Origin of the sequence: Leptolyngbya sp. Heron Island J (assembly GCF_000482245.1) — a bacterium.
In the GTDB taxonomy this organism is placed as follows: domain Bacteria; phylum Cyanobacteriota; class Cyanobacteriia; order Phormidesmidales; family Phormidesmidaceae; genus Leptothoe.
In genome coordinates, this window is record NZ_AWNH01000094.1 from 1 (window position 1) to 49,194 (window position 49,194).

The 49,194-nt window shown below is 49.2% G+C and carries 46 protein-coding genes and 1 pseudogene; 19 read left to right on the top strand and 28 right to left on the bottom strand.

Going from position 1 to position 49,194, the window contains the following annotated elements:
* Both N836_RS64195 and N836_RS64200 read right to left on the bottom strand, forming a co-directional pair.
* A partial coding sequence (locus N836_RS64195) for a two-partner secretion domain-containing protein (RefSeq protein WP_023075362.1) occupies positions 1-1,600 on the bottom strand: 1,600 nt, incomplete at its 3' end.
* A gap of 310 nt (positions 1,601-1,910) precedes the next feature.
* On the bottom strand, positions 1,911-2,333 hold the full coding sequence (locus N836_RS64200; RefSeq protein ID WP_023075363.1) for a heavy metal-responsive transcriptional regulator: 423 nt from the start codon (positions 2,331-2,333) through the stop codon (positions 1,911-1,913).
* Positions 2,334-2,511: 178 nt separating this feature from the next.
* Between N836_RS64200 and N836_RS64205 the strand changes: the two genes are divergently transcribed.
* Both N836_RS64205 and N836_RS77960 read left to right on the top strand, forming a co-directional pair.
* Entirely contained in the window at positions 2,512-2,868 is a 357-nt protein-coding gene (locus N836_RS64205) for a hypothetical protein (RefSeq protein ID WP_152532249.1), read from the top strand.
* A complete protein-coding gene (locus N836_RS77960; protein ID WP_023075365.1) occupies positions 2,865-2,999 on the top strand; it encodes a hypothetical protein in 135 nt (44 codons plus the stop codon). Before N836_RS64205 ends, N836_RS77960 begins: the two co-directional genes overlap by 4 nt.
* Positions 3,000-3,136: 137 nt before the next feature.
* Here the strand turns inward: N836_RS77960 and N836_RS64215 are convergent, their stop codons facing one another.
* The 4 genes from N836_RS64215 to rsmA form a co-directional block, all read right to left on the bottom strand.
* Positions 3,137-4,042 (bottom strand): LysR family transcriptional regulator, encoded by a 906-nt coding sequence (locus N836_RS64215; RefSeq protein ID WP_023075367.1) that lies wholly within the window; start codon positions 4,040-4,042, stop codon positions 3,137-3,139.
* A 768-nt stretch (positions 4,043-4,810) separates the two neighbouring features.
* Positions 4,811-5,305, bottom strand: coding sequence for a GNAT family N-acetyltransferase (locus N836_RS73770; RefSeq protein ID WP_023075369.1), 495 nt, complete (start codon positions 5,303-5,305; stop codon positions 4,811-4,813).
* Between the two features lie 317 nt (positions 5,306-5,622).
* Positions 5,623-6,570, bottom strand: a complete 948-nt coding sequence (gene ispE / locus N836_RS64225; protein WP_023075370.1) for a 4-(cytidine 5'-diphospho)-2-C-methyl-D-erythritol kinase — start codon at positions 6,568-6,570, stop codon at positions 5,623-5,625.
* Positions 6,571-6,648: 78 nt separating this feature from the next.
* On the bottom strand, positions 6,649-7,512 hold the full coding sequence (rsmA, locus tag N836_RS64230; RefSeq protein WP_023075371.1) for a 16S rRNA (adenine(1518)-N(6)/adenine(1519)-N(6))-dimethyltransferase RsmA: 864 nt from the start codon (positions 7,510-7,512) through the stop codon (positions 6,649-6,651).
* A gap of 101 nt (positions 7,513-7,613) precedes the next feature.
* Here rsmA and N836_RS64235 point away from each other — a divergent pair, with 101 nt between their 5' ends.
* Positions 7,614-7,943 carry a DUF3082 domain-containing protein gene (locus tag N836_RS64235; protein ID WP_023075372.1) on the top strand — a complete coding sequence of 110 codons (330 nt, stop codon included), beginning with the start codon at positions 7,614-7,616 and terminating at the stop codon, positions 7,941-7,943.
* Here N836_RS64235 and N836_RS64240 read toward each other — a convergent pair.
* The 3 genes from N836_RS64240 to N836_RS64250 all read right to left on the bottom strand — a co-directional run bounded on the left by N836_RS64240 (position 7,940) and on the right by N836_RS64250 (position 10,644).
* Positions 7,940-8,746: a hypothetical protein gene (locus N836_RS64240; protein WP_031293833.1), complete on the bottom strand. Its 807-nt coding sequence runs from the start codon at positions 8,744-8,746 to the stop codon at positions 7,940-7,942. The two genes, N836_RS64235 and N836_RS64240, sit on opposite strands and share 4 nt — an antisense overlap.
* A gap of 120 nt (positions 8,747-8,866) precedes the next feature.
* Positions 8,867-9,574 carry a hypothetical protein gene (locus N836_RS64245; RefSeq protein ID WP_023075374.1) on the bottom strand — a complete coding sequence of 236 codons (708 nt, stop codon included), beginning with the start codon at positions 9,572-9,574 and terminating at the stop codon, positions 8,867-8,869.
* Between the two features lie 89 nt (positions 9,575-9,663).
* A complete protein-coding gene (locus tag N836_RS64250; RefSeq protein ID WP_023075375.1) occupies positions 9,664-10,644 on the bottom strand; it encodes an NAD(+) kinase in 981 nt (326 codons plus the stop codon).
* Positions 10,645-10,798: 154 nt separating this feature from the next.
* Between N836_RS64250 and N836_RS64255 the strand changes: the two genes are divergently transcribed.
* The 4 genes from N836_RS64255 to plsY all read left to right on the top strand — a co-directional run bounded on the left by N836_RS64255 (position 10,799) and on the right by plsY (position 13,263).
* The gene (locus tag N836_RS64255) at positions 10,799-11,062 is read left to right on the top strand and encodes a DUF3146 family protein (RefSeq protein ID WP_031293835.1); all 264 of its coding nucleotides are present in this window, start codon (positions 10,799-10,801) and stop codon (positions 11,060-11,062) included.
* Positions 11,063-11,153: 91 nt separating this feature from the next.
* The gene (locus N836_RS64260) at positions 11,154-11,549 is read left to right on the top strand and encodes a DUF3119 family protein (protein ID WP_023075377.1); all 396 of its coding nucleotides are present in this window, start codon (positions 11,154-11,156) and stop codon (positions 11,547-11,549) included.
* 44 nt (positions 11,550-11,593) lie between these two features.
* A complete protein-coding gene (locus N836_RS64265) occupies positions 11,594-12,562 on the top strand; it encodes a DUF3086 domain-containing protein (protein ID WP_023075378.1) in 969 nt (322 codons plus the stop codon).
* A gap of 86 nt (positions 12,563-12,648) precedes the next feature.
* Positions 12,649-13,263: a glycerol-3-phosphate 1-O-acyltransferase PlsY gene (gene plsY / locus N836_RS64270; RefSeq protein WP_023075379.1), complete on the top strand. Its 615-nt coding sequence runs from the start codon at positions 12,649-12,651 to the stop codon at positions 13,261-13,263.
* Positions 13,264-13,344: 81 nt separating this feature from the next.
* Here plsY and proC read toward each other — a convergent pair whose 3' ends face one another.
* The 11 genes from proC to N836_RS64325 all read right to left on the bottom strand — a co-directional run bounded on the left by proC (position 13,345) and on the right by N836_RS64325 (position 26,913).
* Entirely contained in the window at positions 13,345-14,154 is an 810-nt protein-coding gene (gene proC, locus N836_RS64275) for a pyrroline-5-carboxylate reductase (protein WP_031293837.1), read from the bottom strand.
* Positions 14,155-14,309: 155 nt separating this feature from the next.
* Positions 14,310-14,960: a cell division protein SepF gene (locus tag N836_RS64280; protein WP_023075381.1), complete on the bottom strand. Its 651-nt coding sequence runs from the start codon at positions 14,958-14,960 to the stop codon at positions 14,310-14,312.
* Positions 14,961-15,379: 419 nt separating this feature from the next.
* A complete protein-coding gene (locus N836_RS64285) occupies positions 15,380-16,096 on the bottom strand; it encodes a YggS family pyridoxal phosphate-dependent enzyme (RefSeq protein WP_081716966.1) in 717 nt (238 codons plus the stop codon).
* Positions 16,093-16,365 (bottom strand): transcriptional coactivator PipX, encoded by a 273-nt coding sequence (gene pipX / locus N836_RS64290; protein ID WP_023075383.1) that lies wholly within the window; start codon positions 16,363-16,365, stop codon positions 16,093-16,095. The genes N836_RS64285 and pipX overlap by 4 nt, the downstream gene beginning before the upstream one ends.
* A gap of 293 nt (positions 16,366-16,658) precedes the next feature.
* Entirely contained in the window at positions 16,659-18,104 is a 1,446-nt protein-coding gene (locus tag N836_RS64295; protein ID WP_023075384.1) for an anthranilate synthase component I, read from the bottom strand.
* Between the two features lie 77 nt (positions 18,105-18,181).
* Complete coding sequence (locus N836_RS64300; RefSeq protein WP_023075385.1) at positions 18,182-19,093, bottom strand: energy-coupling factor transporter transmembrane component T family protein; 912 nt, start codon at positions 19,091-19,093, stop codon at positions 18,182-18,184.
* An 11-nt stretch (positions 19,094-19,104) separates the two neighbouring features.
* Positions 19,105-20,466, bottom strand: coding sequence for a ribosome biogenesis GTPase Der (der, locus tag N836_RS64305; RefSeq protein ID WP_023075386.1), 1,362 nt, complete (start codon positions 20,464-20,466; stop codon positions 19,105-19,107).
* Positions 20,467-20,591: 125 nt separating this feature from the next.
* A complete protein-coding gene (locus tag N836_RS64310; RefSeq protein ID WP_023075387.1) occupies positions 20,592-22,640 on the bottom strand; it encodes a S8 family serine peptidase in 2,049 nt (682 codons plus the stop codon).
* Between the two features lie 376 nt (positions 22,641-23,016).
* On the bottom strand, positions 23,017-23,697 hold the full coding sequence (locus tag N836_RS64315) for a J domain-containing protein (protein WP_023075388.1): 681 nt from the start codon (positions 23,695-23,697) through the stop codon (positions 23,017-23,019).
* 39 nt (positions 23,698-23,736) lie between these two features.
* Positions 23,737-24,564, bottom strand: a complete 828-nt coding sequence (gene nei, locus N836_RS64320) for an endonuclease VIII (protein WP_023075389.1) — start codon at positions 24,562-24,564, stop codon at positions 23,737-23,739.
* Between the two features lie 9 nt (positions 24,565-24,573).
* Entirely contained in the window at positions 24,574-26,913 is a 2,340-nt protein-coding gene (locus N836_RS64325) for a serine/threonine-protein kinase (protein WP_023075390.1), read from the bottom strand.
* A 333-nt stretch (positions 26,914-27,246) separates the two neighbouring features.
* Here N836_RS64325 and N836_RS64330 point away from each other — a divergent pair, with 333 nt between their 5' ends.
* From N836_RS64330 to N836_RS64345, 4 genes and pseudogenes are all read left to right on the top strand, one after another.
* Positions 27,247-28,257 (top strand): NAD(P)H-binding protein, encoded by a 1,011-nt coding sequence (locus N836_RS64330; protein ID WP_023075391.1) that lies wholly within the window; start codon positions 27,247-27,249, stop codon positions 28,255-28,257.
* A gap of 203 nt (positions 28,258-28,460) precedes the next feature.
* Positions 28,461-29,168, top strand: a complete 708-nt coding sequence (gene rppA / locus N836_RS64335; protein ID WP_023075392.1) for a two-component system response regulator RppA — start codon at positions 28,461-28,463, stop codon at positions 29,166-29,168.
* Between the two features lie 279 nt (positions 29,169-29,447).
* Positions 29,448-30,095, top strand: a complete 648-nt coding sequence (locus N836_RS64340) for a hypothetical protein (RefSeq protein WP_023075393.1) — start codon at positions 29,448-29,450, stop codon at positions 30,093-30,095.
* Positions 30,096-30,212: 117 nt separating this feature from the next.
* Positions 30,213-30,989: pseudogene (locus N836_RS64345) on the top strand (PhzF family phenazine biosynthesis protein); the annotation flags it as partial.
* A gap of 400 nt (positions 30,990-31,389) precedes the next feature.
* Here the strand turns inward: N836_RS64345 and N836_RS64350 are convergent.
* The 5 genes from N836_RS64350 to N836_RS64370 all read right to left on the bottom strand — a co-directional run bounded on the left by N836_RS64350 (position 31,390) and on the right by N836_RS64370 (position 35,354).
* Complete coding sequence (locus tag N836_RS64350; RefSeq protein ID WP_031293843.1) at positions 31,390-31,719, bottom strand: copper resistance protein; 330 nt, start codon at positions 31,717-31,719, stop codon at positions 31,390-31,392.
* A gap of 92 nt (positions 31,720-31,811) precedes the next feature.
* Positions 31,812-32,645 (bottom strand): carbohydrate ABC transporter permease, encoded by an 834-nt coding sequence (locus N836_RS64355; protein WP_023075396.1) that lies wholly within the window; start codon positions 32,643-32,645, stop codon positions 31,812-31,814.
* Positions 32,646-32,655: 10 nt separating this feature from the next.
* A complete protein-coding gene (locus N836_RS64360) occupies positions 32,656-33,513 on the bottom strand; it encodes a Tab2/Atab2 family RNA-binding protein (RefSeq protein WP_023075397.1) in 858 nt (285 codons plus the stop codon).
* Positions 33,513-34,391: a S1 RNA-binding domain-containing protein gene (locus N836_RS64365; RefSeq protein ID WP_023075398.1), complete on the bottom strand. Its 879-nt coding sequence runs from the start codon at positions 34,389-34,391 to the stop codon at positions 33,513-33,515. The genes N836_RS64360 and N836_RS64365 overlap by 1 nt, the downstream gene beginning before the upstream one ends.
* A 216-nt stretch (positions 34,392-34,607) precedes the next feature.
* Positions 34,608-35,354 carry a dienelactone hydrolase family protein gene (locus N836_RS64370; protein WP_031293844.1) on the bottom strand — a complete coding sequence of 249 codons (747 nt, stop codon included), beginning with the start codon at positions 35,352-35,354 and terminating at the stop codon, positions 34,608-34,610.
* A gap of 230 nt (positions 35,355-35,584) precedes the next feature.
* Between N836_RS64370 and N836_RS64375 the strand changes: the two genes are divergently transcribed.
* Complete coding sequence (locus tag N836_RS64375; protein WP_023075400.1) at positions 35,585-36,571, top strand: GntR family transcriptional regulator; 987 nt, start codon at positions 35,585-35,587, stop codon at positions 36,569-36,571.
* 446 nt (positions 36,572-37,017) lie between these two features.
* Here the strand turns inward: N836_RS64375 and N836_RS64380 are convergent, their stop codons facing one another.
* From N836_RS64380 to N836_RS64390, 3 genes are all read right to left on the bottom strand, one after another.
* Positions 37,018-39,228: an NACHT domain-containing protein gene (locus N836_RS64380; RefSeq protein WP_023075402.1), complete on the bottom strand. Its 2,211-nt coding sequence runs from the start codon at positions 39,226-39,228 to the stop codon at positions 37,018-37,020.
* 490 nt (positions 39,229-39,718) lie between these two features.
* On the bottom strand, positions 39,719-39,922 hold the full coding sequence (locus N836_RS64385) for a tautomerase family protein (RefSeq protein WP_023075403.1): 204 nt from the start codon (positions 39,920-39,922) through the stop codon (positions 39,719-39,721).
* A 26-nt stretch (positions 39,923-39,948) separates the two neighbouring features.
* A complete protein-coding gene (locus N836_RS64390; RefSeq protein ID WP_235071157.1) occupies positions 39,949-40,479 on the bottom strand; it encodes a nucleoside deaminase in 531 nt (176 codons plus the stop codon).
* Positions 40,480-40,756: 277 nt separating this feature from the next.
* On the opposite strand from N836_RS64390, the gene N836_RS64395 reads away from it, so the two are divergent.
* The 7 genes from N836_RS64395 to N836_RS64425 all read left to right on the top strand — a co-directional run bounded on the left by N836_RS64395 (position 40,757) and on the right by N836_RS64425 (position 49,147).
* Complete coding sequence (locus N836_RS64395) at positions 40,757-41,827, top strand: BMP family protein (RefSeq protein WP_023075405.1); 1,071 nt, start codon at positions 40,757-40,759, stop codon at positions 41,825-41,827.
* On the top strand, positions 41,824-43,341 hold the full coding sequence (locus tag N836_RS64400) for an ABC transporter ATP-binding protein (protein ID WP_023075406.1): 1,518 nt from the start codon (positions 41,824-41,826) through the stop codon (positions 43,339-43,341). The genes N836_RS64395 and N836_RS64400 overlap by 4 nt, the downstream gene beginning before the upstream one ends.
* Entirely contained in the window at positions 43,313-44,389 is a 1,077-nt protein-coding gene (locus N836_RS64405; protein WP_023075407.1) for an ABC transporter permease, read from the top strand. The genes N836_RS64400 and N836_RS64405 overlap by 29 nt, the downstream gene beginning before the upstream one ends.
* Positions 44,390-44,397: 8 nt before the next feature.
* Positions 44,398-45,321, top strand: coding sequence for an ABC transporter permease (locus N836_RS64410; protein WP_023075408.1), 924 nt, complete (start codon positions 44,398-44,400; stop codon positions 45,319-45,321).
* Complete coding sequence (locus tag N836_RS64415; protein WP_023075409.1) at positions 45,318-46,790, top strand: NAD(P)-binding domain-containing protein; 1,473 nt, start codon at positions 45,318-45,320, stop codon at positions 46,788-46,790. Before N836_RS64410 ends, N836_RS64415 begins: the two co-directional genes overlap by 4 nt.
* 15 nt (positions 46,791-46,805) lie before the next feature.
* Positions 46,806-47,354, top strand: a complete 549-nt coding sequence (locus N836_RS64420) for a GNAT family N-acetyltransferase (RefSeq protein ID WP_023075410.1) — start codon at positions 46,806-46,808, stop codon at positions 47,352-47,354.
* A gap of 143 nt (positions 47,355-47,497) precedes the next feature.
* Positions 47,498-49,147, top strand: a complete 1,650-nt coding sequence (locus N836_RS64425; RefSeq protein ID WP_031292849.1) for an IS1634 family transposase — start codon at positions 47,498-47,500, stop codon at positions 49,145-49,147.
* Positions 49,148-49,194 lie beyond the last annotated feature (47 nt).

Genomic DNA, 49,194 nt, shown 5'->3' on the forward strand with positions numbered 1-49,194 from the left:
TGATATCGCCTGAGACAGAAGAGATGGTAATGCTACCCCCATCACCAGCATCACCATAGAATGCGTATGAGTACGAGTCCATATTTCCATTGGTGATGATATCGCCTGAGACAGAAGAGATGGTAATGCTACCCCCATCACCAGCATCACCTGAGTCTGAGTACGAGTACGAGTTCAAGTTATTTAAGACAGTAATATTTCCCGTAGCATCCAGAATAATTGGTCCCCCATCGCCTCCTGTGCTATCCGAGGTATCAATACTGTTGACTGTAATGTCACCACCGGTAGTTGAATTGATTCCAGCGTTGAGAATTGTTGCTCGACTAGTGGCCAGCAAAGTGTCATCTGAAGCGATATCGGGGCCAGTAATGCGAAGATTATCCGCTTGAATGCTGCCCATGGTTTCTACCTTTAAGGCTGTGCCAGTGTAGTCTCCAAGGGTGATATCTCCATCAGTGTCAATGTTAAGGGCATTAAAGCCAATAATATCGTTGGTTCTAACATTACTGCCTTGTAGGGTGAGACTGGCGTTATCGGTACCAGTGAGGTTGCCGCCAGTGGTGTTGATGGTTCCAGCTGTAAGGAGAGTAACAGGATCGCTGAAGGTGGTATTTCCGCCTAACGTAATGCTCCCCGTGCTATCGTCCTGGCCGATGGTAATACTTGTAAAGCCGTCGTTTAGAGCCGTCAGATCTGTGGCAGTTAGGTCGAGAGTAGTACTGTCTGTGTCTGCTATATCATTGAGAATTATATTTTGATCAGGTGACAGGGGTCGTAGTACTAGTGTTCCTGTTCCTGAGATGCTAGAACCCAGGGCAAAGTTGATTTCATCCGCTGCAATCAGAGCCGTCCCGTTTCCTGCATTCCCAACAACATCAATAGACGCCAGATTGGAAAAGTCAACCTGGTTACCTAACACCTGCACAGTACCCCCTGGACTTACTAGGGAGCCATCGTTGAGTATGCTATTCCCAAATAGTGTCAGACTTTCACCAGCGCCAACGGCTAAATTACCCTGGTTACTGATATTGCCCTGGGGTTGATCATTAAACTGTACCCCCAACGGCGTGCTAAATGTGAGCAGTTCAGTGGCTGTAGTTAATAAGCTAAACTCACCCCCATTCGCAAACCCAATACTGTCTGCTGTACTCGCTCTAAATGAACCATTCAGATCTAGTTCTGCTTGTGGTCCAAAGACGACACCTCTAGGGTTTAGTAAAAATAGATTTGCATTGTTGACTTCGTCTAAGACGCCTAATACCCCATTAATATTGGAAAAATCTGGCCCCGTTACCCGACTTAGAATGTTGGTAAAGCCAAGAGGATTAGCAAAGTATACTTGCTGACCTGGGTCAATACTAAAATCAATAAAGCTGTGAAATAGGTTTGTGCCTCCTGGGGTACCATCATTAATCAGAAAACGGTTATTGACCAAAGGATCTGGTGTGACTGTAGTCCCCAAGGTGCCATCGGAAGTGGGCTGCGCTTGTGCTACAGAGCCGTAGCTGCAGATTGCGACTACAGACGATACCAGTGCATATGCTATTAAGCTCTGCTGCTGAGCACCAGTTACCCAAACAGTCTTACCCGAAGTGCCCATGAGCCCATCTCCCAACACCTTGACTGTAATGTATATAACTTGAGTAGATCGGCCATCCTACAACTGTAGATAATTTGGGCCAGCTCACGTATTTTCGCTGAAAAATTCTATTTGGGAAATATTCAAGTTACAAATCGATATCTCGGGCCAATGCCTTTGTAGCCTGTTTGTATTATGTAATTTGCGAATGGGAAGATCTGGTGCCCCGTGAGAGATAAATATTGCTACGCCATTGATTCTCTCTTTTTGATTAAGAGAGAGAATTGTAAAATCTCAACAGTTAAAAAAACTGAGGCAATGAAAAATTGTCCTAAGAATTTCGGATTAGGCTAACTGTTTCAATTAAGGGGCAAATATTTCCTGGCAACGTCTGTGGCTGTCTTGATGCCCAAAGATCGCGATAGTCTTCTAGTTCCGCTTTAAACTCTGTCATCTGTCGAATTTGAGACTCTAGCTGATCAATTTTCTCCTGCAAAAGAGATTGTACTAACCCACAAGGAGTATCTCCCTGCTTATGTAAATTCAGGACTTCACCAATTTCTTCTAGCGAGAAACCAATTGCCTGAGCTTTTTTAATAAACTGTACTTGCTGTACAGCATCGGGAGAGTAATAGCGATAGCCATTGTCGCCGCGCTCTGAAGTGAGTAACCCCAAACTTTCGTAATAACGTAGGGCACCTACGGCAAGAGCGGTCTGTTTTGCCACCTCACCGATTTTTAACCGAACAGCCATGGTCAATGTTTTTAGCGAGTTAATCTGATCATAAACCCTATAGTCAAATATAGAGTTTATGGTGTCTTGGGAAATTGATTTAGTCCAGACGTTGTGCTGACGTTACGCTAAGGGCAGTACCTGCTGAGTTGAAAAACCTGGTTTGATGAACAACCGGCATGAGGGGGGCAATAAAGGCATGACTACTAACTCTACAATTAAAGCCGTTAGTGTTCTGGCATTTGGACTATTGGCAGCGCCACCAGCGGTAGCCCATGATGGTCACCACCATGGGCAAAGCCAAGCAGAAACTGCGGCAGAAGGGCAGCCCAATACCGCTGCTGAACCAACTAACTCTGACGCAGATGTTACTGATATCAATTCTGAGGCTAATACAGTGGAGTCGATTGCTGAGGAGGGAGGGGAGTCTTTACCGGCGGCAACTATATTAGTGGATAGTTTTCCGATTGGATGGGCTGAAGCCCTATTTGGTCTGGTCTTGATTTTCCCTTGGTTACTAATCACACTCAGAAAGCAGCTACAAACCCGTTTATGAAGGCTTACCAAATTCGTCAGCTCCATCGTGCCTTGGTCCCATTTATGGTGCTGCCGCTATTGATTACTTTGACCACTGGAACCGCCTTTCAATTTGCGATCGCTGCCAACCGTGCTAGCGACTTTCTTTGATTGCTTGATTTGCATCGTGGCAAGTTTGGCATCATCAATCTGGAATTTATCTACCCTATTCTCAATGCTTTGGGGTTATTAACTTTGGTGATTACTGGATTGTTGATGTGGATAAACATGCCTGTTCGGCGGCGATCCTAGGCCGCTGGATGCGTTTCTAGTGGCAGGGTCTTAAATACATCTAGAAACGCATAGACCGCTGGTGAAAGCAGGGCCTCTTTGAGCCATGACACGCCCAGGGGCCGAAAAATCTGAAATGGGAGTTGCATCACTCGCACATCTTGAGGGATGGGGTAGGCCGATAGCTGATGTAAAAGACCAATGCCCAGACCCTGGGTGACCATGCCCACAATTGTGCTATCGGTGCGGACGCGGTAGTCCACCTCGACAGGAGGAACCACTTGCTTAAGGGCACGATTGAGCCGGTGAGTGCAGCTGCCGTGGACTGAGGTGATCAACGGATACTCGTACAGGTGATCCCAGGTGAGCTGAGATGTATCGATGGGATAGTTGAAGGGGACTAACCCAATGCAGGGATCATTAATGACCAGCAGTGTTTCAAAATCTTCCTCCGGTAGGAGCTCGGCTACCGAGACATCGGCTTTACCTTCAACCAGGGCTTGCTGAAACTCTCGCAGTTCATCCATTTCGGTAATGGTGACCTGGATATTGGGATAGATGGCATGGAGCTTGGCGATCGCACTTGGCAAGACATTACTGGCCATGCTGCGAAACGCAACGATCCGGACCTGACCGCCTTCCACACCGCGTGCCTGAGAGGCTAGCCGCCCAATGTCATCCAGATGCTGCAGCATTTGCTGAGCCTTGGCACAGATGGCCTCGCCCACAGGTGTAAGGCTGGCCCCGTGACGACCACGATTGACTAAAACGATGCCCAGCTCAGATTCTAGAGTGGCAATACTATGGCTAATGGTGGACTGGCTGAGATTTAGCTCCAGGGCCGCTTCACTAAAGTTTTGGGTGGCTGCGATCGCAACCAACGCCCGCAACTGTGACAGCCTGAGTTTCCCTAGATTCATCATGCTCTACGCCTTTTCACTATCGAGCCCTACGACCCTCAATGCCAGGCTATCGCAACTAACTCTATAAGAATCATCGATTTTCTGCATACAAGCCATGGGGAATCTAAAGAAATTCCTGCCAAGCAGCTTACAAAAAAACGTAGCCCAGGTGACTTTACACCTGGGATTAGAGCATTGTATTGAATTTAGAAAAATATTTTAGATTAGCCAGTCAAAGACGCAAGCTAGTAAAATCAGCAATCCAGTTCCCATCGCTACTGTTTCAGTGAGCCAGATCAGTCGACTTTTCAGGTTAATCATGCAAAAAGTTGCCTTTTCGATACATCATCCCCAGGTGGGCTCAGGCTCAGGTCAAAAACGGTCCAAATTGGTGAAATTTTCCTGAGGTAAAGCTTGCTAAATAGCTGAAAATACCTGTGGCTGGTTAGATGGCCTGCAAAACCGCACCCATTTGAGTTTGGAAAGGTCAGGAGTGAATACAAACAGCAGGCTAACATATTCGCACATAAGAATGCCAAGCCGCACCCTGCACACATCAGTAATGCTAATCTGCGTGTTTACATACACTGCAACAATTATATTCATCGCTCAAAATATGGACGATGTCTGTCTAATTCTTCAGTATGATTTTATAATCTTGTAAATTAAAAAGAGCATTGCTGATCCCCGGTACGATTGTCTCTTAGAGATTGCACTGGATGGCATTCTCAATCGATCGGTTCATCCTCTAAATCAGCAACGGCATCAATGGCGAATGAGTTCGTCAGTTTAGGTGCCCTCAATGGCGAGTTCCATCAGGTTAATGTCGGTGTGGCCTGGCCTGCGTCCTAGATCTTGCCAGCCGTGGCGTTTGTAAAAATTAATCGCTGTTTGATTAGTCGGGCTGACTGACAGCTGGGCTCGAATGACGCCAACTTCCTGAAATAGTTGCATGACATAGGCATGCAACTGATTGCTAAGGCCCTGTCTGCGCCGGCTGGGGATCAAATAGAACAAATATATATAACCCAATTTTTCCTGACCTCGCAGTTCTGTCTCGATTTGGCCAATGATTTCCTGGCCATCAAAGACATGAACACAGCTTTCTGGGCAAGCATTAATGCGTTTGCTTAGCCAGTTGAGATAAGCCTGGGCATGTTCGCCGCTTTCGAGGGCAAACCGTTTTTCTCCATCCTCAAAACTGCAGACAAACGCATCACGCCGAAAATGAACACAGAGTTCGGCATGGGCTGCAAGGTCGATAGAGCGAAAAACGAGGGGCATCCGTTGATGATATGAGCCTAGAGGTAGGGCTGCTGGGAAATAGAAAAGGGATGAGTTAATCAGTCAGTGAGCTGACTGGTTAACGAAACTCTGATATCCAGGGTAGTGCGACTACGATACAAGCGACTATAACTTCTACGGTAACTTTCCGTAGTATGGAGCATAATACCCGGCACCCTGCCCATAGATTAGCTGTGATGGGGTGGGGATCATTATAGGTAAACGTCTGCTATGTTCTATCTTGGCTGATGCTCAGTTAAGCTGAAATTTTCTGGGCCAAATTTAACAGTTTATGGCCCTCTTTAGGGCTCGGTGTTTTAGTTCGCTTCTAAACGAATTCCTGTGGCTGTACAACAGGCTGACCATAGTTTGAGGTCAGGATCGGGTAAGTCAGTTTGGACCTTGCCTATGATTTCATCGGCGCTTTGCTGGGTGGTCGCCAGGGTAAAAACAGTGGGACCAGAACCAGACATCATCGTGCCTAGGTTGCCATGACTGGCCATGCAATCGCGCAGCTGCTGCACTTTTGGATGGGCTGGCAATACAACCCGCTCTAAATCATTGTGGAGATGCGAGCCGATGGCCTGAGCATCCTTGTGGGTGATGGCGGTGACCATGGGACCTGAATGCACACGCTGCTGACGTTCTTGCAGGGTAGCGCTATTGGCAATGTCGGCGTAGCGATCGCTAAAGTTTGTCCGGTAAGTTTTGTAGGCCCAGGGTGTTGAAATAGATAGGCTTTCGTACTTTGCCAGGACCACATACAGGTCGCTGAGGCTATCAATGGGATCAAGGACTTCACCACGACCAGTGGCGATGGCGGTGCCACCCCGAATGCAAAAGGGGATGTCTGAACCGAGCTGGGCGGAAAGTTCTTCTAGTTCGATTTGGGTCAGACCCAATTCCCAAAGCATATTTAGTCCTACCAGAGTGGCGGCTGCATTCCCAGAACCTCCCGCTAGCCCTGCTCCCACTGGAATATTTTTTTCAATGGTGATGTCAACGCCGCGATTGGCGAGTTCTGGAAACTTGCTAATGAGTAAATTAGCTGCCTTTAGGACTAGGTTAGAGCTATCAGTCGGCACTTGGGGATGGTTACAGTGCAGGCGTTGGGTGGGCATCGTTAGGCTGGTCAGGGTGATGCGATCGCACAAATCCACACTTTGCATGACCATTGCCATTTCATGAAACCTATCAGGGCGGTGACCAATGATTTCTAGGTACAGATTAATCTTGGCTGCTGACAGCAACGTGTAAGTTGTCATAAACCCTTAGGACTGGACGTAGCCTACTCAATATCGCATTCCTTTGCAGAGTTAAACGTATCGATTCACGACGAACGTTTACGGGACGGATATGTCTTGTGGGGGTGGGGATTGCTCACTTTCCGCAGTTAGGGCCTCGATATGGTTACATAAGCCAACCCATTTACCGATGCTGAGTTGTTCTGCCCGCACCCGCAGATCAATATCCATAGTTTCAAAAATATGGGTGAGCTGCTCGCGATCAACAAGGCTCTTCAGATTGTTGCGGAGCATCTTTCGTTTTTGAGAGAAGCCTTGTTTTACCAAGGTATCCAGTAGTTTAGGGTTGTTAGCCTGTTGGGGAAATGGCCGGGGGCGCAGTCGCACGACAGCAGACTCCACTTTAGGAGCTGGTTTAAATGCTTTGGCTGGCACCGGACAAATCAGTTCGCAGTCTGCCAGATACTGCACTCGCACTGACAGCCCATTAAAGGCTTTGGTCCCTGGTTCAGCGTATAGCCGCTCGGCTACTTCTTTTTGCACTAGCAGCACAATTGATTCATAGGGATGGGGATTGGGTTGTCGGATCCGACCCAGGAGCTTTTCTAGAATTGGGCCAGTAATGTAATAGGGAATGTTGGCAACGACCTTATTGGGCGATTGAAAATTGGGATAGTCGGCTAAAGCTGCTGTTAAATCAATATCTAAAAAGTCACCTGCAATTAGATGAAAGCGCTCAGATGCCTGAAACTGTTGCTGTAACTGACGCACCAGGTCTCGATCGACCTCCACAGCCACTACAGCTTGGGTAAACGGTACCAGCCCTTTGGTGAGTACCCCCTGACCTGGACCAATCTCTAACACCCGGTCGGTGTCGGATAGCTCTGCCGCCGCCAGAATCTGATTCAAAATCTGTGGGTCGCGCAGCCAGTGTTGGCCAAACCGTTTACGGGGACGGGGCATAACGGGTTAAGAAGAAAGGGACTGTATTTTAGCGTTTGGTGGTTCAGCAGGGCAGGGGGAGACTGCTAGTAAACTGAGATATATGGGTTTGGATTTTGGTTATGGCTGACTTGCCAAAGGTTGCTGATGACAGTGCCACGGACAAGCGTAAACAGGTTTCTCCACTGAGCTGCTTTAGTGGTGCCTTTGTGGCAGGCACCTTGGCGATTCTGGTCTATCGCATGATGATTGCGATCGCAACCACCTTTGCTAACAAGCCTGTCACTTCTGACAACCTGACGGTGATCAATCTTTCAGCGGCTGTTCGCACCCTGGTGGTGGGCATTGTTGCCTTGGGAGCTGGTGTGTTCGGTATTGCTGCCCTGGGTTTATTTTTACTGGGGGTGCAGCTGACGATCAAAAAGCTGACGGGCCAGGATGCGACGGTTTAGAGCCGTAGGGTTAACTGCCGTCCAATGGCAAATCGTAACAGTCTGCCTGGATGGGCCGAGCCCCGCAGGACGGGACCCCGCAAATATCTGTTGAGCAACAACCGCCCCAGACCTTTGATGCGACCATAGGTGCGTTCTTTAAAGAGTTCACCATAGGGTGGGTCAAAGGCTAGTGGTCCATAGAGAACATCAGCTCGATGGGTGGTGCTGAGATTGTTCTGCCGATGTTCAGGATTAGGAATGCCGCCATGTTCGCCATAGTTACGCCAGGGGACATAGTTGTGGAAGTTGCGATCGCGCAGATAATACTCAATGCCTGAATCCCAGGGAGTATAGGTTTCCGGGCCAGGGTCTGCTTGAATCGCTTCGGCCAGCTCAATCAGCCGCCAGGCACTCTTTTTTGTGACTATATAGGCCACCATAGCGGTTGAATATCCCTGGGCATAGCCTTGGTCGGTAATGTTATAAATCTGGGCGGCACAGGTGTAGAGCCAGGCGATACCAAGATTTTTGTCAGCTGGGTCAAAGGGGGCTGGCAGCTCAGCAAAGTTAGCCACGGGTACAAAGTCTGCTTCCACAATCAGCGTGGGTTTTTCAGATAGCAGGGCTTGCTCCCAAGCCTTGCGATGATTCAGCAAACACAGGTAGCTACGGGAGTAGGTTTTGTACTCTGAACGATGGATTTGACGTAGCACTTCAACCTGACACCCGGCACTGTTGAGAAATGTGGCCAATGGTTCAGTTTGCTCTCGATAGGCAAGGATAAATGTATGACCAATTGAATCCACTAAGGGTTGAGTCATGGTCATCACTCGTTAGCTATTTGTAGTGGAGACTTAAGCTGTTGAACTAAACGGGCTGTAAGCATGCCATACATCCTGTTTTGGTCATGAATTTTATTTGCGAAGGCATTATCCCTCAGGCTATGAGGTTTGAGGTTTGAGGTTTAGCATTGCCTGAGCAGTAGTTCCTGCATACACTACACCGCCAATGGCACCGAGGAGCACTCCCCAGGTAGTGAGAAACGTTGCTGACCCGAAGGTCTCTGGCAGCATCAGGCCCAATATGCTAGCGCTGACCCAGCCCAGGGTGCGACCTAGGAGATTCGCAACCCACCAAGGGCGTAGCTTCTGAGCATGCTGTCGCAGGCTGACAAGCTGGGCCGCTCCCACTACGATGCCAATGACGGCTCCATAAAGTGCAAAGGTCAGCATCATGGGAAGCCATGAAACTACATTGAAAACGCTGCTCCAGCCGTTGATCGATTGCACCAAGGCATATACGAGGCCAAATACAAATAGGCCGATCCATGAGCCTAGGTAGCTACCGATAATATTGGCCAGTATCCACTGCCAAATTTTGAGCCTGGGTAGCTGACGCTTGAGCACCAAGGCTTGGAGTGGCCCAGTGATCGCTCCCACAATAAAACCTGCAACTGACAGGGCGGCAAAGGGGGATGGCGAGAGACTAAGTAAGAAGCTCAAGGGGGTAGCGATCGCAAACCCCAACCCATTGGCTCCTACCCACAGCCACAAAAGTTTTTTAGTAGAACCTTGAAATAAGACGTTAGTACCAGTATTCAAGGGCTCTGATGGAGATACGTTCGACGGATCAGAATTGGCAGAGGGCATAGAACGTACACACAGGGGAACAGTTAGATATACATAAATCAGTAGTCCCTTTCCCCATAGGCTGACAGCGATGGTTCCACGTATGTTAACTAGGGCAGCTCTACCGAAGTGGGTTTAGCAATGTGGGGGAGTCCCCAGCCTAGTTTTTCACGCAGTACTTTGAAAAACTCTGGGTCTTTGAGGCGGATAAACTTTGCTGAAAACTTAGCCTGCTGCAAACACACCCGATCCCCGGGTGCTACATAGCAGCCTGCATTACCATCAACGACCATGACCAATGGGTCCGGATTGGCCGATGATACCGTTACCAGCTCGGCACTGGGAAAAACTAACCCGCGAGCGGCTAGGGAATGGGGGCAAATTGGAATCAGCTGTAAAACTGGTACCCCTGGTGTGATCACTGGCCCGCCTGCCGATAAAGAATAGGCGGTTGACCCCGTCGGTGTCGAAATAATGATGCCATCTGCGGCAATATCAACCGGTGCATGGCGACCAATGGTGACTTCAAAATGGCACATGCTTGTCAGTGGCTCACGGTTGATGGCCACTTCATTTAGACACAGTGCCTCCCAGACAGACTGGTTATTTCGGATCAGTCGCACCGCTACCATAGTGCGCTCTTCCACCTGATAATTACCGGCCAGAACTTGTTCGAGTACGTGGGGCAGCTGATTGAGATAGGTTTCAGTTAAAAAACCCATATGGCCTGTATTGACGGTTAATAGGGGAATACCCGCCGGAGCTACTTGCCGAAATGCGGATAGGACAGTGCCGTCACCCCCCAGTACGATGGCAAAATCCATCGAGTCATCAAACTCTTTGGGAACCAGTGATTCAATGGGGGCTAACGTGGCGGGTTTGTTGGCATTGGCATAGCCCAGTAGACCCCCTAGTCCTGTTGCCGTCGCTACTTGACAACCATACGCCTCAAGTTTGGCCGTTAACTCCTGAGTAACTTGACAGGCAACGGGTTTGACATCGTTATAAATGATGCCAACCTTTTTACCAATCTTTTCAGGGGGGTTTTGTTGATAGGGAAGGTTTTTAGAAACCGAGGGCACGTTCAACATCCGACCTAATCGATATCCTTTAGGCTACCGTCTTTAGCTCTTTCTTGAACAGTTGGCTACCCTTAGCGGATCTGATTTTTCTGCATTAGAGGGTAGCTCTCAAGCAAAGAGGTGGCTATCTTAACTCTAAAGCCCTCTTCTGCATAATGTGCCTGTGACTGCTCAACGTTTACCCGAAACTACCGCCCACGTCCGCATTACTTATCAATCCTGGCAACATGGCAAACTTGAAGGCGAAGTAAGCGCTAATGATTTTGCCTGGCAGTTTCAATGGAAATTTCGTGGTGGTCACCTGAGGGTGGAGCCATCACTTGGGCGTGCTTTGATTCAGGAACCCCTGGGCCGGTTTTTAGAACGGTTTGACTATCAGCTAGAGCCCGGTGGGGACTATTCATTTACGATTCGCGCTCAGCTATAAGGGCAACCCTGAAATTTTGGGGCGGTCATAACGCTTGTCGGTAAAGTAGTCTAAAGTGCCCAATAAATATGCCTTTAACTAGTGCTTTGTCATGGCAACCTTATCTTCTGCGTCCTCCCAAGGTGCGACACTCCGTCCCGACTATCGTCTATCCTTGTCGATTCTCTTCATTGGTCTGTGTCTAGTATTTGTGCAAACTTGGGTGGGCTTGGTGATTGCCCTATTGGGGCTGTTTCTTGTTGTGCAAACAACGATTATTCGCCTAACGTTTACTGATGTGGAATTGCAGGTGTGCCGGGGAACGACGATCTTACGGCAATTTCCCTATGCTGAGTGGCAGAGTTGGACGGTGTTTTGGTCGCCAGTGCCGATTTTGTTCTACTTTCGTGAGGTGAAGAGTATTCACTTTTTACCGATGCTATTTAATCCGGTTGAGCTGCGGGATCAATTGAACCAACACTGTGAAACTGTGGGGTTAGACCGCTAGTCAACTGTGACTAACGCCGAAAAACAAAAGAGCACGTTAAAACTATGCCTCCTGAAGAGTTTGCTGATTCGTCTGATAAGCCATCTAAGGATATGCCTTTGCCACCTTTGCGGGCATCGTCCAGCCGCAGCGTGGATGCTGATATTGCTCGCTTGGTGCAGGCTGGGCTGCAGGATTTAGAATCTCGTCGCCAGGCGCTACAGCAGGAAGTTGAACAGTTAGAACGACGTCGCGATCGCATTCAGGCAGAAATGCGCACTACTTTTGCCGGTGCATCCCAGGACTTGGCTGTGCGGCTACAGGGTTTCAAAGAGTACTTAGTCGGTAGTTTGCAGGATTTAGCCACATCGGCTGAGCAGCTAGATCTGGTACCGCCTGAGCCAAAGTCGTCGCCACCTGAGACGGGGGCTTATCGTTCTGCTGCCATTCCTGAGCCACCTGCTAGCGATATGGCGACGACTGCATTCTCCATACAACGGTTTGAAGAACAGCGAGAGCGGGTGCGTAGTTTGATCGATCAATATCGCACCCGACCGGATTATTACGGTCCTCCCTGGCAGCTACGGCGCACCTTTGAAACGATCCATGCTGACCGTGTATCCAATTGGTTTTTTACCCAAGGGGGACGGGGGGCGGTCAAGAGTCTGGGCAGTCGGCTGCAAAATGTGTTGGTGGCATCGGGGGCCATATCAGCACTCTATGCGCTCTATGGCGACCGTTTATGCACAATGGTGCTGGCTAATACGCCTGAACGTTTGGGGGAATGGCGGCGTTGGCTGCAGGACTGCTTGGGGGTCTCACGGGCTGATTTTGGCTCAAATCGGGGCATTATGCTGTTTGAGGTGCCAGAATCTATGGTGCAACGAGCTGAGCGACTGCTAGATAATGGTTATCTGCCACTGCTGATCATTGATGAATCGGAGGATAAATTGCCATTGGCGGCGTTGCGTTTCCCCTTGTGGCTGGTGTTTGCACCAGATCCGACGAATCCAATCCAGGATGATTATTACTAGTCTATAACTAGTCCATGGGTAGTTTGCCGTAAGCCCATAACCGCCTAAACTAAAATCGGATTGGGTTTTTAGGGATTAATTGCCTTATGGTTTGGTGGGTTGCAGGCGGGTTGCTGGTGTTAGCTTATTTGCTGGGATCGCTGCCTACGGGCTATGTGATCGCAAAGCTGGTCCAGGGAATTGATATTCGTGAGCATGGCTCAGGCAATACGGGAGCCACTAATGTATTCCGGGTAGTTGGTAAGCAGGCTGGGATCACGGTTTTGGTGATCGACTTGATCAAGGGGCTGTTGGCTGTTTTGGTAGCCCGTTGGGTGATGAATCAGTTTGATGCTGAGCTATCGACCTGGGTGCAAACCCTGTCGGGATTATTGGCTATTCTCGGCCATAGCCGTTCTGTGTGGCTAAACTTTACTGGCGGGAAGTCGGCAGCGACCGGATTGGGGGTGATACTAGCGCTGGCTTGGCCGGTGGGTTTAGGAACGGCTGCTGTGTTCGGTCTGGTGTTTGGTCTTTCCCGCACGGTATCGTTGGGGTCTATTTCTGCTGCGATCGCAGCTCCAATCCTCATGTTTCTAACGCAGCAGCCACTGCCATTCATTTTGCTGGTGCTTTTAGGTGGTGTCTACGTGATCATTCGCCACCGTAGCAATATCTCCAGACTGTTAGCGGGCACCGAACCCAAGCTGGGTAATAGCTAAAAGCAACATGTAAATATGCAGATAAATATGCAAACCTAAGACCGGGAAATCTACTTTTTTACTGCTTTGCCCCTGGTTTCCCTACTGATTCCCTAATTCCCTGGAGCGACTGCTGGCGGCTCTCACAGCCTCGATCAGTGCTGAGCGTAACCCCAACTCCTCTAAACAAGCAATACCAGAAATGGTTGTACCACCAGGGCTAGTGACTCGATCCTTGAGCACAGCCGGGTGCATACCGGTTTTTTGTAGCAACTGAGCTGTGCCCAGAACCGTCTGCAGTGCAAGCTTATTAGCAGTTGTCCGTGATAGTCCAGCCGCCACACCACCGTCTGCCAAAGACTCAATCACAATAGCAACATAAGCTGGCCCAGACCCTGATAACCCCGTAACGCCATCCAGTAGGGGCTCTGCCACCTGAACAACATCCCCAACCGCGCTGAAAAGCTGTTTGGCTAAATCTATATGTTCAGCAATCGCTCGGCTGCCAATTGAAATGGCTGTCATGCCACAGCCGACTGTTGCCGGAGTATTGGGCATTGCTCGAATTACTGGCCAACCGGGAACGGCTTGCTCTAGGCGAGCGATCGCAACACCGGCCAAAATAGAAATAACCAGGGGAGGATCAACAACAACCCCTGAAAAATCCCTAGCAACGCTATCAAAAACCTGAGGCTTAATCGCTAAAACGATAACGTCACTATGCTCAATGACCTCACGATTACTGTGGGTAGTGCGAATACTGTACTGTTCGGCGAGCAGCTGTCGCCGCTCATGGGATAGATCGGACACTAAAATAGAGTCCGGTGTATGCATTCCTTTAGAGAGTAGACAGGATAACAGGGCTTCTCCCATTACACCGCCACCAATAATGCCGAGTTTAGCAGCAGGCAAAGATCCAAGGCCTCCCAATGAGCTGATAGCCCCCTAAGAATACCGTGAAATGGACCCATAACCCCTACTCGCCAACGACAAGCCAGGACGATGATGGTAAATCAGTGAAGAGACGCTCAACATCGCCCTGAATGGCTTTACCGTTGCCTTTTTCATTAGGCCATGCGTGCCACTTGCTCAGTAGCCCAAGCGGGTGTAGGTGCTGCTGTAGAGGCCACACTGGGCTCTTCTTGCATGGGTAGAGTATCGTCAGCATCAACAGGCATGCTGACCTGTACACAGTTGGGGGTAAACAGGAAGATGCTTTCGCCAATGCGCTCCTGGTGACCGTCCATAGCATAGGTTCCACCTGCGACAAAGTCTACTGCCCGCTGAGCTTGGTCAGGGTCCATGATAGTCAGGTTCAATACTACTGACTTTCGCTCACGTAGTGCCTGAATTGCCTGGGGCATTTCCTCAAAGGAACGAGGCTCCATCACAATCACCTCGGATACTCCGTTAATTGCACCAGGCATACCAATCACGTTGCTCACACTACTCATGGAATTATTCATGTTCATGGAAACCATACCAGAATCGGTTGACATTACTCGATCACGAACGCGGCGACGCGGAGCGCGAGTCTCAGTTGCCGCAGTAGATACACCTGTTACAGGCTGAGGCTGGGGTTGAGGCTGGGGAGCTTGATTCTCTTGTTCGTAGAGATTTTGATACTCCTCACCATCCATTTCGTCATATTCATACTCATAGTCGGCCGGGTCATTAAGGCCAACAAAGTCACGTAATTTAGTAAAAATGGTGCTCACGGCTGAAACTCCGTCATGGCTAGGACTAACTTGGCTAGGGAAACTCTCAAAACTTGACCAACAAGCATTCGAGAGATTGCTTGAGACTAAAGTGAACCATTAATGGCTTGAAATATCAGCTAGGGATTACTGATAGCTCTAACCCCATTACCTAAGACCAGGAATACTGTAGACTCCTTGCGCTCAAACGGCAATGGTAGGACAAACGTCATAAAGCATGAGTACGCTTGCAGTGGTCGTTCAACCTGGAGAATTAAACCCCTTGAGTCGAATTTGAAAATACCCGTGAATAATCGCTCGGGAATAACTTTGAGCCACAGTATACACGAATCGCTCAAAAAAAATCATCAATTGCAAAGATCGGTCTAAATATCTTGAACCTTTTTTGGGTAAGAGATAGCTCTGAATGCTCAAAACCTTTAGCTGCGGGAGCCGAACAGTGTAGTTCCTAATCGAATGATATTGGCTCCAGCTGCGATCGCAACCGGAAAGTCCTGGGACATTCCCATTGAAAAGTAACGAATCGGTAATGATGTTTCCTGATGTTTTGCCAGGGATTGACCTAGAGTATAGGCGCGCTCAAAAAAATCCTGAGCTTGAGATATTAACAGACCATAGGGCGGGATCGCCATGATCCCCGCCAATTCTAGGTGAGATAGCTGAGCTAAATCGGGCAATGCTTGCCAAAGTTCAGCCTCGGTTAAACCATGTTTGTTTGGATCTGCCAACAGTTTTACCTGTAGACAACAAACAGGAGAACGAGATAGCTCAGCCGCTATTTGATCTAAACGTCGAGCTAATTTCAGACTATCTACAGAGTGAATCCAATCAAAATGTTGTACGGCTTTACGCGCTTTATTGGTTTGAAGATGGCCAATAAAGTGCCAGGTAATATCCGGCAGATCGGCAAGTTCTGCCTGTTTAGTAATCGCTTCTTGCACCTTGTTTTCGCCAAAGTCCCGTAAGCCTGCTGCATAGGCTGCCCGAATGGCGTCGGCAGGAAACGTTTTGCTCACAGCTACCAAACGAACGTTGCCAGGTAGCGACAATCGCTCGACACGCTGGGCAATTTGTTGACTATTCCATGAAGTCAACCGTGGGGCAGAGCTTTGGCCGGTATCCGCAGCGTTCATCATTGAAACGTTCGCTTATACACTTTGTTTAAGTGCTCAAATTCATTATATTGGCCAGCCTGACGCAATATACGCAGTCTTGTCTCTAGCATCATCCGGGCTTCGGTACGACCAATGGGATCAAAGAGTAATCCCGCCGCCCGGTCAACTTTTGCCAGAAAAAATAGCCTTTGGGCATAGAGCGTGGTAAACAGCTCTTTATCGCCATCCACCAGGCAAATCCGAAACAACAGCCCAAAGTCGGGGTGATTAAGATAAGTTTCAGTGCTCATTCAAGGGGTGCGATAAATACGAAAACAAGGACAGTGAATAGTAGCTTTACTAAAAGTAACTTAATTCTGTTGATTATCTATTGCGTCATGGCTGGAGCATAAACTCTACTCAACAAACTGTCAAAGCAACAGCGTTCTAAACTTTGTTGACTCATCCTCATCCCGCAATATAGCAAGTATGGCCTGAAAAAGGCTAAAGGCAACCAACACAGCTTCAAAGACACTGATAGAGTTTACAGTGTTTCTCCGAACTATCTCCAAGAATTCCTGGATAGCTTCTGAAAACAGCCATTTTATACCCCAGTTTGGTTCATTGAAACGCCCAAGGCCAGCAGTTGTGCTTGGGCCTTTTGTAAAGACTCTAGCCATTCCTGATGGGGATTGCTGTCGGCGACAATCCCTGCACCAACTTGGCCCCAGACATTGTGGCTGCTGGCTTTGGTGGGTGTTAAGAGCAATGTACGGATCAAAATGTTGAGATCTAAATGTCCTCGTCGATCCAGGTAGCCGCAGGAGCCATAGAACAAACTGCGCCGCAGGGGTTCGAGTGTTTCAATGATTTCCATACAGCGAACCTTAGGGCAGCCGGTAATCGTACCACCTGGAAAGGTGGCTCGAATTAGATCGATGGCGTTGAAATTGGGTTGCAGTGTACCAATGACATTACTAACTAGATGCATCACATGGCTGTAGCGTTCAATCGCCATCAGCTCATTCACCTGCACTGAGCCCCAGTTACACACCCGACCCAAGTCATTGCGTTCTAGATCGACAAGCATAATGTGTTCTGCTCGTTCTTTGTGGTTAGCTTGCAGGGTTTGTGCAAATGCTTCATCTATTTCTGGGGTGGTGCCACGGGGGCGAGTGCCTGCAATGGGGCGAGTTTGGGCCGTTTGATTGTGTAGCTGCACCAGCCGCTCGGGGGAACAACTAATCACATGCCCCCAGGGACTTCGCCAGTAGCTGGCAAAGGGAGACGGATTAATCTGGTGTAGCTGGCGATAGACATCCCAGGGCGCACTATCGGTTTGGGTTTGAAATCGTAGGGAAAGATTGACCTGGAAAACATCTCCAGCGCGAATATGGTCTTTGGCTGTTTGTACGGCTGTTTCAAACTGGACCTGGTCAGAACAGAGGGTGACTTTTTGCGAGGTTGGCGAGGTGCCAGGTACTAAAGGTTTGTGGTGTTTAATCTGGTGCACCATAGTCTCAATATCTGCCATAGAAAAAGCAGATAGCCATAGGTGCTGCTGTTGATGATCGAGAATGGCAAACTGTTCGGGTTCGTACCAGTAGGCGACCGGAAATGGCAGGGAGTCTTCTTTGAGATATGGTAGGGTTTCAATCTCCCAGGCGGTATCAAATCCTAACCAGCCTAACCAGCCCCCCATAAAGGGAAGAGTATTAGGGGGAGCTGTTGGTGATGTAGAAATGATTTGGTTGGACGGTTGGTCAGTGAGTAATTGACTCAGGGTTGGTAAAATCTCACCCACGGCAGGTGTAAAAATTTGTGGCTGCGCTGCGGTCTCTCGGGGAGCCCCAGCGCACAGAGAATAGCGGATCAGGTCTTTGGGAGCGCCGTCAACTCGATCGGGGCTCTCTAATAGGGTCGCGATGTCGGATGTATAAAACAGCGCTTCAAAGACATCAGCGCCACTGCGGTGCTGAAGATCAAGCCGATGCCAATAGCGGGGCAGCACCTCTTGTTGACGAATGGATGGGGGAGACGAGAGGGTCAAGTGAGAAATTGAAAATGGGGAATAGTGAGGGTGAGCGACTCTCGCTAGCTAGGCTGGCGAGAGCTTAGGCAGCTGGACTATGTGGGGTTACCCAGGGTAAAACGGCCCCACCAAAAGAAAATAAGACTGATGAGAAGACACCAATCCCACCAGCGTAGCTGTAGCTGATGCCATTGCACCTGGTGGTGGTCAGGGCTGGTAAAACCGCGCACTTTCATGGCCCCAGCAATTTGCTGCGCTCGTAACAACAAGTTATCTAGCAGTCGCTCTGCTACCATGAGCCAGATTTGACTGGCATGACGCCAGCCTAGCTTGCGCCAGTTAATGGCACGAGTGCGTACAGAGCGGACAAGATTTTGGACTTCTTCTAACACGAGGGGAATAAATCGCAGCGCTAGGGTCAGGGTCAGGGCAATTTCGGTAACTGGTAGCTTAAACCATCGCAGCGGTGACATCAGTTCTTCGATGGCGGCGGTGATTTCTTCAGGCGCAGTGGTTAATAGAAATAGATTGGTGCTGTAAATCAGGGTAAACAGTAGCGTGCCAACTTTGATGGCTAATTTTAGGGACTTTTGGGTGATTTGTACCCAGTGAAGATCGACGATGATATATCGATAGCTGGTTTCCGGCAGTGTACCGATGATTTCAAAGGGGGTGTCGAGGGTTGCGATCGCATCCGGTGTCGGCCAGCGAGGCTGCGTAATCACCGCCACCCCATCAGGCATCACCATAATCAATAGAGACGCCAGGGTAAACAAAATCAGCAGTCCACCCATCTGCTGTCGCCAAACGCGCCAGGGAATCCGTGCCGTTAGGGTCAGCAGCATCAAAACAGCGACTAGGCCAATACGCCAGCTCGTATTGGCTAGGACCGGTGTCAGCAAAAAACTCAATAACCAGGCCAGTTTTACCCGCGCATCCAGACGATGCAGCCAGGTGACCGGCTGTTCCAGGTACAGGCCTATCGGTAGTGAGCGGAGTAAATCCATAGGGAAGAGGGTTAAACTTTAGTGGCCCGATTTGCGCTTTCGCGGTCGAGATCGCGAATTTTCTTACCACGCCAGATCAGGCGAATTGGAGTCCCCTCATAACCAAGGTTTTCACGAAACTGGCGTTCTATGTAACGACGATAGTTGTCAGTGAATAGTTTGGCGGAATTGACAAATAAGGTAAAAGTAGGTGGTCGCACGCTGACCTGGGTACCGTAGTAGATCCGTCCCTGTTTGCCTTGACGGGTGGTGGGTGGTGAATGCCAGCTGACGGCGTCTTCGAGCACTTCATTGACAACAGCTGTACTGACGCGACGACGATGTTGGACAACAGCTTCGTCTACCGCATCCAAAATCTTAGGCACCCGTTGACCGGTGAGGGCACTGACATATAGCCGTGTAGCCCAGTCCAAAAAGTAGATCTTGCCGCTTAGCTTTTTGTCATAATCGTAAATGGTATGGCTGTCTTTATCGATCGCGTCCCACTTGTTCACCACAATGATGCAGGCGCGACCATCGTCTTCGATCCGCCCCGCTAGTTTTTGGTCCTGCTCGGTCATGCCATCAAGGGCATCAATCACCAGTAACACCACATCAGACCGGCGGATAGCTTTAAAGGAGCGGTTAATGCTAAAAAACTCGGGACCGTAGTTAACGTTCTTCTTTTTACGAATTCCAGCGGTATCAATCAGGCGATAAATGGTTTCCTTACGCCGCACCACCATGTCAATGGTGTCGCGGGTGGTGCCTGAGATATCACTGACAATAGAGCGATTTTCGCCAACAAAGGCGTTGAGCAAACTAGATTTGCCCACATTGGGACGACCAACAATGGCGACCTTAATTTCATCATCTTCTGTCAGCTCATCGGTGGGGGGAAGATGAGTGATCAGTTCATCTAGCAGTTCGCCGGTACCATTGCCGTGGATGCCGGATACAGCATAGGGTTCCCCCAGACCCAGCTCCCAAAATTCAGCGGCTTGAATCAAACCCTGCTCTTCTGACTCACATTTATTAACAGCTAATAGCACAGGCACCGACTGCTGCCGGAGCCAGGAGGCAATTTCGCGATCGCTTTCGTTCAGACCTTCTTGGCCATCAACAACAAAGATAGCGGCTTTGGCTTCCGCTAGGGCCAACATGGCCTGCTCACGGATATAGGGTAAAAATTCGGTATCGTCATCAAAGACGAGGCCGCCGGTATCCACCACCATAAAGTCGCGGTCTTGCCAAAAGGCGGGTTGGTAGGTGCGATCGCGAGTTACGCCAGGTTGGTCATAAACAATTGCCTCCCGCGCCCCAGCCAATCGATTGACCAGGGTAGATTTGCCCACGTTAGGACGACCAATAATTGCAACTACGGGCAAAGCCATGGGGAACCGGCAGGTAAAAAGCAGACAATCATTCTAACAAGTTGTGTTAGACAGCGACTTGCTTTCCAATCGAGATTTGGCAGGTCTGCGGTAGCTACGCTTCACCAATAGCTGCGATCAAGGTTCTAGGCCAGTATGGAACTTCCTGTATGGAGATTGGCTAAATCCTGATTTTCCTTCAGTGCCCAAGCCCTGCGCACCGCTGCATCGGCATTGACCAAACCATGGCCATAGGCTGTATCTTTACCGACAGTGCCTAAATCCATGGCCGTATCAATTAAAATTTGACGAACTTCGCCACCATCTAGAGAGTCGTTGACACTCCACACCAAAGAGGCAATGCCAGCCATGTTGGGATTCGCCGCTGAGGTGCCGCTAAAGTAGTTCATATTGCCATACTTATCCATGGCAGGACTGTCGGTGGCTGCCATCAGTGTCAGGCTTTCACCATAATTAGAGTAAGAGGCTCGCCGCACGTTGCCTGCATTCATCAGGCCATTTTGCCAGGTGTTGGCCCAGTTGCCATTGGCATGACGATTTTCCAAAGCCCCAACGGCGATCACATTACTGTGGTCAGTTTGTAATCTGGCGACACCGCCGCTGGTGCCGTCGCGGACGCTGGGATTGGAGGCAGAGGTCTGATCAATGTTTATGTTGCCGTTGCCAGCTGCGATCGCAAAGACAGCAATATCCGAATTCGCAGAAATCAGCTCCTCTAATTGAGCTTGCGTCCCGCCATCGGTGAGCCAAAATTCCCCTTGAATACCCCCCTGGAAAACAACCTTTAGATTATTACGGCGGGCATAGTCTATGGTCTCTGCAATTGCCTGTTGTAGGGGAGTGCGATCGCTATTGTAAATGTCATGTACATATACAGAGCTATGCCAATTGATGCCACTTACGCCATAACCGTTGTTGGCTGCCGATGACATCACGCTAATCGCCTGATGTCCATGTCCGTTGTCTTGGAACTCATCATCATCCGTTGCATCTAAAATTAAACGGCCAGTATCAATGTCTACAACGCCATCAAATGTGCCCGGTGTCGTTAAAATGCCTGAATCAAGAGACACCAGTAGTACATCTTCAGTCCCCTGGGTAAATCGCCAAGCACTACTCACATCCGATATGTGAAGATTCCATTGCCAATCAAAATACGTATCCCTGGGCTGAACTAACAGATCCAGGCTGCCATCGTCAAAGTTCAGAAATTCAATACCTTGAAAATAAATTTCTCGACCATCCGCCAAGGTCATGTAATCAAAAGCTGTACCGCCAAAGATAGCTTGATGTGTGTTACTAGCCGAGAAGTTGGTCAGGCTCACACCATTAATGTTGGCGATATCCCCCATCTCAAGACCGTTCAACGTCAGGGTATCAGTGCCGCCACGGCCTAAAAAGACAGTACCTGTTGGAGAGAATGTATCGTAAGTGAGCGTGTCTGCCCCAAAGGTTCCCAATGTACTTAGCCAAGGCAGAATACTAATTGACTGTGATGTGGATGCAACATTGGTGCCCTGACCATCACGAGCAACTAGTCGGAAGTCATAGTCACCGGCGGTCAAACTCGTAAAATTCGCCAAATTCAGCAACTCATCCGAGAGGGATACCTCGCTCCAGGTGCCGAGTGTAGAAGTGAGGGTGTCCTCTTGCCAGGCTTCTAAATAAACCGATGAAAATGAGGAAGAAAGATCGCCCAAATCATAGTTCAACCTGAGGGCACCGTCGTCAAAAATAGTATTCAGGGTGCTGTCACCGGATGCATCGAAGAGACTAAACTCAATAACATCAGGCTTAGAACTATCGATGTCCTTGAGTTCCAGTGAGGGCGATAGCAGAGCTTGACTGTTGTTATTGCCTAATATGGGGTCAGGTTTATCCCCGAAGCTGGTTGACAAATCCTTAGCTAAATCGTTGTCCGTCACTGCTGGGGACACCCATAACTCATGGGCAATGTCACTCTCTTTAAATGCTTCAAACTCCTCGTAAATCTGTAGCTCTGTCAAAGAGTAGAGTTCAGCATCCTGGTCAGTGATGGCGCTGTCAGTTTTGTAAAAGTACTGTGAATGTTTGGAAATAGATCCTGATGTCAATAAGTCATTTTTAGCGTTAACTGCAAAGGCGTCTAACCCTGTGAGCAGGTCAGAACCTTGTTCTATAAATGTTTCCACCATCTACTTTCCGGGTTTGAAGGTAAGTTACGTGGAGTAAGTGCCGTTTGGGCCATATTCCCTTGAGGCACGCCATCAGAAGTTGATTAAAAGCAAATCCTCTACAGCCTTCGAGAGTGCTTCTGATTCCGGCTATCTCCTGAGTCCCCGAGTCGTCTTATCAAGAGATATATCTGTAAATTCCGGCAATATACAAGTTCTGGACAGCAGCCTTTACCTTTACTTGATACTCAAATATTGTTTCTGATTTAGAGGAAAATGATGTCGAGGTACAGCACGCCCCAAAATTTATGGGGTGCCCTCACCCAAAGTCCCTCGCCCGCAGGGCGAGGGACTTTGGGTGAGGGCAAAAAGCTGGACATTAATCAAGTCTGATTCCTTAGAGAATCGCTTTCATATCAGCTTTGGCTTCGTGGCGCAGCTGTTTGGCAATGCGAAATAGTTCCTGACCTGTGTGCAAATAGCTATCGTCGTAGGTATAGGTAAACCGTTCGATTTCCTCGATACCGTCTTCTAGCTGGTTGAGGCAGTAGTAGAGATTGGCTGCGACTTTGGCGGCTTGAGATGGATTGGGCATGGACTTGAACTTTTGCTTGGCCTTTTCCAGGGATTCGCGACAGTTTTCTAAATAGTCTTGAAAGACTTCCATCAGCTCATCATCGAAGGGATCGGCTGAAAGGCTTCGTACTTCTGCCTTGAGCGGACTAATGATTTTGCTGATTAAGCGGTCAATGGGGTTATAAACGCTGCGAATCCAGTGGGTTAGGGAATCATCTGCCTTTTTATTTGCCCGGCGTCGTTGCTGATATTGCGCACTAATGTCGCTAGCGCGTTGGGCCCTGCCTCCATCCCGCTGGGCATCGTAGCGTCTCCGTGCTGCAGGATCGCCTAAAATCTCATAAGCAGCATTAATTCTGGCAATATGCTCATGATCACTATTTTCATCGGCCCGACTATCGGGATGGTGTTGTTTAGCCAAGCGATGATATGCCCGTTTAATGTCAGCCTGGCTAGCCGATTCGGGCAGTTCTAAGGTTTGGTAATGATTGGAGGTTGCCATGGCTGGTGTGAGATCCAGCTTTCATTTTATGGGGAAAGCTTACCCTTGAGCGGGCTGACAGACTGGACAATAGTAAAACCGTCGACTGCTGGCAAAGTCTTTTACAATCGGTGTTGTGCAAACTCGGCAAGGTTGACCAGCGCGGCTAAAGACCCAGTGGCGGTATTGCGATCGCTTTTGCCCCTGTGCTTTGAGCTGATTGGCCAGGTCTAAATCATTGGTAATACCGTTGTATCGATAAGACTGATAAGGAATGGCCGTACTGGCTTCGGCCAAGGCTTCTAGCTGAGCATCACTACAGTCGATCGGGCGCAGCCGAGGGTGAAGGCGGGCTGTATAGAGGATTTCACTGCGCAGATAGTTACCGATGCCAGCTAAAAAATGTTGATCTAAATATAAGGTGGTGAACTGTCGGCGCTGATGTTGTTTGGCGGTGAGTAGTTCAAGAATGTGATCAGGTCGGAGGGTTGGGTTGAGGACATCGGGCCCCAGCTTGCTTAAAAACGGGTGGTTGGGAATTTGCTCAGGGGTGAGCACTTCAATATCAGAGGCGCTGTAGAGCAGGGCGGATTTTTGGGCGTTATGGATGGCGAGTCGTAACTGGCGTTTGGTGGCTGGATAATTGTGGGCGTTGCGCACCATCCAAACACCGTAGAGTTGGTTATGGCTATAAATGCTCAGCTCGTTATCAAAGTGAATTAGCAGGGCTTTGCCACGGGTTTCAACCTGACGTACTTTTTGGCCAGTGAGGGTGCTTTCGTAGGGTTTTAGATGCTCAAAGGCAAAGAAGACTTTGTCGGTAACTTTGGCTTTGACAGCACGCTCGATTTTATCGGCGGCTTTTCGGATTTCGGGGCCTTCGGGCATGGGTTTGGGTCATTCTTTGTGCCACAGCTTAATAGTTTTATCAGAGCTGGCGCTGGCCATGTACTGACCGTTGGGGTGAATTGCGATCGCAGTGACCGAATTGCCATGGTCTGTGAAGGTTTCCACTAGCTCACCAGTTTTGGTATCCCACACCTTGATACAGCTGTCACCACCTGCGCTCACAACTGTGCGCTGATTGGGTGCGATCGCAACCGCATTAATCTCCCGTGTATGCCCTTTGAGTGTGTGGATCAAATTTCCCGAACGCAGGCTCCACAGCTTAATACAACGATCCTTACTAGCACTTACAATCAAGCGCCCATCAGCACTAATTGCAATATCATTAATCGAATTAAGATGACCCGACAGCACTCGAAACACTTCACCAGTGCCAAGCTGCCAGAGCCGAATCTTATTATCAAAGCCACCGCTGACCACCAGTTCTTCATCCGGAGAAATATCTACACAGCGGATCATGCCTGCATTGCCCGACAGCACCTTAGCCAGCTTTCCCTGCTCCAAATTCCACACCCCAACGGTGCGATCTTCGCTACCACTGATTAATAATGATCCCCGTCGACCAATAGCGACCGATGTAACATCGTGACGATGTCCTTTCAGGATGTGCAACAGTTGGCCAGTGCCTGCATTCCACACACGAATGGTGTCGTCATCACTGCAGCTGGCCAAGACCTGACCCCGAGGACTAAAAGCAAGGCCATTAATGCCACGAGCGTGACCTGTTAGCGATGTTGTTAAGGTACCAGTACTAATATCCCAGAGATTAACAGTGTCATCTAAGCCCCCACTGGCCAGCACCATGTACTTTGGATTAAACGCCACAGCAGATACCCACGAATTGTGTCCTTCCAGCGTGTGGGTACATACCCAGTGAGATGGTCCGCTAAGAGGACCAGAAGATTGTGACCTGGTGGTCATGCCGCTACTGGTCATGCCGCTACTGGTCATGCCAGAAATACGGCTGCTAGGCGAACCCAATGACGAACCTGTCGACGGTCGTCCTAGACTCATTGGTCCAGAAGGAATACCGGAGACTGGTCCAGATTGGCCTTTAGATACAGGCCCAGATTTTCTGCCCGAAATTGGTCTAGATTGACCTTTAGATACAGGCCCAGATTTTCTACCTGAGAACGGCTTAGACTGACCTTTAGATACAGGCCCAGAACGTCTTCTGTTGGGAGCTGGTCCAGACTGGGGATGGGCAGGTCCAGGCCCAGGCTTAGCCTGAGAGATGGGCCTAGCTCCAGATGAGCGATTGGGTGGGGCCGTAGGTGGATGCTCTTGTCCAAACTGTGGGTCAAATTCTTGATTAATTAGTTGCTCACTTAAATTGCGGCTAACATCTTGACCAGTACTGATGGCGTCAGACATCAAACCGGCATCTTGAGGACGCTGTCGAGTCCAGCCAGGTACCGATCGATGGTAAGCAGGCAACGCCTCTAATTCCTGTATAACTTCGGCTGCTGAACGATAACGCTCATTAATAAAATCCTTCAGCATTCGATCTAAGATCGCAGCCAGTTCAGGGGTTGCGGGGCGACCTGCCGCAGTCAAATGTTCTTGCCACAGCCAACGTCCTTCCAGAGGGCTGTAAAGCTTTTCAGGTTTGCGTCCTGTCATCAGACAGATGCAAGTGGCACCCAGGCTATAAAGGTCGCTCGATGGGTAAGCTTCACCACTGCGCAACTGTTCGATGGGCGAATACCCTTCAGTGCCAATGCGCGTACCGGTGTGATTCTTTTTGTCTGATAGCGATACCTCAAGCTGCTTAGCAATGCCAAAATCAATCAGCACCGGTTTGTTGTCCGGTTGGCGGCTAATGATATTGGTTGGGTTAATATCCCGATGCACCACATTGCGATCGTGAATGAACTGCAGCACTGGCAGTAGATAGTGCAATAAGCTGCGCACCTTCCCCTCATCAAAAGGCCCTTCTTTTTTGACCTCCTGCAGTAGGGTATTACCCTTAATCTCCTGCTGCACCAGATAAAAATTTCCCTGTTGCTCAAAGTAGGCCAGAAGAGATGGAATCTGTGGATGTTCTCCCAGCTCATTCAAACGCACCGCTTCCTGGTTAAACAGGGTGAGCGCTTTATCAAAGGTTTTATTGCTAGCCTGACGAGCAAATTGCTTAATTACACAGCGTGTATTCAGCCGATCGATGTCTTCCGCCAGATATGTTTTCCCAAACCCTCCTTGTCCTAGCGGTTTGATCGGCCGATAGCGATTGCGGAGCAACTCTGCCAGAGGACTGCCACACGATTGACACACAGTTACCCCATCAGGGTTTACCGGCACCAAACAATCAGGATTTAAACAGCAGATCATTTCAGCAGGTAGGACGGCTAACGGTGACGCAAGTGGGAACGCTACTCTACTTTACCTATCAACCTATCTTTAGGGGGGGTGATTTTGGCATTGGAGTCAGTAATTTCCCGGGAGCAACGAAATATTCCCTCTCAGTCGTATTATTTCTTAATAAAAGCATCACTTAAGCCAAAAAAAGTCAGCCTTTGCGGATAATGAAAACTACAGTGACAAAAAAATAGTCTATTTCGTCTATGTAGTCCGCGTATGGGGCGTGACAGCTGAGCACTGACCCGTTAGAAGTTATTATTGGGACATTTCAGATATGGCCTTTCACAACAACGCCTATTTCATATGACTGACTTCAGTACTTCAGGGGTACGCCGCATCTTAGTGTTGGGCGGCACAGGTACGATTGGTCGTGCTGTAGTCGCCACGTTGGTAAAGCGCGGTCACGAAGTTGTCTGTATCGCTCGACCAAAAGCTGGTAGCGGCGGTAAGTTAACCCAGGAGAAAATCGCTCGCCTTTTGGCAGGTGCCAAGGTGCTTTTCGGTGACGTTACGAATACTACGTTTCTGACCGAGCAGGTTTTCTGTGAACAACAGTTTGATGCGGTAGTGTCATGCTTGGCATCGCGGACGGGTGAGCCAAAAGATGCCTGGGCCATCGACTATCAAGCTCATGCCGACGTTTTATCCTTGGCGAAAGAATCCGGGGTGACGCAGGTAGTACTTTTGTCTGCGATCTGTGTGCAAAAGCCGCGACTTGTGTTTCAGCATGCCAAGCTCAAGTTTGAAAAGGAGCTAGTAGAGTCGGGGTTGACCTATTCTATCGTTCGACCGACTGCATACTTTAAATCGCTTGTTGGCCAGGTGGATCGGGTGAAGAAGGGGCAGCCTTTTTTACTTTTTGGTGACGGCAAGCTGACCGCTTGCAAGCCGATCAGCGATGCTGATTTAGCAGAGTATATGGCGGATTGTTTGGAAGACGTTTCACTACAGAACAAAATTCTGCCCATCGGCGGACCGGGGCCAGCAATTACGCTATTGGACCAGGGAGAATATCTTTTCAAGATATTGGATCGCAAGCCATGCTTTAAGAGCGTACCGGCTTCGTTATTGAGCTGGGTAGCTTCAATTTTGGATGGTCTGGGTAAGATTGTGCCACCGTTGGCTGCAAAGGCTGAGCTAGCACGGATTGGACATTACTATGCAACGGAATCGATGTTAGTGCTCAATTCCGAGACGGGGCTATACGATGCTGATGCCACACCTGAGACAGGTAGCGATACGCTATTTGAGTACTTGCAGCGCCTTGTTGACGGTAGTGAAACGGCTGATCGTGTTGATTACGACTTGTTTTAAAGACTCATTAGTTTTCAAGACCTCGTGTCAATTTGTCGATATGCCATACCTTAGTCAGCTAGAAACTCAGTCAGTGATGTCGAAGGGCGATCGCAAACAGGCGGTGCAAACCAGTATTTCTGTTTACGATAAAAGAGCATGTACCTGGTGATGCTAAAAAGATTGTTGAGCAATACACATTGCCTGATGAGTAAACTAGCTCGATGAGAATTTTATTGGTTGATGATGAGGTGGAGCTGACTGAACCGCTGAGTCGGGTGCTACAGCGGGAGGGCTATAACGTCAAGATAGCCCATGATGGAGAGACAGGCTATAAACTGGCGGTTGATGGTGAGTTTGACTTGCTGATTCTGGATTGGATGATGCCAGGACTTAGCGGGTTAGAGATGTGTCGAAAGTTGAGAGAGCACCACCTCACCACTCCAGTGCTTTTTCTCACTGCCAAAGACACCCTCGATGATCGAGTAGAAGGTCTGGATGCCGGTGCAGATGACTATCTGGTCAAACCCTTTGAACTGCGAGAGCTATTAGCTCGGGTGCGGGCACTATTGCGGCGTCCACCGATTCGAGAAGAGGTTCCAACAACAATACTGCAGTATCGAGACTTAACCCTGGATAGCGCTAACCAAATTGCTAAGCGGGGTGGTGATATCCTGCCTGAACGAACGATCGAGCTATCAGAAAAAGAATCTCAGATTCTTAGCTATCTGATGCAATATCCGGATCAGCTGCTTACCCATCAGCAAATTTACGATACTGTCTGGGGTACGAGTGCGCAGCCCAGCAGTAATGCTCTGGCGGCTCAGATGCGTTTGTTGCGGCGAAAAGTTGAGCATAACGGCGAGACAACTTTAATCCATACGGTTTATGGCAAAGGTTATCGGTTTGGGTCACCGTCGGAGTCTGTGTAACGACATGGGATTTCGTTAGCGAATCTAGTGGTTGATTGCTGACTACAACAAAGTGACTACGCTCTAACAGCTATTCACCATTAATCCACCTACACTTACATTGAGACTTTCTGGTTACCTTCTAGGAACAGGACAGTATCCAGAAAATTCGATATGCATTATGGGTATACAGCAAAGTTCTAGCTGATTAATTTTTCTCAGTTACCCTATCATTATTAATTACTAAAAACTTCAGCAGTCTTTAGTAGAAAAAAGTTCTCAAAGGTTGGTAATTGGTTAATGTCTAAAATTAAACAAACACTGATAACCAAACAAGCTTTTATTTTCTTTATCTATGTAATCCTTATTCTTGATGTTGCATATAGAGTTTGGAATCGCAGTGACACGATTTTAGACTGGCAACTTGTGACAATTTTAGGGCTATTGACTTTTGCAATACTGGGGGACCGGATAAGTGAGTTCATCATAGGTAGGGAAGGAATTACTCTCAAACAAAATATTGATATCCAAGTTCTTGAAGTCAAGAAAGATACAGAGGATCTTCAATTAATCAATGAGACTGGAAATGCTAGATATATAGACGGTTTACTAAAAAGAGCTATGAGCTCAGACCGTGATGTTTGGTCAAAACTTATAATTTACAGGCTTTCCCTACGCGCCCTTGCTCGTCAAATATGTAAAGACCAGGGAATGTATCTTGGAGATTGTCCATCCCTTACCAGCATGATTAATTTTATGAAAGAAAAGGATTTGATCACTGCTCAATTCAAGCGTGATCTAAACTTTATGAAATCCTCAACCTTTTTCTTTGAGTGGGGCACAGGAACTCCACCTACTGTAGAGGAAATTCGACGAGTATTAGATATAGCGCCTCAAGTTCTAAAGTATTTGGAGTATATGATTGAGGATCAGAGACAAGCTACATAATTTTAAATCATTAAGGTATGACACAGTGACTGAATAGTCGGTGGAGAAGAGAGTGAGGCTATGAAAGTTCAAAAGATTGCTGCTTTTTCAGATGGTAATACGTGAGGAAATCCTGCTGGGGTTGTTATTTCTGAAAGTCATCCCAGTGATGCGGAAATGAAAAAGATTGCGGCTGAAGTGGGATTTTCAGAAACAGTGTTTGCTGCACCTGTTGGGGATGCATTTCGGGTCCGTTACTTTTCTCCTGAGTCTGAAGTGCCCTTTTGTGGTCATGCCACTATTGCCTTGGGCGCAGCGCTGGTTATGGAGCAGGGAGATACTACGTTTCCGCTAATACTCAACGATGCTGAAATCACAGTTGAAGGTCATCAGCATGATGGTGTTATTTCTGCTGCCCTGCAGTCACCACCAACCCATAGTGCAGAAGCATTGCCTCGGTTAGTTGCCGATACCCTGGTCCTATTTGGCTATACTCATGACGATTTAGACCCTAATATTCCACCGGCTCGGATCAATGGCGGTGCCGAACATTTGGTGTTAGGGCTAAAAACACGAGAAGCGCTTGCTGCTATGAAATACGATCTTGCTTCAGGTCGGGATTTCATGAATCAAGAAGGATTAGTGACTATTACGTTGGTGTATGCAGAAACCTCTCAACGGTTTCATACCCGTAATCCTTCTGCATCGGGGGGTGTCTATGAAGATCCGGCAACGGGGGCTGCCACGGCTGCGTTTGCTGGCTATCTGCGGGATATTGGATGGCCCCACAACGGTGTTATTAATATTGTGCAAGGTGAGGATATGGGGATGCGATCGCTACTCAAAGCAGAAATCCCTCCAGAACCCGGCAGCTCCATCCGTATTTCTGGCACAGCCAGATTAATGGCAAGCTAAGGCTCCAACTTTTTGCTATGAGGCATTCAACAAGCTAGCTTAGGGATCTGCGGCGAAATAATACCCCCAGTCAATCCGGTTTCGACTTCGCTCAACGTACCTTGTTTGATATTCAGCTTGTACTTGAGTGATGCTTTTGTAATCGCTGCAAGCCATGGCTAAATAAAGACATCAAGTGGTTGAACCGTCGCTGTATGTCCTTATTCTAGCTAAGGACTTAACTCTCATTCCCGGCTTTGCAGCAGCTAGATTTAGTTGTACCGTAAGCTTCTTCTGAACGAAGTCGTTGGCATAGCCTCCCCATAGGGAATAGGGGGGCTGAACGAAATAGTTGGCTGAGCGAAGTCGAAGCCAACGATGTCTGAGACGATTACATCAATCACGCTGATAGTTTATTGGTTTATTCAGCTGTGGGCATGTCCTCGCCATGGTCCATGCCGCCGTGACCACTGTGATCCATCATCAGCTCCATACTAGATGGACCCGCTGCCTTGATCCCCATGGATACCAATCCAGACGTTAACAAGCCCATAGATACTAGACCTGTAGAAAGTACGCCCATGGAAATGAGACCGATGGAGACGATGCCATGGGCAATGACGCCAATGGAAATGACCCCATGAGCGGAGACCCCGACCGCAATGAAGCCATGAGCACCAATACCCATTGAGAAGAACTTCTTTTTCTTGGGAGGGCTTAAAGGCTGTGTACTGGTAGAACTGTCTATCACAGGTCAACGAATTAAATAGCTTTGCGATATTAATTCGCTAAGCTGCGGTCTGTCAAAAGACAGGCTGTCGTAGAAGCTGAAACCTTGATTTATCAACCCTTTACGCCACTGCTGGTTTCGCTAGGAACGATATAGCGCTGCATAATTACAAAGAAGAGCAAAATCGGAGCTGTAGCGATGACAGAGCCTGCTGCAATTAAGCGCCAATCGAGGGAAAAACTGCCAGCTAAGCGGGCGACACCTAGGGGCAGGGTGTAATATTCAGGCCGGTTGAGTACCAATAGCGGCCAGAGAAAATCGCTCCAGGAGCCGATAAAAACAAAAATGGCCAGGGTGACCAGGGCCGGACGCACCGACGGAATCATGATGTGCCACCAGATGCCTAATTCTGAGCAACCATCAATCCGTGAAGCTTCTTCGAGTTCTTTGGGGACATTTTGAAAAGCCTGACGCATCAGAAAAATGCCAAATGCGGAGGCAATCGATGGAAAAATAACCCCTAGATAGCTGTTGGTAAGACCCAGCTGTACGGTGAGGATGTACAGCGGAATCATCACGATTTGAAATGGAATGAGAATTGTGGTGACTATCAGTGAAAAGAGCAGCTCACGTCCGCGAAAGGTCAGTCTGGCTAAGGGATAGGCGGCCAGGGAACAGAACGTCAGATTCAGCACTACCGTAATGACAGCGATCAGGGTGCTGTTGAAAAAGTAACGACCAAAGGGATTGGTCTGCCAGACGTTGACAAAGTTGCTAAAGGTGGGCTGCTGGGGGATAAACCGGGGTGGAAATTCAAAGATGTTTTCGGTGCCTGATTTGAAGGCGGTGCTGATTAGCCAGAGGAGGGGGAGCAGCATTGAGATCGCAATTCCCCCTAAAAGCGCGTACGTTAGCACCACTTCCCACCAACGCTTTTGCTTCAGCATCGCCTATCCCCTAGCCAAATGAGCGGTTTTGCATCAGCCAAAAACCGGCAAAGGACTCCGAGTCCGGATTATCCTGAACAGCCACAAAGTGTACCTGATTCGCCTGTTCCTTAGCAGCCATAAAGCGCTCAGCTTCTTGCTTCAGCTCAGGTCGATTCAACCCAGCCATAATCCAGGTATCGTTACTGCCAGTTTCCAACAACAGCTGTGATATGTCCCCGATTTGCACATCCAAATAAGCCAGCTCCAGCCCTGATATCCAGCCGGCCAGAGGCAGCGCCCGCTCCGAAAAAATCAGAATGCCAGGCACCATCGTATCGGGAGTAATACCAGCAAGTTCTAGGGGAAATGCATCGCTAAAGCCAATGTCCCACTCAGGCATATCAACAAACTCCTTCGCCGGTAAGCTGACCATGGCCCAGCGCTCCCCCATCAAGGCATCTGGCAATGGCCGAGCCGCTTCTGTCGGCTGCACCGTTGATGCTGATTTCCCCTCCTGATAACCAGGCTGCTGTGGGTAAAAATTCTCCCGACGGTCGTCAAGCCAGGTTTGTAGGGTCAGAGCCCGACGACTCAGACGAGCAGAGATACCCAGCTCCTCGCAGGCTCGCTTGATCATGTTCTGCATCTGATAACGAAAGAATCGAATCCGAGTAGGAGATTCTTCTGCTTGTGCAATGGCCTCTTCAATAGCCTGCTTCAACTCGATGGAGTTTATCTGCTTATTCGACAGAAACTTACTGTAGCGAACATTGGGACTATCAGTCACCGACTGAGCCCCATCACAGATGAGTACTTCCCATCGTTTCTTTTGATTTTCATCTAAAATCGGGCGCGAGTAAAAGTCTAGTTCCCATACGCTACCCATTAGCTATCTTGCTCCGCCAGTAGTTTGCCTGGATCTGCAGCTCGTTCAGGAGCCTCAGCCATTAGCTTATCAGCTTCTTTGAGAATCTCACCGGGATACTTTTCTAGGACTTTTGTGGAAAGGCTAATCCGTCCTTTCTCTTCGTCTAAATTGAGCACTACCGCTTTGACGGGCTGGCCCACTTCAAAAACATCACCAATAGAAGGGACAAAACTCTTACTAATTTGTTTGACGTGGAGTAACCCCCGCACCCCATCAAAGTCAACAAATACGCCAAAGGGCTTGATGGAACCGACTTTGCCATCAATCAGCTGACCGGGATTTAACTGTCCCAAAGCAGCGGTACGGGCTGCATTACGATTCGAAAGAACCAGCTTGTTGTTTTCTTCGTTAACTTCTAAAAATGCGACGGAAATGGTTTGCCCTACCAGGGTGGTCAAATCTTCAGGAGGGTTGACCAGATGAGAGCGAGGAACAAAGCCGCGCAGACCCTCCACATCGGCAATGACGCCACCCTTATTGGTGCCAGTGACAGTAACATCAAGAATGTCCTTGTTGGCCTCGCGCTGAACTAGCTGAGCCCAGACCTCCTTAATTTCTAGTTTGCGAATGGATAAAATTACCTGACCATTAGCATCCTGGTCCCGCACAATCAGAAACTGTCGTTCGCTGCCGATGGGCACAGCGTCTGTAAGGGGGATACTAGAGTCTACAGATGCTTCACGGGCTGGAAGAAAGGCCGCTGCTTTACCACCAATGTCTATGTAAGCGCCATCATCAGTATGGCTATCCACCTTGCCAGTAACAATTGCTCCCTTCTGGAAGTTAAAGTCATGTTGGTCAAGGGCTTTGAGAAAATCGTCAGCAGAAAAAGTCAACGGTCTATGGCCTGTCAGGACAGGCTCCCATAAAAAAAGTCAGTTTTCCAAGTTTAAGTCAATTTTCACTCAGCGAAATCTTAAATTTTAGCAACGACGTGGGTTGGGTTGAGCCACTGGGTTTGCCCTGTAAGCCTTCATAGAAAACGTCAAACCCAACTTGTAACACGTCAGCAGGTCACGATTGCAGCCAAGGCAACGGATACGAGCCATCCTTCATCCACCAATCTTCTCCGCAAACAACGCCTTTACCTTCTCCCAGGCATCAGCTGCCGCATCAGAGTTATAGCTACCACGTCGGTCGCAGAAAAACCCATGACCTGCGCCTTCGTATTCAAAAATTTTGTAGTCAATCTTCGCTTGTTGTAAAGTCGAGCGAATTTGCTCAACAGCGGTAGCCGGAATCGAGGCATCTTCGGTACCAAAAAAACAGTGCAGGGTGCCAGTAATCTGCGGCGTTCGGTCCAGGGCAACGGGGCCAGGACCAAAGGCCGTGTCGGGAATGCCTGCGCCGTAAAAAGATGCGATCGCACTCGTATCCTGCAACGTCGCTGCCAGATATGCCACATGACCCCCAAAGCAAAAGCCAATGCAGCCCACACCGCCAGCCTTTACCTGGGGTAGCGTTTTAGCGTAATCAATTGTGGCTTGAATATCGCTCAGTAGCTCATCAGCTTTGGTTTGCACCTTACACTGTCGCCCCACTTGAATATCTTCAGGCGTGTAGCCAGTCTCAAAACCAGGAGCCTGGCGATGATACAGGGCCGGGGCCAGGGCGATATATCCTGCCCTGGCAATGCGTTCAGTGATGTCGCGGATGTGGCCATTGACGCCAAAAATTTCCTGTAGCACAACCACTGCGCCAAACGGACCATTCCCTGCAGGCATGGCCATATATACCGGCAGAGTAATATCGCTGCTTGTGACCTCAATGGTTCTAGTTTCAATCTTGGGCGGGGTCATGGTTCCAGTGTTGATGTCACCGCTATTATTCTGCATCCAGTGTATTTACAGTACCTATGACTACTGTGAATTTTTGTGTTCTATGCCAGTTAAATGACAATTGTCACATCTCAAAACCCGGTTTCGCGAGTAACCTCTATGTAATGTTGGGTAGCCTGGTTGTGGTTTGCGCTATTTCTGGGTGCCAAACCACGGTAAATTTCCGTTTTAGAAGGCAACGAGCACGATCTATGGTGCAATTTCATATTCAAACCGATAGCGAAATTCCAGCGTCTACTCAGCTTTACGATCAGATTTGGTTTGCGATCGCATCTCGCCAATATCCACCTGGGTATCGTTTGCCCAGTACCCGTCAGCTGGCCATGCAGACAGGGTTACACCGCAACACCATTAGCAAGGTATACCGACAGCTAGAAGAAGCCGGAGTCGTCGAGGCCCAGCCTGGTTCTGGTATTTATGTGCGTACTCAGGGCAGTGTCGAAATTGATAAGCCGCGATCGCCTTTGCTAGCCCAGTTTCCCAAGGCCCAGGAACTGGTGGAAAGCAGCCTGGATGAACTCCTCCGTCAGGGCTGTTCACTCCATCAGGCCCGTGAGCTATTTCTGGGTGAAATTGACTGGCGGTTACGCTGCAGCGCCCGAGTTCTGGTCACCACTCCACGCCAAGATATTGGTGCGGGTGAATTAATGGTGCGCGAGCTAGAACAGGCACTGCGAATTCCGGTGCAGCTAGTGCCCTTAGAAGAACTAGAAGATGTATTGTCCCAAACCCGTTCGGGTACAGTGGTGACTAGTCGCTACTTTATTAATGAAGCAGAAGCGATCGCAGCGCCGAAATCGGTGCGGGTTATCCCCATCGATATTTATGACTATGCCGAAGAGCTTGGCCAGCTCAAGGATTTACCCAAAGACACCTGTCTTGGTCTCGTCAGTCTTAGCTCCGGTATTTTGCGAGCAGCTGAAGTCCTTTCCTATAGTCTACGCGGTGACGAAATTCTAGTAATGACCGCTCAAACCGAAGACGAACAAAAACTGTCGGCGGTTGTGCGCAGTGCTCAAACTATTGCTGCCCTAGATAAAGCCAGCTTTCCAGCCATTAAAGAAGCGCTACAGGCAGCGAGAGAAGACATTATTCGTCCACCAAAAGTGTTCTGCTGTGAGAACTATATTGGTGAAAAGTCTATTGAAGTACTGAAGCGAGAATTGGGTCTGGATTAAGGCATCTAAGGGAACAGGATTTTATGAGATCCATCCAAAAAAATCTGCAGAGGCGTTCCATGGAACGCCTGTACGGCAAAAGATAGGACCTAGTTGAATCCTTATTCCTAAGTAAAGCTGACAGCGTCTACAGAAGAAGCTAATATTCGGCATTGTTGATTCTCGGGATGGATTTGACTGTCCAGGACTGTCAAATAGTAGTGGTTACAGATCGGCTCATCCCATCAATCAGCAATCGCTCATATTCGAGATAGTTTGGCTTTTTGCCTGGCTTTTTGCCTGAGTAAAGGCTAATGCTAATGGAAGATTTGTCGGTAATGCCGCTAGGATGTCTCATCCCTGGGAAAGGTTTGACTGCAGATGCCGATCAAGATGATGCGACGGGCAGTCACCTTTCCCTGATAGCAATGAGTCTATAAGGACTGCGTGTGCTTAGCGATTGTGGTTCATGCGTGTTTTGCTAAATAGGGCTGTAATGTATTCATGCCTAACCAGTTAGTGTCTCCTAATGCTCTATGCTCAGTGGGGGCAGTCATTAGGCGTGATTCGATGCCTGCCCAAATTTGAGGCGACACTCTGACAGCGATTTGCTTGCACCGGATCATCAGCTCACAGATATAAAAGTAATCAGCGAGTGCTTGGGCATCAGTTGGTGATAAATGCCAATCATCGGGAGAAATACCTAGGCTGCTAAACCATAGCTTGAGAACTCTGGTTTGAAATATCTGCTTTTGATACTCAGATGTTGCTTGGGTAGGAATGCTGGATTTAAGTGTTTGCAATCTTTTGAGTAGATCTAAGCAATTGACAGAGGTGAGAATATGGAGACTAGCAAAGCGTTTGGTTAGGATGATGCCACGTGCGATCGCGCGTGTAATATCCAGATCAGACTCATGGACACGGGTCAGTGCATGGTTGAGTGTTAGCGTCCGCGCAAGATTAATATCGATAATGCGAGCGTGGGCTGGATCGAGAGCCAATGCCAGGGCGCGAGCACGTTCGAGGATGTGAGTGTGGGCCAATTCACGATTGAGTTCGCGATTAAGGGCGAGGGCAAGATAAATAGCGGATACCCTTTTGGCTGCTGGGTTAAAGCTGCTCAGAGAATTCGCTGTTGCGTCGGTCGCCCACTGAGTTAGGCACTGTAGTTTGATAGAACGAAGGCATTGGTTCGCTTTTTGTTCGAGCGCTGCTAAAAATTGGTTGGCTCCTTGTTTGCCGGTCAATAACCCTGGCGTTAATAACAACACCTCTCGCCAACGTCTGTCGGCTGCATGAGCGGTAATCACCTGCTCCCAGTGGTGATTATCTGTTAAACATTGGGCAGTGAGATATTCTTGCAGGGTGAGATGAGAAAACGAATAGGCATCTTCAGCGCGCTCTACTAAAATACCCTGCTGAACTTCAATGGCTTGTAAGACAGCTTCCCCATCTAAGGTTTTAGGGACGTTGAGGTTGCTCGCCAAAAAGTCTTTAATTTGTACTGTTAGCTCTCTTCGAGAGAAAAATAGCCGATTTGCTTCAAAGCCAGCATAGGCAATTTCAGATAACAGTCCTTCCTCCAGCTCAATACTCAGCCCTTCATAGATCTCATCACGATTGATCCGCTTTTCTGCGGCCCATTCCTCTAAAAGGATACGTAATGCCCGCTGATACAGGCTGCTACGATTAGCTGGAAATCTCTGCGAGCGGTCGTAGACGAGGCATAAAAAGGTGAGCAGTAGGGGAGTGTGGGCTAACTCTTTGGCAGCTCTATTTTTCTCTTCTTGTAATGTCTCCCAGCATCGTTGACTGGTGGCACGTTCCATATCTTGTTCACTGCTAAACCAGTTAACAATGAACTGTTCAATTTGTTCATTGTCAAAGTCCGCCATGCCCACATCACTAAAGCGAGTAAAGCCACCGTGGTAGGCTGCAGTTCGGCATGATCCTACGAACCGGTTTTGATCGTAACGATCAACAAAATCCTGAATGGTACAGATAACATTATCGAGATTGGCGGTGGGTACTTCATCGAGTCCGTCTAATAAAATTAGCAACTTACCTTGCCTCAGGGCCTGTTGAACAAATTCAGCAGGGGCAGGAAATCCACAGTTGCCAAATTCCTCGGCGATTAGCATGGCAATATCAATATCATCCGCCTCAAATCGTTTCAGTTCTAATAAAACAGGAATTTTTCGATGATGATAAGCTGTGTACTCGTGATGAAATGTTCGCAATGCTTCCAGCCCTAGTTTGCGCAGAAATGTAGATTTGCCTGCACCTGGTGCGCCTAGAACCATCAGGTAATGTTTTTCGTTAGCCACATCAATGCCAGAACGCTTTTCATTGCGGTTACGTCGACCGATGGCACTACGAAATCGAGTTTGTCGATATTGTTTTTCCAAAGCTTGAGGAGATTCAAACCCCAGGATGTCATCTTCATCGAGGAACTTTACACCTGTGTAGACCTTTGCCAGGTCTACGGGTTCGCGCATTCCTAAGACCTTGAGCTGGCAATGACGTTGCCTGTAGGTATGCACATATTTCCTTGATGCGTTAAAAAAAAGATTCTGTATTTCAGCAACAGCTTGACTGCCGACTCTCGGTAAAAGATTAAATGCAAAGTTGGCAATGCCTTCTGCGACTGGTTCCGCCAGCAGTTCTAAGCCGGTCATGTTCGTTGATTGTTACGCCATAAACCATTGTGCCAAGAGTCTGCATTCTCGGGGAGAGGGGGAAGCGACCTGGTTATCTAGGCTTCAGGGGGTAAGATGCCGGGTGTTTAGAAGCTATCGAGTTTTTTCGGACGTGGGTTGGTATTATTTGGCACTAGAGAAAATCAATATATGCAAATTGTTTTTCTTCGTGTATGGTAAGGATGCGGAATTCAATGCCTGTCCAAACATCAGGATAGACTCATACGTTAGCTCCTTTGCAACGTGCTATTAAATCACAAAAGTAGAATATTTGAAAATGTGATTACCTCCTCCAAAGAGAAACCAATTAATCGAGGTGTCCTCAAACGAGGGCTGTTGCTGAAGCGATAACAGAATCCTGTCATATCTAAGGTTTCTTCAAAGTCAGCTATCTTTGCACTCATTAAAGGTAAGGTATTAGGGGATGTCAGTGTAGGTCAGAAGCAGGAGTGGGGCCTAGGGGAGTTCCTTACTGTTGCTGTTGTTTTTTCCAGGTATCTGTGAGTAGGCCAGAATATCCCCAGTTTTCCTCATTGATTTCCTGAATAACAATATGAATGTGCTCAGGCTTTTTCCCTAACACACGCACAAGGGAATCAGTTACATCTTTGACTAGCTCTGCTTTCTGTGCTCGTGTTGCACCTGTTGTAATCTGAATATTGACGTAGGGCATGATTTTGACTGTTCCTATCGAGACCTTTAATGACTATTCTGCCAGAATGCCTGATGGACATTTGCGATTTCCATTTCCACCTCGGCTATGGGGCCAATAACAGCAATTGCTTTTTGTCCCCGTTGAAAAATCTCGCGGCAAGGGACATCAAGGGTAGGATTTTCAGGATGGTTGCCCGTCAGTTCCAATAAGCGTGACTCGGAGAGACCATAGACTAGTCGTCCTACGTTGCCCCAATATTGAGTGGCGGCACACATTGCACAGGGTTCCACCGTTGTGTAAAGCGTGCAGTCCCACAGATAGTCTGGACCAAAGTTAGTAGTAGCTGAGCGGATAAGTACGGATTCAGCGTGGTTAACGGTGTCCACATTGCCCTGGCTGAGCAGAGTTGTTTCATGGTCTGGAGCTACCAGTGTGGCACCGAAAGGATGGTGACCAAAAGACTGGGCTCGTAATGCAATTTGATTAGCATAGCGAAGATGGCGAATGATCTGAGCCAGCGTCGGTCCTTCACTATCGATAGATACTTTAGGTAAAGGGTTAGGGAATTCAGCCATAGGATTCATGCACCATATATTAGTATCTTGCAGATGAAATCATAGTTTGGTGCAGCAACGCCAATAAAATAACAGCCTGTACCCCAATCAAGGCAAGTAGTCTTTCATCGTCAGAGTTCAGGATGCTATTGGCTGTGACTAACACCCCAGGCTCTAGTGCTCGCTACCCTAACGGCGGTTCCCCAGTTAGTAAATTTAGTCACCGAATTCTCTAACCTGCTTACCTATGGTAGTAATCAAGACAAAAAAATTTAAGACTACCTTCACACTTATAGCCATGGCGAATCCTTTCAATCGACGTAAATTTCTGGGCTATGGTGCGGCCACGGCTGCTACCAGTCTCTTGTTAAAGGCTTGCTCTCCTGGGGCGACACCAGAAGCTACCACTGAGAAGGCCACCGCAACACAGGCCACTGCTAAAGAGGCTTCAAGTCTGGCAATTGTTTTACCTGGGACGATTACAGACGGTGGTTGGAATCAACTGGGTTATGAAGGGGTCAAGCGAGCGGGAGACGAACTGGGGCTGGAAGTAGCCTATGTGGAACAGGTCAAAAATGCGGATCAAACCGAAGCGCTGACGGATTTTGCGCGTCAGGGTTATTCTTTGGTGGTGGGTCACGGTGGCCAATTTGATGCGGCGATTGAGCAGGTGGCGGCCCAGTTCCCTGAGACGTTCTTTTTAGGTGTTAATGGCGATATTGTTGGTGACAACTATGCTTGTGTGCGCACCAACTATAATCAGATGCTTTACCTCAGCGGCATGATTGGTGCGGCCATGAGTACAACAAAGAAAATGGCCTACCTGGCGGGAATGGAGTTTAAATCTACTCAGCAGCAAGGGGTGGCAATGGACTTGGGGGCTAAGGCGATGGACCCCAGCGCCGAGGTGGTTTCTAGCTTTGTAGGAGACTTTAACGATATTGCCAAGGCGAAGGAATCGGCGTTAGCGTTGATTTCTAGCGGGGTGGATGTGATTTTCCATAATCTAGATAAATCGGCTCCTGCGGTATTGAAGGCCTGTGAAGAGGCGGGTGTCTATGCCTTCGGTAACAATATTGATCAGTTTGATCTGGCTCCTGAGGCGATTTTGACTAGCGCTATTCAAGATATTGGCGGAGCGATTTCGATGGTGGCTGGTCTGGCGGGGAAGGGTGAAATTGAAGGTAAGAAGTATGTGATTGGTCTAGAAACGCCTGAGTTGGTTCGCTTTGGCACCTTTAATGAAGCAGTGCCTGAGGAGGTTCGTGCTCAGGTTGAGACGGTGGCAGCAGACATGGTGGCTGGCAAACTGACTTTTGAGGATGCTGAAGAGAATGGTAAGGCGGCAGTACGTTTAGTAACCTCATGAGCGATCTGCAGCTGGTTAATATTACCAAGCGATTTGGGGATTTTACGGCCAACGATGGTATTAGCTTGACGGTTCATGCCGGGTCTATCCATGGGCTTTTAGGAGAAAATGGTGCAGGTAAGTCTACATTGATGAATATTCTCTCGGGGTTGTACCAGCCAGACGAGGGAGAGATTCTGTTGGACGGTCGATCGGTGCAGATTAAGGCTCCAGCCGATGCCATTCGCCGTGGGATTGGTATGATCCATCAGCACTTTATGCTGGTACCTCAGCTGACGGTGACAGAAAATATTATTCTGGGCTGTCCTGGGGGCTTGCATTTGGATATGCGATCGCAAGCCCAGCGCATTACCGAACTCAGTCAAACCTATGGTCTAGATGTGCCGCCCCTGGCCCGTGTTGAAAATCTACCCGTAGGCATTCAACAGCGGGTGGAGATTCTCAAGGTGCTCTACCGTCAGGCTCGCATTCTGATTTTGGATGAGCCCACAGCGGTGCTGACCCCAGGAGAAATCCAGGGGTTTTTGGAGACCTTAAAACAGCTGGCCAGTCGTAACCACACCATTATTTTTATCAGCCACAAGCTGGATGAGGTAATGGCGGTATGCAATGAGGTGACCATTCTCCGTCGTGGTAAACAGGTGGCCTCCTGCGCTACGGCTGACACTAATCGTACTGAGCTGGCACGGCTCATGGTGGACCGTCATGTGGAGATTAATTCACGGCCCGAACCCCAGTCTACGGGCAATGTTGTGTTAGATGTACAGGATCTTTGGGTGAGCACTGAACACCAGGTGGAGGCGGTGCGCGGGTTGTCTCTACAGGTGCGAGCTGGGGAAATTGTCGGTATTGCTGGGGTGGATGGCAACGGTCAGCGGGAATTGACGGATGCGATCGCAGGTCTTCTCCCCGCTAAAAAAGGCTCGATCAAGATTCATGCAAACCCATCCAAAGGGACCTCCAAACCATTTGCCTACATTCCTGAAGACCGTCAAAAACAGGGACTGGTGCTAGGGTTTTCAATTGCCCGTAATCTAATTCTCAAAGCCTTTACGCGGCTGCCGTTTTGTCGTGGGTGGCTGCTGCAAAGAGAAAAAATCAATACCAATGCCCATCAAGCAATTCAGGCCTTTGATATTCGCACTCCCACGTCTCAGCTGCCCGTGGGTCAGCTGTCTGGCGGTAACCAGCAAAAGGTGATTTTGGCCCGAGAACTAGCGGGTGATCCGGCGCTGATTATTGCCATGCAGCCCACCCGTGGTCTCGACATTGGGGCCACTGCCGAGGTGCAGCAAAGCCTGCTGGCTCAGAGGACTCGCGGTGCCGCTATTCTCTATATCTCGACTGAGCTAGAAGAGGTGATGGCCATGAGCGATCGCCTGGGGGTGATCTATCGCGGTCAGCTAGTGGATATGCTGGATGCCAGCACCGCTACCCTCGAACAGGTGGGGTTACGCATGGCCGGTGTTCATACAGGAGTTACCCGTGAGCCGATCTATTCAGAGCCTGCGTAAAACTCTGAAGCCAGAGCAGCGATTGCGGTCAGCTCTGCTGCCGGTGGTGGCGGTGCTCAGTGCTTTGCTGGTGGGGGCCATACTGATGATTGTGGCTGGGGCAAGTCCCTTAGCGGCCTATGGAGCTTTGTTTCGCCAGGCCCTGACTACCTACTTTGGGTTTGCCGATACGCTGACCAAAACTACACCGCTACTGCTGGTCAGCCTTGGGGTACTGGTGGCTCTGCGGGCAGGCCAGTTTAACCTGGGTGGAGAAGGACAAATCTATATGGGGGGGCTGGGCAGCTTACTGATTGGATTGGCGCTACCCGGCCTGCCACTGATAATTCACCTGCCGCTGGCGCTGTTGGGTGGCTTTGGTTTTGGGGCTGCCTGGGGAGCCATTGCTGGCTATTTAAAGGTGGCGCGGGGGCTCAATGAAGTGCTGACGACACTGTTGCTCAACTATGTCGCCCAAAGTCTGATTAGCTATTTGGTCAATGGTCCGCTCAAAGCGGCCAATGCCCCCAGTCCTTTTTCTGAACTGGTGGCTGAATCGGCCCGGCTGCCAGCAATTTTACCGAAAACCCAGGCCCATGCCGGTATTTTTCTGGGGCTGATCCTGGCGGGGGTACTTACCCTGGCTTTTGCCCTGACTGCCTGGGGCTACCGGGTGGATGCTGTCGGACAAAATCCGGTTGCGGCTAACTATGCTGGTATTTCCGTTAATCGTACAATTCTCAGTGTGATGGCGCTCTCTGGTGGGCTGGCAGGACTGGCGGGGAGCAGTGAGGTGTTGGGGCTAAAGTATCGCCTATTTGAAGACTTTTCTCCCGGCTATGGCTTTGACGCGGTTGCGATCGCACTGCTCAGCCGTGGTGATCCTACTGCTGTGATTGTCACCTCCTTTTTCTTTGGCATTCTCCGCAGCGGTGCCAATGTCATGCAGCGCAGTGCCTCGGTGCCTGTTGCCATTATCTATGCCATCCAGGGCCTAACGGTATTATTTGTCGCCATTAGCCTGGCCATAGAACAACGAGGAACAAAACCAACCGTTGAAAAAACATAGTTTTTGTCATGCCCCCAATTGCCATCCTGACCGATTTTCTCTCTGCCTGTCTCCGGCTCACTGTCCCCCTGACCTTTGCGGCTATGGGGGGACTTTTCTCTGAGCGTTCGGGAGTGCTTAATATTGGCTTAGAAGGCATGATGCTGACCGGCGCTTTTGTGAGTGCGGCAGTGGCGCTGGCAACCGATCAGGTTTGGCTGGCAGTGGGTGTCGCTTTTGCTGTTAGTGCCCTGGTGGGCATGCTCCATGCCTATCTCTGTGTCAGCTTGGGCGTGAATCAGCTCGTCTCTGGCTTAGCCATTAACCTCACCGCCGCAGGGTTGACTACCTATGGAGCCAGGCTGCTATTTGACAGTGGCACAGTAGAACTGCCCAGTATTGCGCCTATCGTCATTCCCGGTCTTCATCAGCTACCGATAGCCGGGATTTTGTTTCGTCAAGATCTACTCTTCTATTGGCTGTTGTTGCTGATTCCTGCCAGCACATATCTGTTGTTTCGGACGCGTTGGGGACTGGTGTTGCGGGCGGTGGGCAATGCACCTCGGGCGGCGGATACGGCTGGAGTATCGGTCACCCAGGTGCGCTATATCAGCGTGATGCTGTGCGGTGGTTTGTGCGGGTTAGCTGGGGCCTATTTGGCGCTAGTCCATGTGCGCTTTTTTGCCGAAGGCATGAGTGCAGGCAAGGGATTTATTGCCCTGGCGGCGTTGATCTTTGGTCGCTGGCATCCTGTTTCTACCGCTCTGGCCTGTCTCCTGTTTGGGGCCACAGAAGCCCTGCAATTAAGAATTCAAGCCTTAAACCTCAATATTCCCTATCAGTTTTTGACCATGCTGCCCTATGTAACCGCTCTGCTGGCGCTGATGGGGATAGCCGGTAAAGCTACCCCGCCCGCCGCCCTTGGTCTTCCCTACACAAAAGAGAATCTATGACCTCTGTCCATTGCCCCCCAAGTCTGCCCAAAGACTTTGACCCTCAAGCTTTTTGGACACTACCGCCCTTATTGGCCGATGCAGACCAACGGTTACAGCGGTTAGCAACAGACATCGCGACAGATTTAGAACTCCTGAGCTACCCTAGCCGCACCTGGGACTATAGCCGTCATACCGATAGCCTGGAAGTGGCGATTATTGGCGCAGGTTATGTGGGTAAGTCAGCAGCCTTTGGCTTACGGCGGTATGGCCTGAGTCAGGTCCGTATTTTTGATCGGTGTTCCCCTGGTCAGGAAGGCCCCTGGCGCACCTATGCTCGCAATGCCACCTTGAGAACTCCTAAAGACGTGACTGGTGGACTGGATTGGGGTATGCCAAATCTTAACTTTCGTCGCTGGTGTGCCGCCTGCTATGGAGATGAGTATTGGCAGCAGATTCGCTATATCCCCCGTCTACTGTGGGCTGACTATTTAGACTGGTATGGCAACATCCTGAAGCTACCGATTCAATACCATACCGACATTGTTGATATTCACTGGCAAGCAGACGAACAATGTTTCTGGCTCCAGACGATGCATAAGGGCATGGGCGAGATCCAAAAAGCCCGTTTTATTATTTTTGCCACTGGCATGGACTGTGCAGGTGGTCAGTATGTCCCGGCAATTGTGCAAACCAGTTTGCCCGCAGACTGTTATCACCACACCATGGATACAATCGACTTTGTTGCCATGGCAGGTCAGCGTGTGGGCATTATCGGGGGTGGGGCCAGCGCCTTTGACAATGGGATTATGGCGCTTCAGGCCGGGGCTGAGTCGGTGGATATTATGATCCGTCGTCCGCAGTTGCCCAACCTTAACCGGATTCGCTGGAGTGAGTGGAATGGCTATCATCGTCACTTTATTGACCTGCCAGATGGGATGAAATGGGCCTACAGTTTGGCTGAGTTGCGGGTAGGACAGCTGCCGCCGCCCCATACCTACTACCAGGCGATCACTCATCCTCGTCTGACACTGTACACAAATGCGCCTGTAAACCAGTTGAACTATCAAAAAGGCGAAGTTGTGGGTCAGTATGGAGAGCTGACGCTACGCCATGATGTGTTGATCTGTGGTACAGGGTTTGTGACTGATTTAGATGCACAGCCGGAGTTGAAGACCCTGGCTCCTTACATCGCCCGTTGGGAAGATCGCTATACGCCGCCCCCTGGAGATGAACACCTGGCTATGGCTCGCTATCCTTATCTGGGTAAAAGTCTGCAGTTTACTCCAGTCTCCTCGGATTATGCCTATCTCAATCGCTGCTACTACCTTTCGTCGGGAGCAGCCTTGCTGAGTGGCTATCGGGCGAATCTTTCGGGTTTGCAATTTGCTCTACCCAGGGTGACCTACGATATTGGTCGTCAGCTGTTCTTGGACCACCAGGATGAGATCTGGGCTGCTTACAATGCGTATGATATTAAAGAATATTAGGGTGTTGGTCGGATCATGTTTTCTCACTGGATTGATGAGCGGTTAGAGTTGCGATCGCTGCAGCTTACCGATGCGGCTGAACTCTTTGCCCTCACTGATGTTAACCGTGCCTACCTGCGTCGATGGTTGCCATGGCTAGACAGAACCACCACATCAGCGGATACCCGGAACTTTATTCGCAATGCTCTAGAACAGTTTGCCGACACCGACGTCGGTGTTGCAGCCATTTGCTATGACAACAGTATCGTCGGCGTTATTGGCTACAACCGGATTGACTGGGATAACCGGATTGGCCATATTGGCTACTGGCTGGCAGCATCTCACCAGGGTAAAGGCATCATGACCCGATCGTGCCAATGTCTGGTGGACTATTCATTTGCCAAGCTGTATCTCAACCGGATTGTTATTTGTTGTGCTACAGCTAATCGGCGGAGTCGTGCCATTCCTGAGAGATTAGGGTTCACTCACGAAGGGACCGCTTGTGAATCAGAATGGCTCTACGATCGCTTTGTTGATCATGAAGTGTATGCCATGCTGCGGAGTCAGTGGCATGGGCAAGAGTAGCTGGGATCTCACACGAGTGTCAGAGAACAAAAGTGTGAATGACGAGTACTCTGTGGTGTAACCCACATTCCGCCCTCTGGATTGTCACATTTGGAATAATGAGCGATGATACACGTCAACATCGTCGCAAAGGGTAGCCTCTTATCGATATCGTCGTCCAAACCGTAGACCATCTAGGCATCGTCGCGGGTATTGTCGATGAGCTGGGTGTGGTTGAGACCATCAATGAGTGTCTTGGCCAAGATCCGCATGAGCAGATCAGCGCCGGGATAGCAGTAAAAGCGATGATCTTGAATGGGTTGGGGTTTGTATCTGCCCCGTTGTATTTGTTCGAGCAGTTTTTCGAAAGCAAAGCCACCGAGCATCTGCTAGGCTCCGATGTCTTGCCTCAGTATCTGAATGATGATCGCTTAGGGCGTGTGTTAGATCGTCTCTATCAAACGGGCATCACATCTGTGTTTTTGGCCATTTGCCTGGAAGCCGTCAAGCGCTTTGACGTTAGCTGTGAGCGAGCCCACTTAGATGCCACGTCGATGAGTGTGTCTGGGGACTATGTACAATCGACTGATACGGGTTCCCTAGCCGCAACGGTGCCGATTCAAGTCTGCCATGGCTATTCGCGTGACCATCGCCCTGACTTGAAACAGTTTGTGATGAATCTGGTGTGCTGGGGAGATGGCGATATCCCAGCCTTCCTCGAACTGGCCGATGGGAATCAATCGGATAAAGCTCGCTTTGCCGGACTCCTCGGCGAGTTCCAGCAACAATGGGAGTTTGAAGGGGTCCATGTTGCCGATTCGGCGCTCTACAGTGCCGATAATGTGCAGCAATTGGGAAGCTTGCGGTGGATCTCTCGGGTACCGTTAACCCTGGCCCAAGCCAATGCCCTGATTGAAGACATCGACGACAGTGCTTTTCGTCCCAGTCAGCGCGACGGGTATCGCATCGCTGAGGTGTGTTGCACCTATGGCGATGTACAGCAACGGTGGATTGTGGTTGAATCGAGCCACCGTCAAGCCTCGGACTTGAAACAATGGGAGAAGCGGTGCGCCAAATCCACCCAACGCAAACAAACTGAGTTAGACCGTCTTAGCCATCAACCGTTTGCGTGTGAAGCGGATGCCCAGAAGGCAGTAGAGCGGTTTGAGAAGACCTTAAACTACCATCTCATCACGGACTCTAACATCGTTAAACAGGCTCACTATGGCCACCCCGGACGACCGGCCAAAACCGCCCCACCGACCTCCGTGAGCTATCACGTTCAGGCCACCTTGACACTCGACCCTGAGGCCGACGCCCTGCAACGGCGCAGAGCAGGACGATTTATCCTGGCCACCAATGTCTTGGCATCACCTGAGATCCCTCTGGAGGAGGCAGACACTGACTCAATCCACCTTTCAACCGATGAGATTCTCTCCGAATATAAGGCGCAACAGGGCACCGAGCGAGGGTTTCGGTTTCTAAAAGACCCATTATTTTTCACCTCCAGTGTCTTTCTTAAATCCCCTGAGCGCATCATGGCGTTGGGGATGATTATGGGCCTGTGTTTACTGGTCTATAATCTAGGCCAGCGACAACTTCGAAATGCTTTGAAAGTTGCCCATGAAACCCTGCCTAACCAACTTGGTAAACTGACTGAAACGCCGACGCTACGATGGGTCTTTCAATGTTTCATGGCCATTCATATGGTCAGTATTAATGGCCAACAGCAGATCGTAAATCTGACCGAAAATCACCGAAACATTCTGCGTTTCCTTGGCTCTGCTTCACAAGCCTACTACTTACTCTGTTGAGAAAACGCATTATTGTCAATGTGCCACTTAAGAGGGCGGAATGTCGG

Coding starts and splice junctions, on each gene's coding strand:
- N836_RS64285 (WP_081716966.1), bottom strand. CDS start 16,096: ATGATGAACGCTGCGGATACCGGCCAAAGCTCTGCCCCACGGTTGACT.
- rsmA (WP_023075371.1), bottom strand. CDS start 7,512: ATGCCCCGTCCCCGTAAACGGTTTGGCCAACACTGGCTGCGCGACCCA.
- N836_RS64420 (WP_023075410.1), top strand. CDS start 46,806: ATGTTTTCTCACTGGATTGATGAGCGGTTAGAGTTGCGATCGCTGCAG.
- N836_RS64205 (WP_152532249.1), top strand. CDS start 2,512: ATGACTACTAACTCTACAATTAAAGCCGTTAGTGTTCTGGCATTTGGA.
- N836_RS64355 (WP_023075396.1), bottom strand. CDS start 32,645: ATGCTGAAGCAAAAGCGTTGGTGGGAAGTGGTGCTAACGTACGCGCTT.
- N836_RS64375 (WP_023075400.1), top strand. CDS start 35,585: ATGGTGCAATTTCATATTCAAACCGATAGCGAAATTCCAGCGTCTACT.
- nei (WP_023075389.1), bottom strand. CDS start 24,564: ATGCCCGAAGGCCCCGAAATCCGAAAAGCCGCCGATAAAATCGAGCGT.
- N836_RS64315 (WP_023075388.1), bottom strand. CDS start 23,697: ATGGCAACCTCCAATCATTACCAAACCTTAGAACTGCCCGAATCGGCT.
- N836_RS64265 (WP_023075378.1), top strand. CDS start 11,594: ATGCCTCCTGAAGAGTTTGCTGATTCGTCTGATAAGCCATCTAAGGAT.
- ispE (WP_023075370.1), bottom strand. CDS start 6,570: ATGACAACTTACACGTTGCTGTCAGCAGCCAAGATTAATCTGTACCTA.
- der (WP_023075386.1), bottom strand. CDS start 20,466: ATGGCTTTGCCCGTAGTTGCAATTATTGGTCGTCCTAACGTGGGCAAA.
- N836_RS77960 (WP_023075365.1), top strand. CDS start 2,865: ATGAAGGCTTACCAAATTCGTCAGCTCCATCGTGCCTTGGTCCCATTT.
- rppA (WP_023075392.1), top strand. CDS start 28,461: ATGAGAATTTTATTGGTTGATGATGAGGTGGAGCTGACTGAACCGCTG.
- N836_RS64260 (WP_023075377.1), top strand. CDS start 11,154: ATGGCAACCTTATCTTCTGCGTCCTCCCAAGGTGCGACACTCCGTCCC.
- N836_RS64380 (WP_023075402.1), bottom strand. CDS start 39,228: ATGACCGGCTTAGAACTGCTGGCGGAACCAGTCGCAGAAGGCATTGCC.
- N836_RS64400 (WP_023075406.1), top strand. CDS start 41,824: ATGAGCGATCTGCAGCTGGTTAATATTACCAAGCGATTTGGGGATTTT.
- pipX (WP_023075383.1), bottom strand. CDS start 16,365: ATGAGCACTGAAACTTATCTTAATCACCCCGACTTTGGGCTGTTGTTT.
- N836_RS64415 (WP_023075409.1), top strand. CDS start 45,318: ATGACCTCTGTCCATTGCCCCCCAAGTCTGCCCAAAGACTTTGACCCT.
- N836_RS64390 (WP_235071157.1), bottom strand. CDS start 40,479: ATGGCTGAATTCCCTAACCCTTTACCTAAAGTATCTATCGATAGTGAA.
- N836_RS64370 (WP_031293844.1), bottom strand. CDS start 35,354: ATGACCCCGCCCAAGATTGAAACTAGAACCATTGAGGTCACAAGCAGC.
- N836_RS64385 (WP_023075403.1), bottom strand. CDS start 39,922: ATGCCCTACGTCAATATTCAGATTACAACAGGTGCAACACGAGCACAG.
- N836_RS64310 (WP_023075387.1), bottom strand. CDS start 22,640: ATGGTGGAAACATTTATAGAACAAGGTTCTGACCTGCTCACAGGGTTA.
- N836_RS64325 (WP_023075390.1), bottom strand. CDS start 26,913: ATGATCTGCTGTTTAAATCCTGATTGTTTGGTGCCGGTAAACCCTGAT.
- N836_RS73770 (WP_023075369.1), bottom strand. CDS start 5,305: ATGCCCCTCGTTTTTCGCTCTATCGACCTTGCAGCCCATGCCGAACTC.
- N836_RS64360 (WP_023075397.1), bottom strand. CDS start 33,513: ATGGGTAGCGTATGGGAACTAGACTTTTACTCGCGCCCGATTTTAGAT.
- N836_RS64245 (WP_023075374.1), bottom strand. CDS start 9,574: ATGCCCTCTGCCAATTCTGATCCGTCGAACGTATCTCCATCAGAGCCC.
- N836_RS64240 (WP_031293833.1), bottom strand. CDS start 8,746: ATGACTCAACCCTTAGTGGATTCAATTGGTCATACATTTATCCTTGCC.
- plsY (WP_023075379.1), top strand. CDS start 12,649: ATGGTTTGGTGGGTTGCAGGCGGGTTGCTGGTGTTAGCTTATTTGCTG.
- N836_RS64250 (WP_023075375.1), bottom strand. CDS start 10,644: ATGTTGAACGTGCCCTCGGTTTCTAAAAACCTTCCCTATCAACAAAAC.
- N836_RS64340 (WP_023075393.1), top strand. CDS start 29,448: ATGTCTAAAATTAAACAAACACTGATAACCAAACAAGCTTTTATTTTC.
- N836_RS64330 (WP_023075391.1), top strand. CDS start 27,247: ATGACTGACTTCAGTACTTCAGGGGTACGCCGCATCTTAGTGTTGGGC.
- N836_RS64235 (WP_023075372.1), top strand. CDS start 7,614: ATGGCTGACTTGCCAAAGGTTGCTGATGACAGTGCCACGGACAAGCGT.
- N836_RS64300 (WP_023075385.1), bottom strand. CDS start 19,093: ATGGATTTACTCCGCTCACTACCGATAGGCCTGTACCTGGAACAGCCG.
- N836_RS64200 (WP_023075363.1), bottom strand. CDS start 2,333: ATGGCTGTTCGGTTAAAAATCGGTGAGGTGGCAAAACAGACCGCTCTT.
- N836_RS64395 (WP_023075405.1), top strand. CDS start 40,757: ATGGCGAATCCTTTCAATCGACGTAAATTTCTGGGCTATGGTGCGGCC.
- N836_RS64215 (WP_023075367.1), bottom strand. CDS start 4,042: ATGATGAATCTAGGGAAACTCAGGCTGTCACAGTTGCGGGCGTTGGTT.
- N836_RS64410 (WP_023075408.1), top strand. CDS start 44,398: ATGCCCCCAATTGCCATCCTGACCGATTTTCTCTCTGCCTGTCTCCGG.